A 57,671-nucleotide genomic window follows, 5' to 3' on the forward strand; every position below is an offset into this window, starting at 1 on the left:
AGGCCCCGCTGTTGCTTGCTGCGGGCAGCGAGGTCGATCTGCAATTGAGTGTCGAGGCGCCCGATGACCAGAGCAGGCGCGCGTTCGCGATCTACTCCCGTTCCGAAGCCGCCGAAGCGGATTCGGCCGACACGCAGCCGTGGGTACTGCACGCACGCGGTGTCCTGACCGACGCCGAGGAGGTCGCCCCGGCCTGGGACGAGCGGACCTGGCCGCCATCGGGTGCCGCGCCCTCGGACGACGGGTCTCTCTATGACCGCCTGGCACAGCGCGGTTTCGACTACGGCCCGATCTTCCAGGGCGTGACCGCGATGTGGTCGGATGGCGAGCGGACCTTTGCCGAAGTCTCCCTGAGCGAGTCCGTGAGCGAGTCGGCCGCCGCGTTCGGCATCCATCCCGCGCTGCTGGACGCGTGCCTGCACGTGGCCATCGACGCGCTGATCCAGGATCTGCCGCCGGGTCGGATACCGCTACCTTTCTCGTTCTCCGGAGTGCAACTGTGGCGTTCCGGCGTCGCCGCGGTGCGTGCCAGAGTGGTCCGCGACGGCAGCGGGCAAGTACGGATCGACGCTGTCGACGATGCCGGGTCGATCGTGCTGACCATCGCCGGGGTTGCCGCGCGGCCTATCGACGCGGACGTTCTCGCGGCGAGCACGGCGCGCCGCGCGTTGCCGCTGAACCTGCGATGGACCGAGTCGCCGTTGGCCGCCGTGTCGCTTTCCGGTGTGTCGGCCACCGTGGGTTCGACACGCGTACCCGGCATCGACCAGCACTACACCGATGTCGCAGAAATAGTTGCGGCCGAGGAACTTCCGGACTTCGTCGTATGGTCGATCGGCGGTGATCGCGCCGTGGTCGCCGACGAGGCAGCCACCTCGGCGCAGCGCGCCGCGGCGATTCGGCAGTCGGTCCACACGGCCTGGGACGCATTGCGCTCGTGGCTGTCGATCGAGCAACTGACCGAAACCCGGCTCGTGGTGACGACTCATCGCGCCGCGGGCCTGCCGGGCGAGCCGGTGGACCTGGCGGCCGCCGCGGTAATCGGTCTGGTCCGCAGCGCCCAATCCGAATACCCCGGCCGGATTGTGCTGCTCGACCACGACGGCGACCTGCACGCCGATCTGGTGCGCGGCGTGCTCGAGTCGGATCAGGCCCAGGTGGCGGTCCGCGACTCCCGGATGTTCGTGCCGAGGCTGGCAAGCGGCGACGTTGCCGACAACACCGGTTCGCTCGACAAGGGCGCCTTCGGTGACGGCACGGTGCTGATCACCGGCGGCACCAGTGGTATCGGCGCGGTGACGGCTCGGCATCTTGCCCTCGTGCACGGCGTCGAACACCTGCTGCTGGTGTCGCGCCGGGGCGAACAGGCCGATGGTGTCGGGGAGCTGGTTGCCGAGCTGGCTCGACTCGGAGCCCGAGCGCGCGTCGTCGCGTGTGATGTCGGTGATCGGGCGAGTGTGGCGGCGGTGCTCGATTCGATCGGGACCGAGCACCCGTTGAGCGCGGTGATCCACTCCGCCGGTGTGCTCGACGACGCCACGATCCCCACGCTGACCGCGCAACAGTTCGACCGGGTGCTCACACCCAAGGTCGACGGCGCGCTGCATCTGGATGAGCTCACCCGAGACCACGACTTGGCGGCGTTCATCGTGTTCTCCTCGCTCGCCGCGGTGCTCGGTTCACCGGGACAAGGCAACTACGCGGCGGCGAACTCGTTCCTCGACGGGCTCGCGCGCGCCCGCCGCGCCGCGGGTCTGCCGGGGTTGTCGGTGGCCTGGGGACCGTGGAACCAGGACACGGGCATGACGGCCACCATGGACCGGGCCGCTGTGGCACGGCTGGAGCGATTCGGTGTGAAGGTGATCAGCGACGACGACGGGACCGCGCTGCTCGACGCCGCCGTCGCCATGGACGAGGCAATGGTCGCCGGTGTCGAGTTCGACAAGCCTGCGCTGTCAGCGCAGGCGCGGGCCGGACTACTGCCCGATGTGCTCAGTGGTCTGGTGTCGGCGCCCGCCCGAGCGCGGCGTGTGACGAGCGGTGGCACAACCGGTGGCCAACTGGCGCAACGGCTTGCCGCGGCGCCGGAGGACGAACGGGACGCGCTGGTACTCGGGTTCGTGCGGGAGACCGTCGCGGCCGTGCTCGGATACCCGTCGGCTGCGGCGATCGATCCCGAGACTCCCTTCAATGAACTGGGATTCGATTCGCTCGGCGGTGTCGAGCTGCGTAATCGCCTCGCCGAGTCGGCGGGCATGAAACTGCCGACGACGCTGGTGTTCGATTACCCGAATGCCACCGCCGTGGCGAAGTTCTTGCGCTCGCGCTTGGAAGCCGTCTCGACCACTTCCGCGCTCGACGACCAGATCGCTTCCCTCCGAACCCTATTGGCGACCATGTCGTCGGCGGGCGAGAAGGAGCGCCTTGCCGAGCGCATCCGCGCGACGCTGGCCGAAGCACTACAGGAACCCGAATCCACTACTCGCAGTGACCGCGATGCCGTCGAAGCGGCGAGTGCCGATGAACTCTTCGCGCTCATCGACCAGCAGATCACCTCACAGTAAGGAACGCCCATGACGAGCAACGATTTGGCGGCTATCGCGACGTCCGACGGCGTTCGGACGTTGCATCTGGAATGGGATGATCCGGCACTGGCCGTAGTCGGCCTGCTGCGGTTGTCGCGCGATGAACTGGTGCAGCGTCTGCGGTCCGGCGACTTACCCCAGCCGCCGCTGTCCAAGCTGCTCAACATCGCGGTGGTGGACGCCGAGCCGGGGCGGATGGTCCTGAGTCTCGGGCCCGACGAGCGGCACGTGAACTTCCTCGGCGTAGTCGGTGGCGGGGTGCTCGGCGCCGTCCTCGACGCGGCGATGTGGGGGGCGGTTCAACTGTCCATGGACGACACGTCCATGATCACCACCACCAACATGAATACGAACTTCCTTCGCAGAGTCTCGCACGACCAATCAACGCTGCGTGCGATCGCGCGGACCGTGCATGTGGGCCGGACGACGGCGGCCGCTGAAGCACGTCTCGTCGACGACGACGACAAGATCTATGCGACAGCGACGGCCAATTTCGTTCGATTGGGAGGCTGAGAACCTCGGCGGTCGGGTGCCAGGGCAAACGCGCCCCGCGGCCACCCGACCGCTGCGATTGCGGCGTTCAGATCGTGGCCGCCAGGCGGGTGCCTTGCTCGATTGCCCGCTTGGCGTCCAGTTCACCTGCCTCCTCGGCGCCGCCGATGAGATGCACCCGCACACCGAGTGTTTCGAGCTCGTCCCGCAGCTCCCGAACGGATTCCTGGCCCGCGCACACGATGACGTTGTCGACGTCGATCACGCGCCGACCTTCCCGGTTCGGGCCGAAGCTGATGTGCAGACCGCGATCGTCGATCCGCTCATAGTTGACCCCGCCGATCTGCTCGACCCCCTTGCCGTCCAGGGTGGCGCGGTGGATCCAGCCGGTCGTCTTGCCGAGAGTGGTGCCGAACGGGCCGATCTTCCGTTGCAGCAGTGTCACTTTCCGCAGGGCGGGGGATGGCAACGGCGTGGTCAACTGGCCCGGAGCTTGCTCGTCCTCGGTGACGCCCCACTCCGCCTGCCACTCCTCGAGCTTTAGCGCGGCGGGTCCGTCGACGGTGAGGAATTCGCTGACATCGAAACCGATCCCGCCCGCACCGACGACGGCGACGCGTTGCCCGACGGGCCGCTCCTCGCGGATCAGCTCCGGGTAGGACAGCACCATCGGGTGGTCGATTCCTGGGATATCGGGCACGCGCGGACGCACGCCGGTGGCGAGCACGACCTCGTCCCAGTTGCCGTCGGCCAGCTGCTCGGCGGTGATCTGCACGTTCAAATGCAGGGTGACGCCGGAGACGTCGAGTTTGCGGCGGAAGTACCTGATCGACTCGCTGAACTCCTCTTTGCCCGGGATACGACGAGCCAGGTCGAACTGGCCGCCGATCCTGTCGGATGCTTCGAACAGTTCGACGTGGTGACCGCGCTCGGCCAGCCCGATGGCCGCCGACAGACCCGCCGGGCCTGCACCGACGACAGCGACGCGTTTGGCGTGCTTGGTGGGCAACAGCTGCAGCAGCGTTTCGTGACAGGCGCGCGGATTTACCAGGCAGGAAACGGTTTGGCGAGTGAAGGTGTGGTCCAGGCAGGCCTGGTTGCAGGCGATACAGGTGTTGATCTCGTCCACCCGGGATTGGGCGGCCTTGTTCACCCACTCCGGGTCGGCCAGCAGCGGACGGGCCAAGGAGATGAGGTCCGCGTCGCCGCGTTCCAGGATCTCCTCGGCGACCTCGGGCATATTGATCCGATTCGACGCACACACGGGGATCGACACGTGCGCCTTGAGTTTGGCGGTATATCCGACGAACGCGGCTCGCGGCACCGAGGTGACGATGGTCGGCACGCGCGACTCGTGCCAGCCGATATCGGTGTTGATGATGTCCACGCCCGCGGATTCCAATTCCTGCGCCAGCGCGATGATTTCCTCGAAGGTCTGTCCGTCTTCGACGAAGTCGGCCAAGGACATCCGGAACATGATGAGGAAGTCCTCGCCGAGTGCGGCCCGAGTTCGTCTGGCGATTTCGACCGGGAACCGCCGTCGGTTGGCTGCCGAGCCGCCCCAATCGTCGGTACGAATGTTCGTGCGCGGCGCGAGGAACTGGTTGATCAGGAAGCCTTCGCCACCCATCAACTCGATGCCGTCGTATCCGGCCGCCCTCGCCAACTCCGCGCAGCGCACATGGTCGGCGATCGTCGATTCGATGCCCGCCTCGGAGAAAGCTTTCGGCTCGAACGCGACGAGCGGCGATGCCACGGCCGAGGGCGCGAGATTACCGGGGATGTTCGAATCTCGTCCTCCGTGGATGATCTGCAGCGCGATCTTGGCCCCGGCCTCGTGCACCGCTGTGGTGATGACTTGGTGGCGTTGGGCATCGGCCTCGGTGAGCATCGCGCAGGCGAATGGCCACAGCCAGCCTTCGCGACTGGGGGAATACCCGCCGGTGACGATCAGACCCACGCCGCCGCGGGCCCGTTCGGCGAAAAACGCGGCCAGCCGGTCGATGTGCCAATCCCGGTCCTCGAGGTTGGTGTGCATCGAACCCATCACCACGCGGTTGCGCAGCGTGACACGCCCCAGCTGGAGCGGTGACAGCAAGCGCGGAAAATCTGAACTCATGGGAAGAACCTAATGACCGGTCGGTACTCCTGCAACGGGAGTTGAACGGTCGTTCAACGTATCCGGGGAGTTGTGTCCAGGTCGGTCTCCGAGTCGGGGCGTACATCCTCGTCTCGGCCGACCGCAGCGATGCCGCTCGAGCTTCATCCTCGGTACGCCGAGCGAGCTGCTCCGAAGGAGCTCATCCGCGGATGATCAATGCGGTGCGGTTCAGAATCACCCATTCTTCGTAGTGGTCATCTGTCGCGTCCGGCACCAGGTAGGCGTCATAGCCTTTGGCTGCGGCGAAGCGTCCCCGATCCTTCAGGATGAAACTCTTTTCATTCAACTCCTCGATGCGAGTTTCCACCTCTTGCGTTGTCTCCATTCTTCTCAAGCGGTTCCGCTCGTCGTTTATCTGTGACAACACCTGCTGTTGCTCTCTGTGCAGATCTCCATATTCTACAATTCTTGCATCAGGGTGCTGCACCATTTCTATCACTTGGTCCTGATCATAGTGTGCATACTGCATTGCCCGCTGCGGATCTGTTGTCGCATAGGTGCCATGGCCGAAGCTGCCGGTGCCTGGGAAAAGTGGGCCGAACTTGAAATCCTCGACATGGCGCGCGTCGCTGACGCCTCGGAGCAGCCGGGTTCTACCTGACGATATAAGCCAGTCGATGCCCGCCGAGTCCGTCAGCGCCGCCGGTCCATCGAATCCTTGGCGTCGGTAAATTTCTGCCAGCGCCATATCGCCGTCCCGGCCGATCCTTTCTGAATAGAGCTGCCGGTAATCGAGGTCGTCGATAAGATCGCGACCGGAGGTGGGAGGGCTGAATGTCGGCGTGCCGGAATTCGGTTGTGTGATCGGAATGTGGTCCGACTCGAATTGTGTCGATTGGAAATCAGAGCGAATTTCTGAATCGGAAGAGTCGAGCGTGTGGCCTACGCTGCCGGTCGTGTCGCCATATCCTCCGGTTCTCCGCGCAGCGACCCTACCGGCTTTTGTAAGCAGCTCAGCTGTGTAATCGCGTAGCGCTGCCATCCTGTCGATCAAGATCCTGCTGATCAACCCTGTGTATCCCCGTTGAGAGGCGCCGAGTCCTCTTCCTGTAATGCTCTTCTCGCCAAGGGTATCCCGCACCGCGCAGTGGATTTACCGCCTGCGGGAGGCTCGGATCGAGGGCCACTTCGGCGGTGTCCGCTGCTCGCCTCGGACGCTGCCCGCCGCCCCAACATCCACGCACAGCACGTGCAGGCCCGGTCCAATGCGACCGGGCCTGCGCGTTTTTCGGGTGTTCGCTGGTTTCGATAACCGGGTCTCAGGCGAAGACGAGTGCGATGAGGATGAGGCTCGAGCCACCCATCACGACCGCGTGCCGCACGTTATGCGGGATCGGCATCACCCAGCGGGGGACGCCGCTTTCCGCGCCCTTCAGCAGGGCGCCGTGTCGGTGCGCGCCAGCATCGGGTCGCCCTTGCGAGCGAAAGCGACCTGGACACTCGGCCTGCGCTTCGGACGGACTTCGCGGCGGTCGGGTTGCTGTCGATGATGAGCACATTGCCGACGAGCGCCAGCGGCTGGAAGATCCAGGACAGCGATGAGACAGACGATGCCGACCGGCGCTGACCTGACTCGATGATGGCTTTCGATGCTGGTTACGTGGTGTGAGCGGGATCGGCTGACGGGGTGGTCAGCACACAGCGGGTGCCCTGATAGATCGTCGGCATGCAGCGGTTGCAGTGGGTGCACGGCGACACCGACACCTCCTCGGCGCGCATCTGATTGATCAGGTCGGGGTCGTAGAGCAGTGCTCGCGCCATGGCGACGAAGTCGAAGCCGTGCGACATCGCGGTGTCGATGGCCGCGCGGGAGGCGATGCCGCCGAGCAGGATCAGCGGGAGGTCGAGTTCGGCGCGGAAGCGCGACGCCTCGTCGAGCAGGTACGCGTCGCGATAGGGGTAGGTGCGCAGGAATTTCCGGCCGGCGAAGCGGATGCCCCAGCGCTGGGGTGGCGGGAATTGGGCGGCGAACTCACGCAGCGGGACATCGCCGCGGAACAGGTACATGGGATTGCGCAGCGAGCTGCCGACGGTGAGTTCGAGCGCGTCGAGGTTTCCGTCCTCGGCCAGCCATTGTGCGACGGTGCGGCTTTCCTCGGTGCCGAACCCGCCGCGCACGCCGTCGTCCATATTGAACTTCGCGAGCACCGCGACCTCGTTGCCGACTTCGTCGCGCACTGCCTCGGCGGTCTGCCTGGCCAGGCGCGCCCGGTTGGCCAGCGTGCCGCCATAGGAGTCGGAGCGTTTGTTCAGCGCAGGGCTGAGGAAGGCGCTGATCAGGTAGTTGTGGCCGAAATGTAGCTCCACGGCGTCGAATCCGGCGCGTACCGCGAGCCGGGCGGCCTCGGCGTGTGCGGCGATGATGCGCCGAATATCGGTCTCGGTCGCCGCGTGCGTGACGCGCAGACTGATGGGGCTGAGCTGCCTGCTCGGGGCCAGCGCCGGTGCGCGGTTGGAAGCCGCGTTGGCGACCGGGCCCGCGTGGCCGAGCTGTGCGGAGACCGCACCGCCCTCGGCGTGAACCGCGTCGGTGAGTTGTTGCAGGCCGGGCACGGCGTCGGTGCGCATCCAGATCTGATGACGATCGGTGCGGCCCTCCGGCGCGACCGCGCAGTAGGCGACGGTGGTCAGTGCCGCACCGCCGGCGGCGACCCTGCGGTGGAACTCGATGAGATCGTCGGTGACCAGCGCGTCCGGTGTGCGTCCCTCGAACGTCGCGGCCTTGATGATGCGATTGCGCAGCCGGACCGGCCCGAGCATGGCGGGTTGGAACGCGTCGCGGATCTCCGTCGGCATGACCCCACACTAGAACGTGTTGCAGTTCGATGGCACCGAAACGCGCGGCGCGAACATATTGACTCCCTATGAGAACCTGTTCTAATTTTTGTCATGCGTAGATACGAGGGCCGCCGAGTATTGGTCACCGGAGCGGGATCGGGCATCGGTCAGGGCATTTCCCTGCGGCTGCTCGACGAGGGGGCGCAGTTGGTCGCCGCCGACATCGACCAGCCCGGTCTGGAAGCCACCGCGGCGAAGGCGGGCGATGCCGCCGACCGCCTGCAGACCGTGCAGGTGAACGTCGCCGATCCCGAATCGGTGCGCACCGCGACCGGCTCGGGGCTGGAATTCCTCGGTGGTCTCGATGTCCTGGTGAACGCGGCAGGCATCCTGCGGTCGGCCCGCACCCACGAAATGTCGCTCGAGGTATGGAATCAGGTGATCTCGGTGAACCTCACCGGAACCTTCCTGATGACCCAGAGCGCGTTGCCCGCGCTGGTGGAATCCGGGCACGGCGTCGTGGTGAATCTGTCCTCTACGGCCGCCTTCAGCGCTGCGCCCTATCTGGCTGCGTACGCCGCCTCCAAGGGGGGAGTCAATGCCTTCACCCACGCCATCGCGCTGGAATACGCCAAACAGGGTCTGCGCGCGGTCAATATCGTGCCCGCGGGCATCACCAGCGGGATCACCACGAAATCCATTCGGGATCAGCCGGAGGGCTTCGACCCGAGCCTGTTCGCCAGGCTGACCGGCTGGCTCAACGGTGGCGCGCTCGGCAGCCCGGACGATATCGCCGGCGTGGTCGCGATGGTCGCCTCCGATGACGGCCGCTACATGACCGGGACCGAGATCCGCATCGACGGCGGGGCTTTGATGTAGCCCCTACGCGGGCGTCGCGATCAGTAGGTGGTGTGGGATCGGCGGGTTGGGCAGCTCATGGTGTGCGACGGAGCACCCGGCGCGCTTCAGTGCGTCGATCACCTCGCCCACCGGCCGCAACGTGAATCCGTATGCGGTGAACGGCATTTTCGCCATGGCGTCGGCGTCGCCGATACCGATCACGAGGTGGCCGCCCGGCCGGACGACGCGCGCGAGTTCGGTGCACGCGGCGTCCAGTTCGGGCACGAAGTACAAGGTATTGACGGTGATCGCGGCGTCGAGGCTGTGATCGGCCAGCGGCAGGGCCGTCAGCGCACCCTCCGCGAGATGCATTCGGCCCGCCTCCATTTCGCGCGAATAGGTCGATCGGGCTCGCGTCAGCATGTCCTCGGAGATCTCGATACCTGTGAGTGGTTGTCGACTGTGTGGACGATGCAGTGCAGTGCTTGTGGATAGCCCGCGCTGATCGTGGACTCGGGTGTGTGGCAGCGACGTTCGGCCCGGCACCAGATGTCGCGAGTCTGCACAGGTTGTGCGATACCGATTTCAACGTTGTGGACAGTCACGCGTCGCTCGCGTGTGAAGGGATCAGTCGGAGGCGTTCGGGCCGGTGGCGAGTCCACGCTGGATAACGGCGAGGGTGTGGGTGATGGCCTGTTCTCGTGCGGCGTCGTCCAGGCCGGGAATGGGGCCTTCGACCATCAGTGCGGCAAGTCCGTGCACCATTGCCCAGGCCGCGATTTCGGCGTCGGGGCGGTGTGCCGGGTCCATGTAGCCGATCTCGACGAGCTCGTCGAGCAGTGTGGACAACAGGTTGAACGCAGGTGATTCTTCCGGCGCTCCATCGACGGGGCCGGTTTCGCAGAAGGCGGTCCGGAACAGCCCGGGTTCGGCTCTGGCGAAGGCGATATATCCGCGGCCGACCGCATTCAGGCGCAAGATCGCGTGCGCTTCGGGGCCAAGGGATTCCACACCGGCGGACATCGCGCCGAACAGGCTCTGCTGTGCCTCGGTCTGCGCCGCGACGAGCAATTGTTCGTGATTGGTGAAGTGGCGGTAGGCCGCGGTCGGTGTGACACCGGCCAGCCGGGCGGCCGCGCGGACGGTCACCGCCTCCGGCCCGCCGGTCTCCGCGAGCTCGGCGGCGGCGCGCACGAGCGCGTTGCGGAGGTCACCGTGGTGGTACGGGCCTTCGCGCCGGCCGCGCCTGGTCGTTGATTCCGAGTTCGTCATCTTTTCGATGTTGACACCTGCACACATCTCATGGCAAGTTAACACCCATCAAGTTTGCGACCGTAAACATTCTCGATCGGGGAGGCCCGACATGTTCGAAAGACTCGGCAGATTCACCGTCCGCCACGCCCGCTGGATACTTGTCGTCGGCGTCTTGGCGCTGCTCGCGGGCGGGGCGGTCGGCGCAACCGCGTTCAGCAAAATGCAGCCAGGAGGGCAGGAGGATCCGCACGCGCAATCCAGCGCCGCGACGAGCCGATTGGCGGACAAGTTCGGTGCGGACACCGACTACGTCTTCCTGATCGGGGCGAAGACCGGCACCGTCGACGACGCGGCTGTTGTCGACCTCGGCCGGGACCTGGTGCGCCGACTCGCGACCGACAGCAGGCTCACCAATGTCGTCTCGTATTGGGAGACCGGATCTCCTGCGATGCGGTCCGCCGACGCCACCGCGGCCGTCGTCCTCGCCGGCAGTTCGGCCAGGGACGCCGCCGACAAGGAGAAGGACGCCGAGGCGATCGTCGCGGATTACCGGGCCGACGGCCCGGCCGCGCAGATTCGCATCGGCGGCAGTTCCGCGATCTTCCATTCGATCACCGAGCAGATCGGCAAGGACCTCGGTCTCGCGGAAGCCGTTGCGGTGCCGTTGATCCTGGCACTGCTGGTGCTCGCCTTCGGCAATGTGATCGCCGCGCTGCTCACCCTGGTCGTCGGCGGGATCGCCATTCTGGGCACCTTCACCGAACTGGCGATCCTCGGCTCGGTCACCGATGTGTCGATCTACGCGGTGAATCTCACCACCGGCCTCGGCCTCGGGCTCGCGGTCGACTACGGCTTGCTGATGGTCAGCCGATTCCGGGAACGGCGCGCGGCAGGCGCGCAGCCGTCCGACGCGGTGGTCGCCGCGGTGTCGACGGCAGGGCGCACCATCGTGTTCAGCGCGGCGACGGTGATCGCGGCGCTCTCGGCCCTGGTGATCTTCCCGCAGTACTTCCTCCGCTCGTTCGCCTATGGCGGGATCGGCGTTGTCGGCATCTCCGCACTGGCCGCGGTCGTCGTTCTGCCCGCACTGCTGGCGGTGCTCGGCGCGCGCACCGATGCCTGGCGGGTGCCCGGCGTCCGTGGGATCCGTGGTGACGCGACGCCGTTCTGGGCAGGTGTCGCCGGTTTCGCGATGCGCAGGCCGGCGCTGGCAGGCGTTCCGGTGGTCGCGGTGCTGCTGCTTGCGGCGGCGCCGCTGCTGAATGTGCAGTTCGGCACCCCCGACGATCGGGTGTTGCCCACCAGCGCCGAGGTGCGGCAGGTCGGTGATGCGATGCGCGAGGACTTCGGCGGTGGCGACGCCAACGCGCTGTCGGTGGTCACGACGGCCGCAGTGGCCGCAGGCCCGCTTGCGGACTATGCGCGCACCCTGTCACTGGTCGAGCACGTTACGCAGGTCGATTCCAGCGCGGGTACTTTCGTGCGCGGCGCCCAGTCGGCGACCTCGCCCGCCGACGCCAGGTTCGCCCGGCCCGACGCACAGCGGCTGGCCGTGCTCACCGATCTGGACCTCAACTCGAGCGCCGCTCGTGAGCTGGTCGACAAGGTGCGCGACGTTGCGAGCCCCGCCGGGGCACATGCCTTGGTCGGCGGGCAGGCCGCCGAGCTGCGCGACAGCCTTGCCTCGATCGGATCGAAGCTGCCCATCGCGATCGGCTGGATCGTGTCGACGACCTTCGTACTGCTGTTCCTGTTCACCGGCAGCATCGTGCAGCCGCTGCGCGCCCTGCTGTCGAACGTGCTGAGCCTGGCCGCGACCCTCGGCCTGATGGTGTTCATCTTCCAGGACGGTCACCTGTCCGGTCTGATCGGTTTCACACCCGCGCCACTGGACGTGTCGATGTTGCTGCTGTTGTTCTGCATCACCTTCGGCCTGTCGATGGACTACGAGGTATTCGTGATCAGTCGGATCAAAGAGTTGCGTGACCGTGGCGTGTCCGCGGGTGACGCGGTGGTCGAGGGCTTGGCCAGGACCGGCAGGCTCGTCACCACCGCCGCGGCGCTGATCTCGATCAGCTTCCTCGCCTTCACCACCAGCGATGTCCGGTTTATCCAGTTCTTCGGGCTCGGTGCGGGTTTGGCGATTCTGATCGACGCGACGCTGGTGCGCGGCGTGCTGGTGCCGGTGGCGATGCGGCTGCTGGGCCGGGCCGCCTGGTACGCGCCGCGGCCGATGCGGTTGGTGCACGCTCGAGTCGGCCTCGCCGAGGGCTGAACGAGGTTCGTCCGACGGCCCTCGCGCGCGGTGCGCGGGGGCCGTCCGTGGCTTTCTCGGTGTTGTCGGTAGCGCCGTGACATGGCTGCCAATGTGTGGATTTCGCCTGGTTCGACCGCATTCTCGGAGGCAATGAGGCGAAGATCACACACGGCTGCATAGTTGCGGCCGCGGTGCTGACGGCTGCGGAGTCGACGGCATGAGCAACCACCTTTGCGGGCATGAGCAACCACCTTTGCGCAACTGGTTATTTCTGATCTTGACAGGCCGTCGGTATACCTACGTGCAGCACCGCATGGCACATATCTTGTTTATTACGCATTAAACAAACCTTGAGTCGCTTTCTGTTCATCCACTGTCCAGCTATCTCGATTAGTGACCGCTAAACATGCAGGTCGTGACGCATGTCAGGTGACCATGGAGAGATCTATTGAACGGCTTCAGCTAATCGTTCGGAGAATGTTCGATGCGCCACCCGCTGGTTAAGGATCGTCGCACGGTATCCAGTGGCGAGCGCCCCTTTGTGGGCCGCGAACTCGGCATCAACAGTGCCGCCATGGGTTAGCTGGAGTAGGGAAAAACCATGCACCCACATGGGTTTGCTGGCGTGCTGCTTTATACGCTCGACCTCGGCGTGGAGGGTTGCGTGCGGATAACGATTGTGTAGAGTTGACGGTAACGCTGGCCGCAGCTGAGCTGGACTCGCTGCGGCCAGCGGAACTCAAATGGGGGAGTTCACCACTCGGCCGTAGCGCATCGTTGCTACCGATTGCCCGAAGCCACTTCACTCACCGTGTGCTCGCTGTTGTCTGCCGGTGGTCCCCGGCCGGGCTCCCTACCACCGCCGCCTCCTGCTCCAACACCGCGTGCCGACCCGCGCCGAACACATACACCAGGAACAAGACTTCGGCGACGAACCCGATCGCGATGCGCGCCGAAGCCGGCAGCGGGCTCGGTGTGACGAAACCCTCCAGGAAGCCGGACACCAGCAGCACACCGACCAAGCCGAGCGCGATCACCGCGGTGGCCCGTCCCTGCCGCGCCACCGCCTCGAGCCTGCCCGACCGACCCGGATCGATCAGCGTCCAACCCAGCTTCAGACCGGCCCCGCCCGCCACGAAGACCGCCGTCAGCTCGAGCATCCCGTGCGGCAGGATGAACCCGAAGAAGGAGTCGAGCCTGCCTGCCTCGGCCATCAGCCCGGCGCTGACGCCCACATTGAGCGCGTTCATGAACAGCAGGTAGACCGCAGGCAGGATCAGCACACCGGTGAACAACGCGATCGCCGACACCCACGCGTTGTTCGTCCACACTTGCGCGGCGAACGCGCCCTGCGGATGCTCCGAGTAGTAGGTCTCGAATTTGCCGCCCGGTTCGGTGAGTGCGTCGGTGTTGTCAGGCAGACCGAGTAGGTCGTGCGCCGCACCGGATCCCCGCACCCACACCGCAAGCCCGCCCGACACAACGAGGAACACCACCGCGACGCTCACCCACCACGGCCAGGCCCGGTAGACCGCCGCAGGGAACCGGTGCGTGCAGAACCTGCCGATCTCCGCCCAGGTATCGGTCCTGGTGCCGAGCACCTTGCCGCGTGCCCGCGCCAGCAATGCGCTGAGCCCGGCGATGAGTTCGGGGTCGGGACTGTGTGACTGCAATCGAGCCAGCTGTTGCGAGGTCCGCCGGTACAGCGCGACGAGCTCATCCGCCTCGGCGCCGCTCAGCGACCGGCGCCGGGCCAGATCGTCCAACCGGTCCCAGGACCGCCGGTGGGTGTAGCTATACGCGTCGACGTCCATTGGTTGCCTCCCTGACCACTGGTCGGAAGAATGCTATGCGACATGGCTGAATTCACTACCGGCGAAGCGGTCGCGCTCGAGCTGCCGATCGCACGGATCCCCACCAGGGCGACGGCGTTGCTCATCGATGTCGTGGTGCAGTTCGCGCTGGGTTGCTCGCTGCTGTTCGTGGCTGCCACGGCGTTGGCCGCCGCGGGCGCGGATTCGGCGTGGATGGACGTCGCGGCGCTGTCGGTAATCGTCGGGATGCTCATCGGCTACCCGGTGGCCTGCGAAACCCTGATGCGCGGGCGCACGGTCGGCAAGGTGATGATCGGCCTGCGGGTGGTTCGTGCCGACGGTGGACCGATCGATTTCCGCCACGCGCTCACCCGCGGCCTTGCGGGCGCGATCGTCGACTTCTGGATCCTCGGCGGATTCGGCGCCATTGGCGTGCTCACCTCGATGTGTTCCCCGAACGCGCGCCGCATCGGGGATGTGCTCGCCGGAACCGTTGTGGTGCATGCCCGGACGAGCCTGCCGTGGCCCGCGCTCGCCACGGCCCCGCCCTGGCTCGCGGGCTGGGCCGGCCAGCTCGACCTTTCCGGCCTCCCCGAGGATCTCGCCCTGTCGGTGCGTCAGTACCTGACGCGGGTCCACACCCTCACGCCGGGCGTGCAGGCGAATCTCGGCCAGGCGCTTGTCAGCGCGCTCTGCGCGCGGCTGCAGATTCGGCCGCCGCTGGGTTATCCGCCGGTGCAGGTGCTCGGCGCGGTGATCGCCGAACGTCAACGCCGGGCACTGCCTGGCGCAGCTGCGGCTGTCTCGCCGTTCGTCATGGGCGCTATCCACCGCTGAAGCGTGTCGCCCAATCGGGGAGAGTGGTGGACGCCCTCTTTCTCCGACGTCGTCCACCTATCCGGCGTGAGTGTCGGAAACATGCTGTTGCTCGCCCAAGGAAGCAAGGTTGACCGCAGCGTTGTGATCACGGTCGAGTTCGTGTGCCATCCCCGCACCGATGATCTCCTCGGCCAGAGTCGGTTCGCTGTTGCGGGCACCCAGCGTGCATAGATCCGACTCGACGGAAACCATCGATCCGCGAGGACTACGGCGCCACTGCGCCGGGCTTGTTCGTAGCCGTCGCACTCACATAGTTCCGGATTGCTTCAGTTCGAGATACTCGTCGGCCAAGGCCTCCGGCAGGCGGTCCGCAGGCGCGGAGACAACAGCGATTCCCCTGCGGCGCAGCGAGTCCTGCACCAGTGCGCGCTCGGCGAGGATGGTCTCCGCGGTAGCGGCGAGGTAGAGGTCGGCGCGGGTGTCGCGGCGCGCGGCGGTAGCGGCGATCTCGGGGTCGGTGACCGAGACGATCAATACCCGGTGCCGTTGGGCGAGCACGGGCAGCACCGGGAGCAGGTTCTCCTGCACCGCGGCGCCGTCGAGGCTGGTGAACCAGACCACGAGGCTGCGGCGGCGGGTACGTTGGATGGCCGCGCGGACCATACCCGCGCTGTCGGTGTCGACAAGGGCGGGGCCGACGCCCGCCATCGCGTGCATCAGCTTCAGCTGCAACCCTTTTCCGCCGACGCCGCGAACCTCCGCGCGGACCTTCCTGTCGAAGGCGAGCAGATCCACCGAATCGCCCGCCGCGGCGGCCAGCCCGCCGAGCAGCAGCGCGGCCTCGATGCTCGCGTCCAGTCGGGTGCCGTCGTCGATGTGCCCAGGACTGCCGACCCGGCCTGCGCTGACGCGACCGGTATCGAGCAGCATCAGCATGTGCCGGTTGCGTTCCGGACGCCAGGTGCGCACCAGCACGTCGGTGGCTCTTGCGGTGGCGCGCCAGTCGATGGACCGCACGTCGTCGCCGGGGACATACTCACGGAACGAGTCGAACTCGGTGCCCTGGCCGCGCAGGTTCGCGACATTGCGACCCTCGAGATGTTGCAGCCGTTTCACTTTCGATCGCATCAGGTGTTCGCTGCGGAACGGCGGCAGCGCACGCACCCGCGCGGGCACGATGCGCCGGGTCTGCCTGCCCGCGATGCCCAACGGGCCGATCAGCCGCAGCGTGACCGGGCCCGCCTCTCGATCGCCCCGGTAGGTCGGCGTGAGCGAGGTGTGCAAGCGCGTCCGAGTGTTGTGCGCCAGATCCAGCCGGTGCGCGCGGTGGGTGGCGCGTGCGCTGTCAGGCCAGTCGTCCCACAGGGTGCCGCGCACGATACGGGTTCCGCTGTTGAGGACGACGAGCTCCACCTCGGTGCTGCGGCCGAGGCGGACAACGGTCAGCGGTGCTCTGCTGAGAGTGAGATCGCGCGGGCGTGCGACCGAGCCCATATCGACGAGCACAGCGGTGGCAAGAGCACTCGTCATCAAGGCCACACCGAGCCAGGTCGGCAGGACGAAGACGACGAACAGCGCGACGACCGCGCCCGCGGCGGCCAGCCGACCGGTGACGACCACGAGCTACACCGGGACCGGGACCGACAGCAGCAGCGACGACATCACACCCTCGGTCGTCACCCCGTCCAATTCCGCCTCGGGTCGCAGGTGCAGGCGGTGTCGCAGCACCGCGACCGCCACCGATTTCACGTCGTCAGGGGTCACGAACCCGCGCCCGTTGAGCCAGGCGAACGCGCGCGCGGCCGCCATCAGGGCGGTGGCGCCGCGCGTGGACGCGCCGTGCTGGATGGCGGGCGACGTGCGGGTGGCCCGGCAGATGTCCACGGTGTAGGCGAGCACCTCCGCGCTGATGGTGACGTGCGAGACCGCGCTTCGGCCCGCGGCGATGTGTGCCGGTCCGGCGACGGGCCGCAGTCCGGCGGCGGCAAGATCGCGCGGGTCGAATCCGGCGGCATGCCGCTGCAGGATGCGGAATTCGTCATCGCGACCGGGCAATTGGATGTCGACCTTGAACAGGAACCGGTCCAGCTGCGCCTCCGGCAGCGGGTAAGTGCCCTCCTGCTCGATGGGGTTCTGGGTGGCGACCACGACGAACGGATCGGGCAGCGGCCGAGGCTTGCCGTCGACCGAGACCTGGCGTTCCTCCATGGATTCCAGCAGCGCGGACTGCGTCTTGGGTGGGGTGCGGTTGATTTCGTCGGCGAGCAGCAGATTGGTGAACACCGGCCCGTGCCGGAAAGTGAACTCCGCCGAGTGCGGGTCGTAGATCTGCGAGCCGGTGACATCGGCGGGCATCAGGTCCGGTGTGAACTGGACGCGGGCATGCTCGAGGTCCAACGCCGTCGCCAACGCCCGAACCAGCAGCGTTTTCGCCACACCCGGCACACCTTCCAACAGCACGTGGCCACGGCACAGCAGCGCCAGAACCAGGTACATGATCGCGGTGTCGTTGCCGACCACCGCTTTACCGATCTCGGCGCGCAACGCGGCGAACGCGGCACCCGCCTCTTCGGTGGTGGGGGTGTGGTTGGTGTTGGTCATGCTGGTCATCCGACCTCCTGTGTCGTGCAGGGATTACCGCACCCCGGCCGCGGTATGAGGAGGATGAGCGTTGGGTGCTGCCTCATCCGACCTCCGCCTCGATCCATTCGAGTTGTGCGGCAACAAGATGCAAGGTGTCCGGGTCGGGCACCGGACCGTACAGGGTCGAGCCGACCATGCTCGGGTCTGCGCCGATGCGCGCGCTGACCGCGGCGATCAGTCGGTCCGGAGCGGTTTCGGCGGTGACGCCGAGGTGCGGGCGGATGCGGCGCAGTGTCGCCGCGCGCAGTTTCGATGCGACATGTTCGTAGTCCTTGGATCGGCGATACAGCGCGGCCTGCCCGGCGAGCAGCTCGTTCGCCGCGACCTCGACCGGTCGCGGCTCACCGACGAGCGCGCCGCGGCGGCGGCCCCGCCACCACACCAATAGCCCTGCGGCGATGAGGAACTGGAGTCCGCCGAAGGCGACCGGTCCGGGTAGTCGGCTGAAGATCGAATCCTGGCCCGCGCCGGCACGAGGTGCGTCGATGTCGGGACTGTCGGGGTAGTCCGTCGGCGGCGGCATATGCGGCGGTTTCCGCGGTGTCGGGGTGTGCGGCGCACCACAGGCGTTCAGCATCGCGTAGAGCAGCAGCAGCAGTACCACCACGCCCGCGAGACCAACCCAGAACTTCGGGCTGCGTAGCAGTTCCGGCAGGGGGGTTCGTTGCCTGCGCGTTCGTGGTGGTTTTTCGGTGACCGCCACTTCGGCGGGTTCCGGTGCGGGCGGCGGCGCGGCGCCGGAGTATCGGTCGGCGTATTCGAGGCTGCGGTATTCGTCTTCGGTCGCGTGCCTGCCGCCGTAGACGATTTCGTCGAAACTGTAAGCGGCGGGATGGAGTTCGGTCGCGGCCTCGAGCGGTAGCACGGTGGTGGCGTCGTCGGCGGTCTCGCGCGCAGTGCGCGAGCGGCGCACCTCGAGTAGGCCGCCCTGCTCGAGCCCACGCAGCACGGCGCGGAAGCGTTCGCGCAGTGCGGCATCGAAGTCACGGTGCTCGGCGGCGGACTCGGCGGCGGCGCGATGCTGCGCGGCCGCGCCGAGCCGAGGCGGCGGTGGGGCCGCGGGCTCGCGCACCGGAGGCCAGGTCTGGGGTGTGAGGCTGTCGGTCGGGTGCTCGGCGTCGGTCATCGTGGCTCCGGCACCCGGATATCGAGTCCTTCACGGCGGCAACGCCGATCCACATACGACACCACGCGTGTTGCCGCCTCGACGACCTCACCGAAGGCGACGATCAACAGCACCGCCGAGGTGGTGAGCACGATGACCTGCCAGCGGTGGGTGCCCGAGAAATCCGAGAGGAACCGCGGGATGCCGAGCAGCGGCACGGCCAGCAGCACCGTCAGCCCGCGCTGGCATAGCCACAGACCCGCGGTCGGCCACTCTGCTCCGGCGACGAGCAGTCGCGACCGCGCTACCGCGGTGGCGTGCGAGGCCTGCTCGACGAATATCACCGGCACCGCGACGAACCGCTGAGCCCGCAGGTGACCGAGCCACAGCAGCCCGAGCGGGAAGGTGACGACAAGAATGCTGCCCAGCGCCAGCACGCTCACCCCGACCAGCGTGAACAGCACATGGAACACCAGTAGGGGTATGCCGACGGTCGCCGTCCTGCGCAGCGCGGTGCGCCACCCGATCGGGGATCCGGAGACACTGGCAAGCCCGATCGCGACGGTCAGCCCGCGCAGCACGAACCGCAGCAACCAGGCGCAGGCCGCGGTCGACAGGATCGCGGCCCATCGGGTGCCCTGATCGGAACCGTGCGTCAAGTGCGACCCGCCTGCGGTGATCGCGACGACGATCAGCTCGGCGACGACCAATCCGACCACCGTCACACAGGCCAGCACGACGATGTTCGCCTGGATCAGCGCGAACGGCTCGTCGAGCAGTTCACGAAAGCGCAGTGGACGGATCGGCACCGTCGGCCCAGGTGACCCTGGTGATGGATGATCTCCCGCCCCGACGGCACCGGCCTGCTCGGCGGCTGGTTGCACGGGGCCGAGTCTAGAGCGTGCAGGGCGGCTTCGCCGGTAGTGGAGCGGGAATCTGTCCGCTCAGCGTTCGAGTAGGCGATCCACAACGGCTCGATACCGCTGTGGCTCGATGGGCGGCAAACCGAGCAGAGCCCGCAGGTAAACGCCGTCACCGACCAGCCGGACGATGTCGGCGCGCACCGGGTCGTCGATTTCCTCGTCGAGGCCGGTCGACCAGGCGTTCAGCATGTCGGTGAGTGCCTGCTGCACCTCGCCGGTGTCCGGGCCGGAGCTGGCATCGATCGTGCGCATGGTCGCGAGCATGGATCGGTAGACCTCGAGTTCTACGGCTTCCGCGGCGTCGTCGGGGTTCGGGGTCTGCAAATACCACTCGGCGACCGAGGTGCCGTGCGCGACGGCGTCGCCCAGGTGCTGCTCCGCACGTTCGCCGAGGCGTCTGACCAGGCCGGCGAGCAGGGCGTCCTTGCTCTTGAAGTGATAGAGCAGGCCGCCTTTGGAGACGCCTGCGGTCGCGGCGACGCTTTCCAGCGTCACCTGGGACATGCCCTTTTCCAGCAGCAGAGTTTCGAGCGCGTCCAGGATGCGGTCGCGGGTGGTTGCCGTCACCCGGACGACTATACCGGCTGGACGGTAATGCGAATCTACTGTACCGTCTGGACGGTAAGAAGACCACGACAATAGTCGGGAAAGCCGATGAGCACACAGACCACACAGGACAGCCGGAACGTTGTCGGGATGGCGACAGGGACCATCGCCCCGCCCCGCGCCACCACCCGCGACTGGGCCGGCCTCGCCGTGCTCGCACTCGCACTGCTGCTGCTCGCCGTCGACGCCACGGTGCTCGATCTCGCGGTGCCCGCGATCAGCGCCGATCTGACGCCGACCACACCGCAGCTGCTATGGATCATCGACGTGTATTCGTTCGTCCTCGCTGGTCTGCTGGTGGTGATGGGCAACCTCGGCGACCGGATCGGGCGGCGCAAGCTGCTGCTGATGGGCGGCGTCGGCTTCGCGGTCGCGTCGGCGATCGCGGCCTGGTCGGTTTCACCCGAGATGCTCATCGCCGCCCGCGTGCTGCAAGGTGTCGCGGGCGCGACCCTGATGCCCGCAACGCTCGGCTTGATCCGCTCGATGTTCCTCGATCCGCGTCAGCGCACGGTTGCCATCGCGGTCTGGAGTGCGATGGCGGGCGGTGGCGCGGCGGCGGGTCCGCTGCTGGGCGGCTGGCTGCTCGAGCACTACTGGTGGGGTGCGGTGTTCCTGGTGAACTTGCCGGTCATGCTGGCACTGCTGGTGCTCGGTCCGGTCCTCATTCCGGAATCCCGTGATCCCAACCCCGGCCGGTTCGACCTGCCGAGTGCCGCGCTGTCCATGCTGGCTCTGGTGCCGGTGGTGTACGCGGTCAAGGAGAGCGCTGCCCACGGTCCCAGCCTGGGAATGGTCGGCATCGGTGCGATCGGCGTGCTCGCCGGTGTGCTGTTCGTGCATCGGCAGCGCGGTCTAGAGCACCCGATGATCGATCTGAAGCTGTTCGCAGTGCCGAGGTTTCGCATCGCGGTGCTCACCAGCTTGCTTTCGGTGTTCGCGTTGGCAGGCGAGCTGTTCTTCGCCTCGCAGTACCTGCAACTCGTCCTCGGCCACTCGCCCTTGGAGGCGGGCCTGCTGCTGTTGCCCGGTCTTGCGGCCAACGTGATCGCCGCGCTGGCATCCGCGTGGTTGGTGCGGTATCTGCGGCCCGGCCTGGTGCTCAGCGGTTCGCTGCTGGTTGCGGCGATGGGTTCGGCGCTATTTCTGCTGCTCGGGGGCGATGCGACGAGCAACGTGACCTTCATCGTCGCCTTCCTGTGCACCGGCGCCGGTGTCGGTGTCTCGCTGACGATCTCGTCGGATCTGGTGGTCAGCTCCGCGCCTGCGGCGCGAGCCGGTGCGGCGGCAGCGGTCTCGGAAACGGCGTACGAGACCGGCATCGCGCTGGGTGTCGCGGTGCTCGGCAGCGTGGTCATGGCGGTATTCCGCAACGGCCTCGACCTGTCGCGCATCCCCGCCGAGCATGCGGAGGCCGCGTCCGAATCTCTCGGCGGTGCAACAGAAGTCGCGCGCGGACTGCCGGAAGCCGTCGGTGCCGAGTTCCTGACCTCGGTGCACGAGGCGTTCGTCTCGGGGATTCACATCGCGGCCATCGGCACTTCGGCGATGATGCTCCTCGCCGCGTCGGTGGCGTTCCGGCTGCGCACGGCCCGGTCGTAGAGCGCTGCTGTCGGGCAGGTATCCGGCTTCGGTGGTGCTCGGATTTCGGTGTGAGGGTGGGTGGCGCCCGAACCCTCTCGGTCGCGATTCGCGCCGCACGCCGGAGCCGCGGGCGGCCGGGACGACTCCGCCCGCGCAAGCTCGAGCTCACGCGCACCGGGCGGTGAAAACTCGACGTGGACGACGGCTTCGTCGATCTCGGCGCGTGCGATGCCGACCCGGTGGCGTTCGCGCTCGCCGACATCGCGCGCGACGCTGACGGTGCGGGTTGCGATTGCGCCGAGCACCAGCGCCACCGGAATGCACCGGCAGCATCCGAATCCGCCGCCGCCCCGACGACTCCTCGGCGGGCCCGAGCAGCCGCGACCCCCATGGGGCCGCAGCAAGCGCGGCCGGCCTCACGTCACTCTCGGGCATGAGTGCAGAGTGTGCGGCCCAAGGACACAGAGCTGCGATGCTGACCGGCATCCCGCCCGACCCCACACCCCGTGGTCAAGTCGGGTCGGTGAGAGAAATGGCGGCTGATACGAGGAGTTGAGCCACCCTTTCACTGCGCTCGATTGGGTGCTGCGCAACTCGGCGGGTGTGGGCTTCGGGGGAGGGGCGGGTCGAGGTGGGGTCAGTGGCCGGGTGGGAGTTCGTGTTGGGGGCGGTGGGGGAGTTCGGGGGTGTGGTGGGTGGAGAGCTCGCTGTGGGCGGGCGTCGCGGGCAGACCGTAGCGGGGCGCGCCGGTGGGCGGCAGTCCGAAGTAGCGGGGGTCGTTCGGGGACGCGTAGTGCTGCTGGTAGTCCGCGTCGACAACAGTGGAGGCGATGTGCTGGGCGGCCTGCCATTGGGGTGAACCAGGAGGGAGTTGGTAGCCGAGGGGGGCGGCGTTCATCGTGGGTGCGTGCGAGTCCTGGGAGTCCACGGTGACCTTGCGGGTGCGGCGGAGGGTGAAGGTGATTTCCTCGACCTCTTCGAAGGCTTGGCGTGCGGTGCGCAACGGGTGGGTTGCGGAGTCGATCGCGTTGGTGACGAAGGACGGGACGAGGGGGCGGATGAAACGGGCCGCCGTGTCGGAGAAGGGCACCGTGCCGATGATGGGGAGTTCGAGGCCGCCGCCCTTGGGCGCGGCCGGGGTGGGGGCCGCGACGGCAGGGGTCGGTGCGGCTGCGGTGGTCGCTGGTGCGAGTGCCCCGCTGGTGACGGTCGCGGGTAGGTGCGGTGTCGCGTGAGACACGGAGGTGTCCTCTCGGTCGTCAGCCGGTGCGGCTGGTAGTTCGCGGCGGCGCGGCGGCTCGGTGATGCCGAACTCGATCCCGCCGATAGCGCCGATGATGCGGGTGCGCTCGCGTTCCCGGTCGATCGCGGTGTCCGCCTCGATGGCCAGCCGCGCCGCGGTGAGTTCGTGATCGGCGCGCAGGGCGGCTGCCTCGGTCCGTACCTCGGCGCGTTTGGTGGCGATCGCGGCGTCGGCGGTGCGCGCGGCGCGGTCCTGCACGATGTGGGCGGCGAGGCGGCGGTCGAACGAGGTATCGCCGCGCCACCACCGAAGGATCAGCGGCAGCAATGCCAGGAAGATCAAAGCCACAATCGTCAGCACCCGAAGTGGCAGCGCGCCCGCGTCGTGGCCGGTGTATTCGTTCATGGCCTGCCAGCGCGCGCCGAGGCCGCGATCGGCGTCGGCGAAAGCGGCGGATTCGGCTGTGCGGACGGTCTTTTCGTCGTCGGCGATGCGCTGGTCGAGCGCGGGCACCCGGTCCTGCGCCGCGGCCAGCTGCTTGCGGGCATCCGCGAGCATGTCGTTGGCGGTCTGGGCTTCGGGTCCGCGGCCGGGCACCCCGGTGATACGGGTCTGCGGACATTCCCGGCTCGGGTTGAATTCACAGCGCGCAATGATCAGTGCGTGGTCGATGTCGGTTTGCGCCTTGGCGATCGCCTGATCCAGTGAGGTCCGGTCGGCGCGGGCGCGGTCCAGCTCGGCGTCGGCGGTCACCACCGCAGGAGCCGAGGCGACCGAGCGCTGGGCCTTCTCATCCAAGAGCCGGTCGACGGAACCACCGAAAACGACGACCGAGGCCAGCTCGGCAACCAACCCGCCGACCAAAACCGCCACGGCGATCCGCGCGATGACCCCGAGCCGGTCCGGTGCGCGACCGGGGCGTGGGGTGGCGAGCGCGCGAGCGACCGCGCCGGCCAGCAGCGCGACGACGAGGGCCGCGGCGCTGATGGCGAGCAACGGCCAGGTGTCGGCCGCAGCGAGAGCGAGCGTCGTTATTGCGCCGGACACCGTCGCGAACAGCAGCACGACAGCACCGGTGACGGCGTAACTCGCGTGCTCGTGCCGGTCATCGAGTTCGGTGCCGGGTGCTGTCGCTCCCGGCGTCCGCTCGGGACCTCCGCCGAGCCAAGCGAACATGCCGGTGACCGTCATGGGATCTCACATCCTCTACGTCCCAGTCCTTGTGGCGAGCTTGGCGAAACTGTCACAGATTCGTTGTCACAGCGTGACAGGCCATGGCCCGACACACCGAGCACGGCCCAGTGGATGTGTTCAGGTTCACAAAGATTCGGTTGCTGGATGCCTCCCCACGAGCGGAAATGCTCGGCGCAGTCGAACCGAGCCGCAGGTCGACCACCTGGCGGCACGCCGGGGAAGGAGTCCGTCGACGGCCACGCCCCATCGAGGGAAGGCGAGCAGGCGGCTCGATGGGACTGCCGGACGGAGTCCGTCGCCGGTCGCGTCGGGCCGAGCGACAGCGCGGCGGCCGCCTAACCTGGCACGGTGATTCGTTTCCGAGCGTGGAGGTCGGGATATGCGCGGTGGCCTGCTGGTACTGCTGTCGGTGGTGCTGGCCGTGCTGATTCCTGCTAGCGCGCTCGCGTCGCCTGCCGAGCCGCGTGTCGGGTCACTGCGCGGCCTCGTCGAGTTGGTGGCCGATCGGCTCGACACCGCCGACGCGGTCGCCGCGGCGAAGTGGGCGACAGCGCGGCAGCTCGGAACCGAGCCGTCGATCGATGATCCGGGCCGCGAGGCCCAGGTCTACGACGATATGGCCCGGTTCGGCGCCGGCCGCGCCCTGCCCGAAAACTGGATCAGGCAGGTGTTTTTCGGCCAGATCGAGGCGAGCAAGATCGTCCAGCGCGGACTGGTCGCGCGATGGCGATTCGATCCGGCGGCGGCGCCCGCGGCCCCACCGGACCTGACGAAGGTGCGCCCGCGGATCGATCGGCTGAACGTGGACATCGTCGAACAGTTGGCCGCACAGCGTGACGAACTGACCGCGCCCGACTGCATGGAAAGGCTCGCGCCCAGCGTTTTCGGTGTCCTCACCTCGGGGCGTGTCGATGCGCTGCACCAAGTCGCCCTGATTCGCGCCGCCGCTGCCCTCTGTGCGCCATAGCCCGAGGGTGGGTTCGGCGACACGCTGACTACGGCGCAGTAGTCAGCGGGCGGGTTTCGATGGCGCGCTGATGTTTTCGCTGTGTGTCGAAGAGCACTTCAGAATGATTGCTGGAAGTGTGCTGAAAACCACAAAAAGCAAAAGAGTCCGGACGGTCGGATCGGGTTCTGTGCTTGTCATGACCCTGTCGGAAATGTCTCACCGGGGTCCTTGTCGAGTTAGCCGCCGACAAGGTGGTTTGCCTGCTGCGGAGCAGGGGAAATCATCTTCGGTGCAGGTGAGGGCCAGTTCTGGCAGTGCGTTCGGCGTGAATGGCCAGGTCTGACCCGCCTGGTGCCATTACCTGGCACTCGGTGCCAGGGGATCGATCCCGCCAGGTTCGCTGCTTTACACTGGACAACGCGCACACGTGGAGGACCGTGATCAAGAAGCCCAGCTAGACCTGGTTATTAGTGAAACCTTAGTTGGTTGGGCCCTGGACCTGACTTATCGTTTGCTCTTACGTCGAACACAGAATGTTCGGCCACGATTGCCCGCTCGGGTACCTCACGCCGGTGCTCAGCGTAGCGGGCGAGCACCCGCACGGAGGTGAGGAACTCGTCAGTGTTCCGTTACCGCCGAGCACCCACTACGTAACACCAGCGGGTGGACAACTGGAGACGTGACTGCACGCCGGACCATCAGCGCGGCTGGATCCGGAATGTACGGGCGCAGTCTTGACGGAGGCATTCGACGAAAGGCCGTTTTTCCACGCAGGCCAACCTCATCGAGGCCGACTTTCTTGAAGGCAGAGGCATGACGCAACTTCCTGGCCACAGGTCCCCTGGACCCATCGGGCTCTATGACCCGGCGAACGAACACGACGCCTGTGGTGTCGCATTCGTCGTCGACATGTACGGCCGCCGCAGCCGCGACATCGTCGACAAGGCTATTACGGCTCTGTTGAACCTGGAGCACCGTGGTGCCGCAGGCGCCGAACCCAACAGTGGTGACGGTGCAGGCATCCTGATCCAGATTCCGGACCGGTTCTTCCGTGCCGTGGTCGATTTCGAGTTGCCGCCGGAGGGCTCCTACGCCACCGGTATCGCCTTCCTGCCGCAGGCCCGCCGTGAGGCGACCAAGGCCGCCTACGGCCTGGAGCGGATCGTCGAATCCGAGGGCCTCGCGGTGCTCGGCTGGCGCGACGTGCCCACCGACGAATCCACCCTCGGCGCCTTGGCCCGCGACGCCATGCCGACCTTCCGGCAGATCTTCATCGGCTCCCCGAAGGGTGCCGCCGAGCAGTTGTCGGGCATGGATCTCGAGCGCCGTGCTTACGTCGTGCGTAAGCGGGTGGAGCACGAGCTCGGCAAGGCGGGTGCGGGCGAAGGTGCGGTCGGCAAGGAGTCGGTGTACTTCCCGAGCCTGTCCGGGCAGACCTTCGTCTACAAGGGCATGTTCACTACGCCGCAGCTGCGCGCCTTCTACCTGGACCTGCAGGACGACCGGATGGAGTCCGCCCTCGGCATCGTGCACTCCAGGTTCTCCACCAACACCTTCCCGTCCTGGCCGCTGGCGCACCCGTTCCGCCGCGTAGCGCACAACGGTGAGATCAACACCGTCACCGGTAACGAGAACTGGATGCGGGCCCGCGAGGCGCTGCTGCGCTCCGACGTGTTCGGCACCAACGAGGCGGGCAACAACCGACTCGAGAAGATCTTCCCGGTTTGTACGCCCGGGGCAAGCGATACTGCCCGCTTCGACGAGGTGCTGGAACTGCTGCACCTCGGCGGCCGCAGCCTGCCCCACGCAGTCTTGATGATGATTCCCGAAGCCTGGGAGCGTAACGAGACGATGGACCCGCAGCGCCGGGCCTTCTACCGCTACCACTCCATGCTGATGGAGCCGTGGGACGGCCCCGCATCGGTGTGCTTCTCCGACGGCACCGTCGTCGGCGCCGTGCTCGACCGCAACGGCCTACGCCCCAGCCGCATCTGGGTCACCGACGACGGCCTCGTCGTGATGGCCTCCGAGGTCGGTGTCCTCGACATCGATCCGGCGAAGGTGGTCAAGAAGGTCCGGCTGCAGCCCGGCCGCATGTTCCTTGTCGACACCTCGCAGGGCCGCATCGTCGGCGACGAGGAGCTCAAGTCGCAGCTGGCCGGCGAGCACCCGTACCAGCAGTGGCTCGACGCGGGCGTGACCAAGCTCGCCGACCTGCCCGACCGCCCGCACGTGCACATGTCGCACGATCGCGTGCTGATCCGGCAGCAGATCTTCGGATATACCAACGAAGAGCTGAATCTGCTGATCTCACCGATGGCGAAGACCGGTCTCGAGGCGCTCGGCTCGATGGGCACCGACACCCCGATCGCGGTGCTCTCGTCGCGACCGCGACTGCTGTTCGATTACTTCTCGCAGCTGTTCGCGCAGGTCACCAACCCGCCGCTGGACGCGATCCGCGAGGAAGTCGTTACCAGCCTGCGCCGGGCGATCGGTCCGGAAGCCGACCTGCTGAACCCGGGACCGGAGTCCTGCCACCAAATCACCGTGGCGTCGCCGATCGTGGACAACGACGAGCTGGCCAAGCTCGTGCACATCAACGATGACGGTTCGCAGCCCGAGCTGCGTTCGGTGGTTGTGCGCGGTCTGTACCAGGTCAAGGAGGGCGGCAAAGGCCTGCGCAAGGCGCTCGAGGCGATCAACACCCAGGTGTCGGCCGCCATCGACGGCGGTGCGCGGATCATCGTGCTGTCCGACCGTGAGTCCAACGAGAAGCTGGCGCCGATTCCGTCGCTGCTGCTGACCTCGTCGGTGCACCACCACCTGGTCCGCGAGCGCACGCGCACCATGGTCGGTCTGGTCGTCGAGGCCGGTGACGCCCGCGAGGTGCACCACATGGCCATGCTCGTCGGCTTCGGTGCGGGCGCGATCAACCCGTACATGGCCTTCGAGACCATCGAGGACATGCTCGAGCGCGGCGCACTCGAGGTCCCCGGCAGCACCGGTGATCTGGCCGCCGACTACCGCAAGGCGGTCGCGAACTACAACAAGGCCGCAAGCAAGGGTGTGCTGAAGGTGATGTCCAAGATGGGCATCTCCACCCTGGCCTCCTACACCGGCGCCCAGCTGTTCCAGGTCATCGGCCTGTCGCAGGACCTGGTGGACGAGTACTTCACCGGTCTGCGTTCGCATCTCGACGGCATCGGACTCGACGAGATCGCCACCGATGTGGCCGCTCGCCACACCGTCGCGTTCCTGGAGAACCGCAACGAGCGCGCGCACCGCGAGCTCGAGGTGGGCGGTGAATACCAGTGGCGTCGCGAGGGCGAATATCACCTGTTCAACCCGGACACCGTGTTCAAACTGCAGCACGCGACCCGCACCGGTCAGTACTCGATCTTCAAGGAGTACACCAAGCTGGTCGACAACCAGTCCGAGCAGCTCGCCTCGCTGCGCGGCCTGTTCAAGTTCAACACCACCACCCGGGCCGCGATCTCGATCGACGAGGTCGAGCCGGCCAGCGAGATCGTCAAGCGGTTCTCCACCGGCGCGATGAGCTACGGCTCCATCTCCTCGGAGGCGCACGAGACCCTGGCGATCGCGATGAACCGTCTCGGTGGACGTTCGAACTCGGGTGAGGGCGGCGAAAGCCCGTCGCGCTTCGAGCCGGAGGAGAACGGCGACTGGCGGCGCAGTGCGATCAAGCAGGTGGCGTCGGGCCGCTTCGGTGTGACCGCACACTATCTGACCAACTGCACCGACATCCAGATCAAGATGGCGCAGGGCGCAAAGCCCGGTGAAGGTGGCCAGCTTCCGGCGCACAAGGTGTACCCGTGGGTCGCCGAGGTACGGCACTCGACGCCCGGCGTCGGCCTGATCTCGCCGCCGCCGCACCACGACATCTACTCGATCGAGGACTTGGCGCAGCTGATCCACGACCTGAAGAACGCGAACCCGCAGGCGCGGATTCACGTGAAACTTGTTGCGGAGCCTGGCGTCGGCACGGTTGCGGCCGGTGTGTCGAAGGCGCACGCGGACGTGGTGCTGATCTCCGGTCACGACGGCGGCACCGGCGCCTCACCGCTGACCTCGCTCAAGCACGCGGGTGGCCCGTGGGAACTCGGCCTGGCCGAGACCCAGCAGACGTTGCTGCTCAACGGACTTCGCGACCGCATCGTCGTGCAGGTCGACGGTCAGATGAAGACCGGCCGCGACGTGATGATCGCCGCGCTGCTCGGTGCCGAGGAATTCGGTTTCGCCACTGCGCCTTTGGTGGTGTCGGGCTGCATCATGATGCGGGTCTGCCACCTCGACACCTGCCCGGTGGGTGTCGCGACGCAGAACCCGGTGCTGCGCGAGCGCTTCACCGGCAAGCCGGAGTTCGTCGAGAACTTCATGCTGTTCATCGCCGAAGAGGTTCGGGAACTGCTGGCGCAGTTGGGCTTCCGTACGCTCGACGAGGCCATCGGCCGGGTCGACATGCTCGACACCACCAAAGCCAAGCAGCACTTCAAGGCCAGCAAGCTGGACCTCTCGCCGATCCTCGACGACGTCGAGACGGCGTTCATGCGCCAGGACCGTCGCTGCACCAAGACGCAGGACCACGGTCTGGACAAGGCACTCGACCAGCAGCTCATCACGCAGAGCCGCGATGCCCTCGAGCGTGGCCAGGCGGTGAAGTTCGAAACCAAGATCTCGAACGTCAACCGCACCGTCGGCACCATGCTCGGCCACGAGGTGACCAAGCTCTACGGTGGTGCGGGCCTGCCCGACGACACCATCGACATCACCTTCACCGGCTCTGCGGGCAACAGCTTCGGCGCGTTCGTCCCCGCCGGCATCACGCTGCGGGTGCTCGGTGACGCGAACGACTATGTCGGCAAGGGGCTTTCCGGCGGCCACCTGGTGGTCCGCCCATCCCTGACCGCGCCGGCCGAGTTCGTGGCGGAAGAGAACATCATCGCGGGCAATGTGATCCTGTTCGGCGCGACCAGCGGCAGGGCGTTCATCCGCGGCGTCGTCGGCGAGCGGTTCGCGGTGCGTAACTCGGGCGCCACCACGGTGGTCGAGGGCGTGGGCGACCACGGCTGCGAGTACATGACCGGTGGTCGGGTCGTCATCCTCGGTGAGACCGGCCGTAACTTCGGTGCAGGTATGTCCGGCGGTGTCGCGTTCGTCTACAACCCGAACGGCACCTTCGAGGCCAGGCTCAACCCGGAGCAGGCCGACGCCGTCGAGCAACTGTCAGGTGACGATTTCACCTGGCTGCGCGACATCATCACCCAGCACCGTGATCAGACGGGTTCCGCTGTCGCCGACCGCATTCTGAGCGATTGGTCGCAGCAGGTGAACCACTTCGTGAAGGTCATGCCGCGGGAGTACAAGAAGGTTCTGCTCGCGATTTCCGAGGCCGAGAAGAACGGCACGGATGTCGACGAGGCGATTATGGAGGCGGCACGTGGCTGACCGGAGAGTTCTAGAGATGACGTCGACGAGGCGCTGTGACCATTCGGGGGCGGCACGTGGCTGACCCGCAAGGATTTCTGAAGCACACCAAGCGGGAGCTGCCGACGCGTCGTCCGGTTCCCCTGCGTCTGATGGACTGGAAAGAGGTCTACGAGCAGGGGTACCCGAAGGAGACCCTCCAGCGTCAGGCCAGCCGGTGCATGGATTGCGGTATTCCGTTCTGCCACAATGGCTGTCCGCTGGGCAACCTGATCCCGGAGTGGAACGACCTGGTCTACAAGGGCCAGTGGCGTGAGGGCATCGACCGGCTGCACGCGACCAACAACTTCCCGGAGTTCACCGGGCGGTTGTGCCCCGCGCCGTGCGAGGCGTCCTGTGTCCTGGGCATCAACCAAGACCCGGTGACGATCAAGCAGGTCGAGATCGACCTCATCGAGAACGCCTTCGACGAGGGCTGGGTGACCCCGGTCTACCCGACCCGCATCACCGGCAAGAAGGTCGCCGTCGTCGGTTCCGGTCCGGCCGGTCTGGCCGCCGCGCAGCAGCTGACCCGCGCGGGCCACACCGTGACCGTGTTCGAGCGGGCCGACCGCATCGGCGGTCTGCTGCGCTACGGCATCCCGGAATTCAAGATGGAGAAGCGCTTCATCGACCGCCGGATCGCGCAGATGGAGGCCGAGGGCACCATCTTCAAGACCGGTGTGAACGTCGGTGTCGACATCACTGCCGAGCAGCTGCGCGAGCGGTTCGACTCGGTGGTGCTCGCTGGTGGTGCGACGCTCGCGCGTGACCTGCCGATTCCGGGACGCGACCTGGACGGCATCCATCAGGCGATGGAATTCCTGCCGTGGGCCAACCGGGTGCAGCTCGGTGACGATGTCGCCGACGCCGACGGCCTGCCGCCGATCCACGCCAAGGACAAGAAGGTCATCATCATCGGTGGCGGTGACACCGGCGCCGACTGCCTCGGCACTTCGCACCGGCAGGGCGCCGAGAGCATCCACCAGTTCGAGATCATGCCGCGTCCGCCGCAGGAGCGTGCCTCGTCCACTCCGTGGCCGACCTACCCGCTGATGTACCGGGTTTCCTCGGCGCACGAAGAGGGCGGCGAGCGGGTGTTCTCGGTGAACACCGAGCGTTTCGTCGGCGCCGACGGAAAGGTCACCGGGCTGGAGGCCCACGAGGTCAAGATGGTCAACGGCCGCTTCGAGAAGGTGGAAGGCACCGACTTCACCCTCGAGGCCGACCTGGTCCTGCTGGCCATGGGCTTCACCGGTCCCGAAAAGCCCGGTCTGCTCGAAGGTCTCGGCGTCGGCTACGACCAGCGCGGCAATGTCCAGCGCGACAAGAACTGGGCGACCAACATCCCCGGTGTCTTCGTCGCAGGCGATATGGGCCGCGGCCAGTCGCTGATCGTCTGGGCGATCGCCGAAGGCCGTGCTGCCGCGGCCGCTGTCGACAAGTTCTTGGAAGGTGAAACCGCGCTGCCCGCGCCCATCACCCCCACGATGGTCGCGCAGCGCTGAGTAGATAGACCCGCCTCTTACCGGAGCGGAAGGCGCCTGTGGATTGCGAAATCCACAGGCGCCTTTGTCGTCGAGTACCTGTGTGCTCGACATTTGTTACTGCCGTCGTGGTGACTGTTCATGTGACGCAGGTGAACCGGGCGGCGGCGATATGCGAGTGCCTCGCCTTCGCTCGGCCCGGCGCGGCGAGTGCTTCGCCTTCGCTCGGCCCGGCGCGGCGAGTGCTTCGCCTTCGCTCGGCCCGGCGCGGCGAGTGCTTCGTGTTCGCTCGGCCCGGTGCGGTGCGGCTGTCGGCGGACTGTGTCCGGCGTGCCAAACGGATGGGGCGGGAATCGGACACGCCTTCTGGTTCGAATGGCGTCGACGAGGCTGTGGCCCTATTGTGATCTTCGGTGTGCCTCGAATCTTGGGATGTGGATTGCGTAGCGTACGTCATGCTGGCGGGTGATTTTCGTTCATCCGACGTGCACTGGAACGACATCCGCCGAGGTCAGCATAGGTAGTGACAACTTGTCGGGAATTTGCTCCCTCGGGAGCAAAGGTTGAACTGGAGCAGTATGCAGTTGAAGAAAGTTGCCGCGGTCCTCGGTGCGTGTGCGGCGATGACGTCTGGTTTGGTCTTCGGTAGCGGTTCTGTAACGGCCGATCCGGGGTGCCCGAGCCTGTATGTCGTTGCCATCCCCGGCACCTGGGAGACCGGACACGACAAGAAACCACAGCCCGGCATGCTCTCTGGCGTCACCAATGGGCTGCCCCGTTCCACCGACGTCGACTACGTGACCTACGCCGCGACCGCGTTCCCGTGGGAAGGCGATGTCTACGGTGCCTCGAAGAAGGAAGCGACCGACAAGGCGCGCGGACTGGTCGGCGCGATGGCACAGCGGTGCGCCGGCACCAGAATCGCTCTCGTCGGTTACAGCCAGGGCGCGGACGCGGCCGGTGATCTCGCGGCCGAAATCGGCACGGGCCTCGGCGTTGTGCCGCCGGACCGGATCGCGGGCGTCGGCCTGATCTCCGACCCGCGTCGCTCGCCCACCGATGTTCAGGTCGGCCCGCCCGCCGCGGGTGCAGGCGCGGGTGGCCCGCGCGTCGGTGGCTTCGGCTGGGTCAGCGACCGCACCAGAACCATTTGCGCGACCGATGATCTCTACTGCGCCACCGCGTCCGACGACTTCGTGACCCGATTCGCGGGTTGGCTGGCCCAGACCTCCGACGCGAATCCGGCCAACATCTGGCGCTACCAGCTCGAAGCGGGCGCGATCATGAACGACCTGATGGCGCGTGGCGGTGTGCCGCTGCTGCAGTCGCAGCTCACCGACTCCGCCAACCAGCAGCGGGCCAAGGAACTCGAGGAGTTCTACAAGTCGCAGGCCCACACGCTCTACGGCAGCTACTCGGTGGGTGGCGGCCAGACCGCTGTCTCCTGGATGCACAACTGGATCGCGGGCATGGCCTGATCTCGAGCAAGAAACACTGAAGGCCACCTCCCGCGCGGGGGTGGCCTTCAGTGTGTCGATGGCTAGCTGCTACCTGCCGAACCGGTCGGCGGCAGCACCCGATCGAACTGATGCGGCCCGTTGCCATGGCCGTGGTGGTCGCCGCGTTCGCGGAACTCCGCCCGCGGCCCGTCCGGACCCGGCCGATCAGGGAAGTCGTGACCGCCGCGCGGGCCGTTGATTTCCGTTCCTTCCTGGACGGTTTCGCCCGATACCGCTTGGACCTGCGCGGTGCCTGCGGGGTCTGGAGTCTCGGCGGACGCGGTGACCGCCAGTGTGGCGAGCGGAACGGTGACCAGCGCGCCGGCCACCGCCACTCGGGCGAGGCGACGCCTGAACGAGATCGGTGTCTTGGAGAGCAACACGGAATTCCTTTCTCTCGAACCGTGAGTCGCGGTGCGGCGGCTCACCGGTTCCATAGAAGGTTCCGAGGCTGGCATGCCGGTGCGATCACACTGGCAATCGTCTGTGAGTGACTCCTGCGCCGAAGGCCGAAAGCTCAGTCCCGCGCAGCGATGTTGCGCGGCAACAGATCCCAGACATGACCGTTCTCGTTGACGGTCGCCGCGGTGCGGCGGCCGGTACGCGAATACAGGATTCGGGTGATCGAGCAGTAGTCGATCGGAAAGGTCAGCGGCCGTGCCAGGTCGAGCACTTCCTGCAGGATCACATTGATCACACCGCCGTGCGCGAAGACGGCGACTGTGTCGGCGGGATCGGTGGCCGAGGCGATCTCGAGGACGGCGTCGCGTACCCGGGTGCGGAAAGCGTCGGCGTCGACCTGCTCGGGCAGTTGACCGGCCTTGATGCGTTCGTAGGCGGTCCGGAATTCGATCTTGGCGTCTTCGATCGGAATGTAGGCGGGCAAGTCGCGATCGTATTCCGCGAGGTCGTCGACGATGTCGACATCGAGGCCGAGCTTGGCGGCGGTCGGCGCGGCCGTGTCGCGGGCGCGCCGCTGCGGGCTGCTCACCACGCGGCTGATCCGATGGTGGCTCAGCGCCGCGGGCACCCGCTCGGCCTGCTCGAGTCCGACGGCGGCCAATTCGGGATCGGCCGGGCTGTCGGCGTTCATGACCCGAAGCGGTTGGGCGTGACGAACGAGAATCAACTGCACACAGCCCACTCTGCCGTATCGGCTGCGCCCGTCGGAGGCCGGGCGATTCCGGCTGCGGCCTACCCGGCCTCGCTGGCCGCGCATTGCGCGGGCAGCGCGAAGAAGGTCACGAACTGCTCGATGGCGGCGACATCGCCCGCGATGGTGATGTCGCGTGCGGCGATGCTGTCCGCAAGCCGGTGCCCGTGGAAACGACGGCGATGAAGGCCGGGACGCCGGTGTGGACCGCGGTTCCTGCTGTTCCGGTGGCGCCGCGGGTGATGGTGAAGACGCCGTTGTCCACGATCGCGTGGAATTCGTCGGTGGCCGCGTCGGGGCCGGTGAAGTAGAGGTCGTAGGTTGCCCGCACCTCGGCGGCGGATTCGGGCACGAAGAAGGTGCGCAGGGAGACCACTGCCGAGTCGTTGCGACAGCACGTTGGGACTGATGCCGGGAAGTCCCGGGCGCGGATATCCCTGGCGCCGTGCTGATTACCTCCGCGCTGATGCTCGGTGTCTACACGATTGTCAAGCCCGCGGCCGAGTACGGCTGGACCGACCCGGTGACGCTCGGCCTCGGTGCTGCTGCGCTCGTGCTGCTGGCCGGATTCGTCCTGCGTGAGGGCACCGCGAAGAATCCGCTGATGCCGCTGAAGATCTTCCGCTCGCGGAACCTGTCCGGCGCCAATGTGATTCAGGTGCTGACCGTCGCGGGCATGTTCGGGTCCTCGCCACCTTGTCGGCGAGCAGGACCGAGCATCTGCTGAAGGACGGCGTTGTCGCCAACGAGGCCCTGAACAGTGGGTTCCATCTTGCGTTCTGGGTCGGCGCCGCACTGGTCGTCGTTGCGCTCGCGGCAGCCGTCGTCGTCCTGAAGTCGGTTGCGTCGAGCCTCCACGGTCCCGATGACGCCGCGGCCGCGAGCGAGGACGAACTGCCCCTCGATGCGGAAGTAGCTACCGAGCGCACCGCGATCTGCGGAGTTCGGGGCAACCCCGAGAGCCACGAAGGGCCCGGGTCGCGGCGAGCGACCCGGGCCCTTCGTCTGGGTACCGACTACCGGTCGGTGCGGTCAGTTCTGATTCTTGCGGCTCTTGAGCAGGTAGATGCCGCCGATGATCAGCGCGACGACGAGCAGGCAGCAAAGCCCGCCGAAGATCAGTCCGCCGTTGCTCTTCTTCTTTTTCTTGCCCGCGTAATCCAGCGCCTGGGTCCACGTGTCGCCCGCGGCCCAGGTGTCCGGGCTCGCCCACACCGTATGGTCCAGCAGACTCGCGTTGGTCAACAGGTCGAGGTACATATACTTCCCCATCTCTATCGGTATCGGCCTCCTCCCGGGGCCGAATGTCCAAGATTAGTGGGCAAATCGGGCGTGTGGAAAGCTCAGCGCGGCTTCACCAGCGGGAAGGGCAAGGTTTCGCGGATGCTGCGACCGGTGATCAGCATGACAATTCGGTCCACGCCCATCCCGAGTCCACCGGTCGGCGGCATCGCGTGCTCGAGCGCCTGCAGGAAGTCCTCGTCGAGCTCCATCGCCTCCGGATCGCCGTTCGCCGCGAGCATGGATTGCTCGGTGAGCCTGCGGCGTTGCTCGACCGGATCGGTGAGTTCGCTGTAGGCGGTACCGAGTTCGACGCCCCATGCGACCAGGTCCCAGCGCTCTGTCACCCCGGGAATGCTGCGGTGCGCCCTGGTCAACGGGGATACCGAAGTGGGGAAGTTGATGTAGAAGGTCGGCTCCTCGGTAGTGGATTCCACCAGGTGCTCATACATCTCCAGCACCATTTGCCCGGTGTCCCAGCCGTGCTGGTAGGGCACATGCGCCTTATCGCACAGTTCCCGCAGCTCCACCAGGCCGGTCTCCGGGGTGATCTCGGTGCCCAGTGCGTCGGACACCGCGCCGTGCACGGTCCGCACCGGCCATTCACCGGAGATGTCCACCTGGTCGAACGAGCCGTCCGGGTTGGGCCGTAGCGCCACCATCGCGCCGTTGGCCGCCATGGCGGCGTTCTGGATCAGCTGACGGCAGACGTGCATCATCCGCTCGTAGTCGCTGTGTGCTTCGTAGGCCTCGAGAATGGTGAACTCGGGATTGTGGCTGAAGTCGACGCCTTCGTTGCGGAAGGTGCGTCCCAGCTCGAACACCTTCTCCATACCGCCGACGCACAGTCGCTTGAGATAGAGCTCGGGTGCGATCCGCAGGTAGAGATCCAGGTCGTAGGCGTTGATATGGGTGATGAACGGCGCGGCGTTCGCACCGCCGTGCACCTGCTGCAGGATCGGGGTCTCCACCTCGAGATAACCCCAGCCGTTCAACGAATCCCGCAGTGATCGGACCACCGCGCTGCGCTTGGCGAGCACCTCGCGAGCCTCCGGGTTGATCACCATGTCGACGTAGCGCTGACGCACCTTCGCCTCGGGATCGGCGAGGCCTTTCCACTTGTCCGGCAACGGGTGTAGGCATTTACCGATCATTCGCCAGTCCGCGGCGAGCAGTGAGAGCTCACCGCGACGGCTGCGCCCGATCTGCCCGCTGATCTCGATCAGATCGCCGAGGTCGAAGAACTCGGTGAATTCGGCGCTGTGTTCGGCGCCGACCCGATCGCGATCGATGACCAGCTGGATGTCGTCGGTCCAATCGCGCACCACCGCGAAGATCACGCCGCCGTAGTCGCGGATGCGCAGCAGCCTGCCGCACACCCGGACGGTAGTGCCGCGTGGTGACCGGCGAGCGGCAGCGACGGTGTGGGTGGGCGGATAGGCGACCGGATAAGCGTCCACCCCGGCGTCGGTGAGCCGGGCCAGCTTGTCCATCCGCACCCGTACCTGCTCCGGACGGCGATGGCCCGGTTCCACGGTCTGGATGTCCGTCAGGTCCGGCGGGCTGCCATCGGGATGCAGTCCGGTCATTGTCGGCGGTACCGCGCTATAGACGCCGGTGTGCGTCACGGTGTCTTGTTCCTTGCCGAACCGCGGTAGGAAGCCCTCGGCCAGTGCGCTGGCTACCGCCACGCGTGGCAGTTGCCTGCGCTCCTCGAACAGGAAGAATCGGGGCACCCAGTTCGGTTGGTATTTCACATTCGACCGGTACAGCGCCTCCAGTTGCCACCATCGCGAAAAGAACAGCAGCACACCGCGCCACAGCCGCAGGACCGGCCCTGCGCCGATGCGCCCGCCCTCCTCGAAAACCGAACGGAAGACCGCGAAGTTGAGTGAGATCTTGGTGATGGCGTGCTGTTCGGAGGTCAGCGCCAGCTGCGAGATCATCAGCTCCATCACGCCGTTGGGGCCTTGCGGGTCGCGGCGCATCAGCTCCAGGGAGGCCCCGGAGCGCCCCCACGGGACCAGCGACAGCATGCCGAGTACGCGATCCTGACCGTTGACCGCCTCCACCAGCAGGCAGTCGCCGTCGAGCCGATCGCCGAGCCTGCCGAGCGCCATGGAGAAACCGCGTTCGGTCTCGGTGTCGCGCCAGGCGTCCGCGCGGGCGATCACCTGTTTCATCTCCTCGGGCGCAATCTCGCGCTGCCGGCGAATCCGCACATGTATTCCGTGCTTGCGCAAGCGATTCGCGGCCTGGCGGACCTGCTTCATTTCGGGGCCGGCCAGCGAAAAGGTCCTGGTGTCGAGGATGGCTTCATCACCGAGACGCAGCGCCGAAAGGCCGGCCCTGCGGTACGCCGTCGCACCGTATTCGCCGGCGCCCATGACCGCTGGGGCCCAACCGAATTGATCAGCGAGCTGCAGCCAGGCATCGATCGCCTGCGGCCAGGCCTCCCTGACACCGATCGGGTCGCCGCTGGCCAGACAGACACCGAGCTCCACCCGATAGGTAACCGCGGCCTTGCCGCTCGGCGCGAAGACCACCGCCTTGTCGCGGCGTGTCGCGAAGTAGCCGAGGGAATCCTCGACGTCGGAACGCTCCAGCAGTCCGCGGATCGCGGATTCGTCGGTGCCGGTCATCGCGTTCGCCGCGCGCTGCGAGCGCAGCAAGATGACCACCGCGGCCAGCAGGGCGATCGCGCCGAACAGACCGAGTAGGAAGTTGACGAACGGGCGCGGGTGGCCGTCGAAGTGTTCGTTGTCGACGAGCACCGCGGCGGTGACGCGGTAGACCGCCCACGCGGGCCGCTGCGCGCCCTGTGGCAGCGAACCGGGGAACAGCTCCACCAGCCCCCAGCCGAGCACACAGCCGATCGCGAGACCGCCGAGTAGCACACCGAGCGCCTTGAGGCCGGCCCCGCGGCGCACCTTTGTGTAGAACTCGCGCCAGGCGGCGAAGAGCACACCGATCGCGAGCACGTGCAGCACCATCGCCACCAAGGCATCGATCTCGCCGTCATTGACGAAATCGACCACATTGGACAGCGCGTACAGCACGAGATAGCCGACGAGCAGCCACCAGGCGATGCGTTTGCGACTGGCGAGCGCACCCGCGAGCAAGCCGACGACGAGCGCCCACATGAGGTTCGTGTCGGGAGCGTCGAAGTAGTACGCGTCGATGTAGCGGCGCGGCACTTGCGTCAGATAGCGCAGCGCGGGCGAGAGGCTCCACAGGAAACACAGCACGGCGAAGACACCGAGAATCATGCCCGCGATGTGCGGGACCTCCCTGAGCCGACCGTGTCCGCGATGCGGAACGGGTGGGGTCGGTCTGCCCGCAGGTGGTTCGGTTTCGATCTGGTGCTCGGCGTGCGTGGAGGTCACCGAACCAGTGTGTACGGTGTCACGGCATCGATGCTCCAAGATCGCCTGGGCATGTCGGTTATGGGTGCGTCACGGGTGCGTGTCAGTCGTCACGATGGGGGTTGGCGTTTCGTTGTTTCAGGTCGAAGGGTAAGGATGTACCCATGTCCGATCCAGTCGATGTGCCGATCGATGACGACGTCATTCGACTCGGCCAGTTCCTGAAGCTGGCCAACCTGATCGAGTCCGGCTCGGAGGCCAAGACGGTCATCGCCTCCGGTCTGGTCCGGGTGAACGACGAGGTCGAGCTGCGTCGTGGCCGCCAACTGCATCCCGGCGACGTGGTCACCATCGCCGGTCACCGAGCTCGCGTGACAGGCGACTGACCGGTTCCCCGGCCGTCAGTCCTGCGCGCGGACCACAACGCCGTCGTGGTCGCTGTAGAGCATGTCGCCTGGAGTGAAGGTGATGCCGCCGAACTCGACCGGGACATCCAGGTCGCCGCTGCCGGTCTGGGTGCTCTTGCGCGGATTGGTGCCGAGGGCCTTGATGCCGATCGCCAGCGTGCGCAGGATCGCCGAATCACGCACGGCGCCGTTGACGATGACACCGGCCCAACCGTTGGCGACACCGCGCCCGGCGATGATGTCGCCGACCAGCGCGGTGTGCACACTCGCACCGCCGTCGACGACGAGCACGCCGCCATTGCCCGGTTCGCTCAATGTTTGCTTGACCAGCAGATTGTCCTGGAAACAGCGAATCGTGGTGATTCGCCCGGAGAAGGTCGCGTGGCCACCGAACTGAATGAACTGCGTGTCGCAGCTGCGAATCTCGGGGCCGATTTCATCGGCGAGATCGGCGGTGGCAACAACGTTCTGCGATTCGGTCACTGGGTTATTTTTGCAGCGCCTGCGGTGCGGCATATTCGCGGCCCCCTTGGGCTTGCATCCGAGCGGCCGAGACTCGCGCCTGCGGCGCATGCACTTCGCCCACCCGGACACAAGCCGGGCCGCGAAGCGGCGCTCGTAGGACTCGCGCGTGGTGGTTGGGTTAGCTCAACCGTTACCGGTGCCCATGCCGCATCTCGTAGAGATCCCGTTCATGCTCGGAGATCTTCCCGTGATCCACGAGTTCCGGATCCAGGCCGTGCTGGACCAACCGGAAGCGGCGCCATACATAGCCGAGTGCGACCGTGAAAATGACCAGCGGAACGATCATCATCACGATGAGTCCGATCTTCAGTGGCATCGGACCGGGGAACAGCAACACCAAGGCGAAGAAGGGGATGGCCGGTCCGAGAAAGCGGATGAGATAGCGTTCCATCGCCCCGTGGCCGACGAGGTCGTGGATAACCCACTCGTGCAGCTCCTCGGGAAGCTCGCGGCCCACATCGTAGGCGATACGCTGCCGTATTGTGGGAGTCTTCATAGCTCCAGGCTATGCCTGTGGTATATGTCACCGCCAGCCTTTCGGTGGCGACTCGGCAAACTTCAGGCGCGCCCGTGTCTGCGTTCGTAGGCCTCCCGTTCGGCCTCGCCGCGGCGGCGGGCATCGGAGTCGGCGAGGCTCGGATCCAGGCCGTGTTTGATCAGGCGGCTGCGCCGGTAGACATACATCAGCGCGATCGTGAAGTAGATCAGCGGCAGATACAACAGCGCCATCATGGCCAAGCCCATCCACTTCGGGCCCGGTACCAACAGAAACAGCATGAGCACCGGAATCACCGGGAGCAGAAAACGCATCAGATAGCGACGCGCGGCCCCCTGCCCGGTCAGATCCGCGCGCACCCACTCCGACATCGACGCGGGCAGCGTCCGACCGCAGACATAACCGATCCGCTGCGGGAAGGTCGGGGTGGTGCGTTCAGCCATGGACTCAGCATCCTCGGCGGCGAATTGGCCGGATAAGGGGGGCACCCGACCCGATGGGCCGGGTGCGGGGCATCTCTGGACTCAGCTCTGCCTGCTCGCGTGGAATTCCGCGATCTGGGTGGTCAGGTTGTGTGTGGAGTGCTTGACGGCGAGCTTCACGAACGGCTCGATGGTCTTACCGAGGACGCGTCCGGCGATACCGCCCGGGACGCGGTACTCCACGATCGCATCGACGGTGCATGTCGCCTCGCCCTTGTCGTGGAACAGGAAAGTGGATTCGATCTCGAAACCCTTGATCGACTTCACCGCGATCGCGGCGTGCTCCTCCCAGCGCACGACCTGGATGCGCGAATGCAGTGTGGCGGGTCCGAGCTTGATGATGCCGTCGAAGGTTGCGCCGACGCCCTCGACCTGGTCGGTGACCGGGGTGAATTCGTGGATCTCGGAGATGAACCGCGGCAAATTGCGGTAGTCGTTGACATAGGCGAAAGCGGTTTCGGCCGACGCCGTGCAGTCCTCGACGATTTTCACTTCGGTCATGAAGTCACTGTAACTGCGGCGTGCTCGACCGACCCGGTCACGCTGTCACGGCCAGCGTCGCGGCCAGCCCGAACGCCAGCGCCATCACAACGACCTCGAGTACGGCCCTGCGCAAGGACGCCTCGGCGGTCATCCTATGGTCCCCCGCGCGCCGTACCCAGGTGCGCCGCCACCACCAGCCGAGCGCGAGCAAGCCGAGCAGCACAAGGGTTTTCGCGAGCAGAATACGGCCGTAGCCGGTCGTCACGAACGGTATCGGCCCGCCGACCCGCGCCAGCCCGTTGATGATTCCGGTGGTCGCCACCGTCGCGATCAACGGCATCGCCAATGCCGAATACCTCGGTAGCGTGACCGCCCATTCGCCGCGGGTGCGCACCACCAGCGCGAGCGCGACCAGCATCCCGAACCAGGCCGCCGCCGCCAGCGCGTGTACCGCGCCGAGCACCGAACCGAACGGCTGCTGCGACATGTGCCCGGTGATCGGCCGCAGCGCCAGCGTCACGGCCGCGAACACGAGCACGAGATCGGTCGATGCGGCGTCGGGTCTGCGGTAGGCCAGCGCGCAGTAGCAGGCGATCGCCAGGGTGCCGACCAGGATCGCGATGCCGACCTGTCCACCGCTGATCTCGACAAGAAAGGTGCCGAACTGTCCGCCGCCGAGGCGTGTCACCGCAACCCCGACGATGTCGGCCGCCTCGAAGGCGAGCACTGCCAGCTCGGTGGCACACCAGATACCTGCCAGCACGGCGAGCAGCCGCCACGGCGGCCGCGCTCGCGGATGCACTCGGGGGAGCGCGGCAAGTCCCAGCACGGTCGCACCCGCGCAGTCCGCGATCACCCGGACACCGCCCTCGGTCGGCATCGGTGCCGGAAGGTCCAGCGCCCACGCGAGCAACACCCCGAGCAGGCCGGCCGGGACGACGAGCAGCAGCATCCGCGCGTCCCGGCCGCCTGCCCTCACCCCACTCACGGTTGTTTCCGACTCCTGCCGCCGAACAACGCGAACGCCAGGCCACCGCCGAACAGCAGGACCGCGCCGACGATGAACACCCACAACGGAATTCCGTTCGACCCGCCGTTGTCGGCCGTGCCGGTTTTGGCGCCGGGCCTCGGCCCGGGAACGCCGTTGCCTGCCTTGCTGAGGGTGAACTTCCTGGTTCCGCTCACCGGATGGCCGTCGGCGGAGGTCACCCGGAAGGCGATGGTGTACTCGCCGACCGGGCCGAGCTCACCCACCTCGACGCTGACCGACTTGTCCTCGACGGTCGGTGTCCCCTTCGACCACAGATTGCCGTCCGGGCCGACGACGGTCAGCGACGGGAAGCTGGTCTGCAGATCCTCGTTGAAGGTGACGCTGACCCGTGCCGGGCTCGCGTCGATGGTCGAACCGTCCTCCGGCGAACTGCCGGTGGCCGACGAGTGCGCGGCGGCGGTGCCTGCGGCGGCCAGCCCGACGCCGAGCAGCAGCAGACCCGCGACGAGCGCGGTGAGCAGGCGGCGTGCGGTGGTCACGAGCGCCGTCCGCGGATCACGTTGCCGAGGCCGAGTGCGACACCGAGCAGACCGAGCGCGAGGCCGATGCCACCGAGCCATCGTGCGGTGCTGTCATCGGCGTCCTCGGTCTCCTGGTCTTCGGCTTCGGCCCTCGACCCGTGCTCGTCCTCGCCTGCCTTCTTGGCGGTGAGGGTGATGGTCGGCGCCGGATGCTCCGGCTCCGAGCCGTCGCTGCCCATCGGCTGATCCCAGTTGACGACTTTGCCGTCGCTGTAGGTCTGCTTGGCCGGGAAGCTCAGCTTCTCCTGGGTGGGCAGCGGACCGATCGAGAGGGCGAATCGCTGGAACTGGCCGGGCCCGACGCCGGGTGCGCCCGGGTCGGCGGTCCAGGTGACGGCGGTGATCTCCGACTTCTCGTTGCGCTCGATCTTGGAGCTCCAGCCGGGGATGGGCTCGGTACGCGCGCTTTTGGGGGCGGGCAGGGTGACGGTGAGCGCGGTGGTGCTCGCGGTCTCCGATTCGGTCGGCACCTTGAAGGTGACCACCGAGTATCCGCCCTGCTGGGCACCGGGTGCATCGGCGGTGACGTGCGCGGCCGCGGTGCCGCCGGTGACCATGACAAGGCCTGCGGCGACCGCGGTCGTGCAGGACGCACGCAAAAGGGAACTACGCATGAGAGGAAAGGCTTTCTGTCCGAGGGAATATGGTGCGAGCGGGTCAGGCGGGCACCGGTGGCGCGCGCGGACCGATCGCGCCGTTCGGATGAAAGTGGTAGTGCCGCAGGCCGGGATTCGCCCAGCGGGCCTGGTCGGCGATCGCGGCGCGGGGTGGCGCGGCAAGCGCCGTTCGGAGCGCGCCGGACGCCGTCGCATAGAGCCGCTCGGCCGAGCCGATCAGTGCGGCACAGCCCAAGGTCGCGACGGCATGCGCGGCGAGCATCCAGCCGGTGGGTGGCGCAGCAGCGGGCAGTTGGATGGCGGTGCCGACGCTGGAATCGTGACTGTGGCTGAGGAATTCGGACAGCACCCAGTGGCCCGCCAGTTGCCCGCCCGCGAGCAGACCCAGCACTCCGAGGCGCCCGCGCGCGATCGGCGATCTGGCGGCGGCGCATCCGACCGCGGCGGCGATGAGCAGCACCAGCGCTGCCTCCGCCGAATCCGGATAGCCGCCGCCGGCCGGTCCGTGTGCGGCTATCGCAAGCGCACCGACCACGAGGCCGACCAGGCAGCCGCGCAGGCTGCCGGCGATCGGACCGGTGCGCATCGCGAGCGGGAGGTCAGCCCACGCCGAGGCGCGCCAAGACGTCCGCCTCGATCCCGGACAGCTCGTTGGAGATCGACGCGTGTACAGCTCGCCGGCGCGGTGCGGGCATTTGCTCCGCGGTCTGGACGGCGGCGATCAGATTGTCGAGCCGATCCTGTGTGGCCTTGACGAAGGTTGGGCCATCGCCGTTCTTGCTGTTATCGATCTTGCCAAGTGCGCCTTCGGCATTGGCGATACGGGCTTGCAGCTTGGCGCCGTGGCCGCTGAAATCGCCCAGTTGTTCGATGCCGATGCCGAGCTGATGGGCGCGCCTGCTATCGATCCGCCCGCGAATGAATGTCGCGGCGCGATAGGCCAGCGGCGCAAGGACGGGGATCAGCACGCGGGCCACCCCGAGGTATTTGCGAACCTGGCCGGCGCTGAACGGATCCCGCTCGGCCTTCGCGGCCAGTTTCAGTGCGGCCTTCTCCTCGGCCTGCAGCGCGGAGATCTGCGCTTTGGCGACCTTGCGTTGGGTATGGGCCTCGGCGCGACGGGCTTTGCGATCGTTCTTCGCGCCGAGTCTGGCCTCCAAGCCTGCCTTGTGCTTGAGGGCTTTCGCCTCGGCCTTGCGGCTCGGGCGCCGCTTGCGCTTCGTGAACAACCCCATCGAAGGCCCTCCGTCATGCTGGTTCGCCATGGCAGTACGACGTCGGGGAACGCCCGTCCGCCCCATGTCACGTTTGTCGCTACCCTAGCTGGTGCTCGATGCGCCGCGCCTGCGGCACGGCGTGTTTTCGGCCCCCTCGGCCTCGGTTCCGAGCGGTCGAGACTTGCGTCCGGGCGCTTGCGCGAGTACCCGGACATTCGTCGCCCCGGCTTCCCCGCATTTGTTCACTCGGCACCGAGACGGCCCGTGAGCGGGCGCTCGCCACACTCGGACCCGTCGTGGTCGACAATGCGTGGTGGGCCGAGTTCATCGCCATGCGGCCGGTGGTGGCTGCGCGCTGGTCGGTCATGCGGTTCGTGGAGTTGTCGGGGGGAGGGACCATACTGCATACGTGTATTCGGGCATCGGCGATCGCAACGGTCGCAATCACGAGGGCGGCCATCGTGACGGCACAGCCGACGATCGGCCGCGCGATGCCACGGCGGCTTTCGTCGATGCCAGGGCGCTGATCGGATGTCGGCACCGGCTGCATCTCAACGCGGCTCATCCGGAGATGCTGACCGGCGTGACCGAGGATGCCGGGGTTCGGCAGCGACGCGAGGCCGCCTCGGCGCACCGGACGCAGGTGCGGGAAGCGCTGATTGCGGCAGATCCGGACGGCTGGCTGGTGATCGACCCGAAGCTGCGCGCGGGGGAGCGATCCGAGGCGACGTTGCGTGCGTGTGCCGAAGGGACGCACCATATTTGGGGCGGATTGTTGCCGCAGGAACCCGACACCGGCCGACGCGGCGGCTCGGAGATCCTGCTGCGCGACCTCGACCGCGGCGGCTACATCCCGGTGATCGTGGTCAATCACAAGGTGACCGACCCGCGTCAGCCCGAGCCCGCCGCTTTCCATCCGACCACCTCGGATCTGTATCACTGGGATCCACAACCGGATCCGCATCGCAAACTGCGTCAACAGCCGCGCGATCAGCAGCGCCTGGCCCACCTCTATCGGATGCTCCAGCGCCACGGACTGGCCAGCCCGGCCTTGGTCGGTGGCGTGATCGGGTATCACTTCGACCGGATCCTCGTGCACGATCTCGGTCTCCTGCTCACCGATTACGACCGACGCTACGCCGACCGGATCGCGGTGGTTCGCGGCGAATCGCCGACCGTGCCCTCGAAGGTGCCCGAGTGCAGGCAGTGCCCGTGGTGGAGCCGGGGTATTGCCGGCGAGGGCAGCGTCGAAGGCATCAGCTGTGAGGGCTGGTTGACCGAGCATCGGGACGTGAGCCTGGTGGCGCCGGGTTCGCGCGCGGAGGTGCTGCGCGGGCACGGTGTGGAGACCATCGACGATCTGGCCGCCTGGGTCGGCGACGATCCGGAGGACTGGCAGCACGGACCGTTCGACGAAGCCGTGGTGACCGCACGAGCGTGGCTCGCCGGCGCGCCGCTGGTGCGCAGGGTCGACAAGGTATGGGTGCGCCGAGCCGACGTCGAGGTGGATGTGGACCTGGAGAGCTTCCAGGAATACGGCGCCTACCTGTGGGGCACGCTGCTCGACGGGCGGTATCGGCCGTTCGTCACCTGGGATCCGCTGCCGACCGAGGACGAGGGCCGGTCCTTCGGCGAGTTCTGGACCTGGCTGATGACGGTGCGCGCCGAGGCCGCCGCGGCAGGGAAAACCTTTGCCGCCTACTGCTATTCGCGCACTGCCGAAGACAAGTGGCTCTACGAGTCGGCACGCCGGTTCGCGGGGCGACCCGGGGTACCGACGGTCGACCAGGTGCGCTCGTTCGTGGACGGGCCACAGTGGGTGGATATGTTCCAGGCCGTCTCCGACCAGTTCATCTGTCCGAACGGCAAGGGCCTGAAGAAGATCGCGCCGGTCGCGGGCTTCGCTTGGCGCGACCCCGAGGCGGGCGGTGAGGCGTCGATGAGCTGGTATCGCCGCGCCGTCGGCTACGACAGCGAACCCGACCTCGGTCAGCGCACCCGGCTGCTGGAATACAACGAGGACGATGTGCGGGCCACGATGGTACTGCGCGAGTGGATGCACCCGCGCGAACCCGGCCCACACAGCGCGGACCTCGAGGTTCCTGCTCTCGCCGATTTCGCGCGTCGTAGTATCGCGACGTGACAGAGCACGTCGAACAACTCGAGTTCCAGGCCGAAACCCATCAGTTGCTCGAGCTGATGATCCACTCGGTCTATTCGAACAAGGACACGTTCCTACGGGAGCTGATCTCCAACGCTTCCGATGCCCTGGACAAGCTGCGGCTGGAGTCCTACCGGGACAAAGATCTGCACGTCGACACGTCCGATCTGCACATCGAGCTGCAGGTCGAGGCAGACACGCGGATCCTGACCGTGCGGGACAACGGCATCGGCATGTCGCGCGCCGAGGTCGTCGATCTCATCGGCACGCTGGCCAAATCGGGCACCGCGGAGCTGCGCAAGAAGCTGAACGAGGCAAAGAGCACCGCGGCCGCTACCGACGATCCAGCGGAGCTCATCGGCCAGTTCGGCATCGGTTTCTACTCGACCTTCATGGTCGCAGACAAGGTCACGCTGACCACGCGCAGAGCAGGCGAGACCGACGGCACCCGCTGGGAGTCCACCGGACAATCCACCTACACGATCGAGACACTGGACGAGGCGCCGCAGGGCACCACGGTCACGTTGCACCTCAAGCCCGCCGACGAGGACGACCACCTCTTCGACTACACCCAGGAGTGGAAGCTCCGCGAGATCGTCAAGAAGTACTCCGACTTCATCGCGTGGCCGATCCGCATGCAGGTCGAGCGGACCGTCACCGAGGGTGAGGGTGAAGACCAGACCGAGAAGACCATCGTCGAGGACCAGACCCTCAACTCTATGAAGGCGCTGTGGACCCGCCCGAAGAGCGAGGTCAGCGACGAGGAGTACAAGGAGTTCTACAAGCACGTCAGCCACGGCTGGGACGATCCGCTCGAGATCATCCCGATGAAGGCCGAGGGCACCTTCGAGTACCAAGCGCTGCTGTTCGTTCCTTCACATGCGCCGTTCGACCTGTTCACCCGCGAGCACAAGCGTGGGGTGCAGCTCTACGTGAAGCGGGTGTTCATCATGGACAACTGCGAAGAGCTGATGCCGGAATATCTGCGCTTCATCAAGGGCGTGGTGGATGCTCAGGACCTTTCGCTCAACGTTTCGCGCGAGATCCTGCAGCAGGACCGGCAGATCCAGATGATCCGCAAGCGTCTGGTGAAGAAGATCCTTTCAACGGTCAAGGACCTGCAGGGAGCCGAAGACCAGGCGAAGTATCAGACCTTCTGGAAGGAGTTCGGCCGCGTCCTCAAGGAGGGCCTGCTCTCGGACTTCGACAACCGCGAGACCCTGCTGCAGGTGTCGTCGTTCGCCTCGACGAACTCCGACACCGAGCTCACCACCCTGGCGCAGTACGTCGAGCGGATGCCCGACGGCCAGGACGCGATCTACTACATGACCGGCGAGAGCCGTCAGCAGGTCGAGAGCTCTCCACACATGGAGGCTTTCAAGGCCAAGGGCCGCGAGGTGCTGATCCTCATCGACCCGGTCGACGAGATGTGGGTCGGTTCGGTGACCGACTTCGACGGCAAGCCGTTCAAGTCTGTCGCCAAGGGCGAGGTCGATCTGGAATCCGAGGAGGAGAAGAAGGAGTCCGAGGCGCTGCGCGAACAGCAGGACAAGGACTTCGCCGAGGTGCTCACCTGGCTCGGCAAGGCCCTGGACGACAGCGTCAAGGAGGTGCGCCTGACCAGCAGGCTCACCACCTCTCCTGCCTGCCTGGTCGGCGACGTCTTCGACTTCACCCCGATGCTGGAGCGGATGTATCGCGCCTCGGGCCAGCTGGTCCCGGAAACCAAGCGGATTCTCGAGCTCAACCCGACACATCCGCTGGTCACCGGTCTGCGCGACGCCTACGACACCCGCAAAGAGGACGCCGACGCAGGCAAGGTGCCCGAGCTCACCGAAACTGCCGAACTGCTCTACGGCACCGCGGTTCTGGCCGAGGGCGGCGAGCTGAAGGACCCGGCTCGCTTCGCGCACATCCTCACCGATCGGCTCACCCGTACGCTCTGAGCTCATCCGCCTCTCCGCGTCTTCGGGCCAGGTTCAGGCGCGGGGCGGGTGGCGGTGAGGGGGTGGGTGAGTTGGCTGGTACCCCGTGAGTTACCCGTGTGCTCACGAAATCAGTTGTTAGGTGTCGCACCGGGTGACGGGCCCGATCAGCCCGTCACCCGGCGCACTTTCGACGACAATGGCGGCATGGCGGATGGCCCGCCGAGGGTTACGTCTGCGTAGAAATTCTTCGCGCACAGTGATATTCGCATGGGTGGGTAGGGCCTCGAGGGTGGCGCGACTAGCCTTGGGCGAGTCGAAAGGATCGTCCGAATGCCAGGAAACCCGCTCGCGGCCGCGCAACCTTGGGATCTCGTCGCCGACGGATACGCCGAATTCGCGCCCGCGATCATGGAGCCCTTCTCCGCTCGCGCGCTCGAATTGGCGGGATTGTCGGTGGATTCGCAGGTGGTCGATATCGCGGCGGGAACGGGCATGCTGAGTCTGCTCGCGGCCGAACGGGTGGCGCAGGTGCAGGCCATCGATTTCTCCGAACCGATGATCCGCAGGCTCGTTGCGGCCGCGGACGCCGCGGGCCTGACCAATATCGAGGCTCGGGTGGGGGATGGGCAGGCGCTGCCGTTCGGTGCGGACCGATTCGCCGCCGGTTTCTCGATGTTCGGGTTGATGTTCTTCCCGGACCGCGTCAAGGGTTTCGCGGAACTGTTCCGGGTGCTGAGTCCTGGCGGCACCGCGGTGGTGTCGAGCTGGGCGCCGGTCGTGGAGTCGCCGCTCATGCGAATGATGTTCGGCGCCTTCGCCGCCGCCGATCCGAGCATCCAGGAGCCGCAGCCGAACTTCCTGAGCTTGGAGAATCCGGATGTCTTCGCCACCGAAATGCGCACGGCCGGATTCGCGGGCGTGAGCATTCAGCGTCACACCACCTCGCTGACCTTCGGCAGCGCCGAGGAGATGTGGGAAACGATGGTCCGCAGCAGCGCACCGATGGTCCTGATGCGCCGCGACCTCGGTGAAGAAGTCTGGGCCGAGCGGGCCGCGCTCATGCGTGCGTACCTCGCGGACAACTACCGCCCGAATCAGCCGCTGTCCACCACGGCCTTCCTAGGCATCGGCCACAAGCCGCAGCCCTGATATCGCCCGGCTGACGCGAACACCCCGCCACCCGCGGCCGAGCCGGAGTGACGGGGTGCCTGCGCTGGTGCGGCAGGTGGCTACCGCGGGGCCATACGCAGCGCGCCGTCCATGCGGATGGTCTCGCCGTTGAGGTAGTCGTGCTCGACGATGTACTGCGTGAGCTGCGCGTACTCGTCGGGGCGGCCGAGGCGGGACGGGAACGGGACGCCCGCCTCGAGACCCTTGCGGTACTCCTCGGTGACACCGGCCAGCATCGGGGTGTCGATGATGCCGGGGGCGATGGTGTTCACGCGGATACCGAACTGGGCCAGGTCGCGCGCGGCGGGCACAGTCATGCCGTGCACGCCACCCTTGGAGGCGGAGTACGCGATCTGGCCGATCTGGCCTTCGAAGGCGGCGACTGAGGCGGTGTTGATGATGACGCCGCGCTGGCCGTACTCGTCGACCGCGTCGGTCTTGGCGATGGCGTCGGCGGCCAGGCGCATGACGTTGAACGTACCGAGCAGGTTCACCGTGATGACCGTGCGGAACAGCTCCAGGTCGTGCGGGCCGTTCTTGGAAAGGATGCGGCCGGCCCAGCCGACGCCGGCGCAGTTCACGGCGATGCGCAGCGGCACACCGGACTCGACGACCTTGGCGACCGCGGCGCTGACCTCGTCGTTACTGGTGACATCGGCCGGAATCAGGGTGACACCCTCTGGCACGTTGTCGCCCGCGCGCTCGATCGACTGCGGCACGTCGAAGCCGAAGACGGTGGCGCCCAGCTCGGCGAAACGCTTGGCAGTGGCGGCGCCGAGGCCGGATGCGCCTCCGGTGACAATGGCGGCGGAACCCGAAATCTCCACGATGGTCCTCTCGTTCGTGACAGCCAGTTGGCCTTTCGTCAATTGCACCCTAATAGGTGGAGTCGGGCGTGGTCCTTCCGGAGCCCGCGCCGGGCCGAGCGCACGCGAGGGAGTCGCCGAGTCGACCGTGGTGAGAGCCTGGTCACGGCACTCTCTTACCGTTTGTGGTGCGTAAGATTATTTGCGAACAATTATGTTCATCGGTGGTACCGTCGCACTATGAACGTGTTCTCCTCCGTGTCTGTCGCGGATCGGCGAATCCTCATTACCGGTGCGGCACGCGGAATCGGGGCGGCGCTGGCTCGGCAGTTGCACGCGAGCGGGGCCAAAGTCGCGCTGCTGGGGCTGGAGGCGCAGCTGCTGGCCGAGGTGGCGCACGAATGCGGTGACGCGCCGTGGCGCTACTGCGACGTCGCTGACGCAGCACAGGTGGAGCGGGTGGTGGCAACGCTGGTCAGCGAGTTGGGCGGGCTCGATGTCGTGGTCGCCAATGCCGGGGTGGCGCGGCAGCTGGCGCTGCTCGGCGGCGATCCCGCGGTGATGGAGGAGACCCTCGCCGTCAACGTGCTCGGCGTCTACTACACGCTGCGCGCCGCAGGCCCGCACATTTGCCATCCGGCTGGTTACGCACTGATCGTCTCGTCGCTTGCGGCCGCGGTGAATCTGCCGCTGGCCGGGGCGTACAGCGCATCGAAGGCCGCAGCCGAGGCGCTCGGCAACACCCTGCGCAACGAGATCAGACACACCGGCGCCAAAGTGGGCATCGCCTACTTCGCCGAGCTCGACACCGATATGACCACCCGCGGCTTCGGCACCGCTGCCGCGCGGGCCATCCTCGGCCGGTCCACCGTGTCGGGCGTTGCGCCGCTCGGCCCGGCGATCGACGCAGTCGAACGGGCCATCGCCCGTCGCAAGCGCAAGGTTGTTTCGCCGTGGTGGGTGGCCTTGGCACTGCCGTTCCGGCTGATCGCCCAGCGCACTGTCGATATCGCACTGCGCCGCGGGGTCGCGCAGGCGCTCGAGATCGCACGCACCGAACAGGCGCCTTGCACCACCGACCAGCCGTCACGGCCCCGCAGAATGGAGCGACAGTCCTAGTGTGACCGAGTACCGAACCAGACCGAACATCCGGAGCCACCGAATGACCGAACCGGCCAGCACCGTCCGTCAACTTCCCCGGGGCCGCCACGGCCTGCCGAGGGAGCAGGTGATTGCCTCACAGCGCGATCGGATTCTGGACGCGATGGCCGAGGCGATGGCCGAAAACGGTTATGTCGGAACGTCGGTCGCGGCAGTGCTCAAACGAGCCGGAGTCTCGCGTGAGACCTTCTATGAGCAGTTCCGTTCCAAGGAGGACTGTTTCGAGGCGGCCTACGAGCGAGCGGTCGACCAATCGCTGTCCCGTATCGCGGAATCGGCGGCGCCACTCGTTGATTCGGCCGAGGCGGACCAGGACCGACCGGTGTCGCCGGACCTCGAACGGATGGGCCGCATTCTCGGCGCCTACCTCGACGGCCTCGCCGACGAGCCCGCCTATGCCAGGTTGTTCCTCGTCGAGGTCTATGCGGTGGGTTCCACAGCGGTGGCGCGCCGGGCTCTGCTGCAGGAGTCGTTCGTCGGACTGATCGCCGATGTTCTCGGTGCGCGCACCGAGGAGCAGCGCTTCGCCTGTCAGACCCTCGCCGCGGCGATCAGTGCGATGGTCACGGCTCGAATTGCGGTCAACGATCTGGATGGACTTCGTGGGTTGCGCGGGCCGCTACTGGATCTGGTCCGTCGCAGTGGTGATCTGTTCGGGACGGCGATGGTGCACCACGGCGCCGTGCGCGCATGAACAGCACAGCACCGGCGCAGGCGGGTGCGAGGGCGGCGATCGCGGCACCGAGCACCACGCCCATGCCGGGCATCGCCGCAGCAAGCAGGGTCGCGGTACCGAAGTAGAGGAACAGCAATCCGGAGCAGATCCCGATCACGTGTTCCGGGAGATGCTTGCCTACCAGGATCCCGGCTCCGATAGCGAGTGCGTCGGCCGCGACCATGCCGATGGTCGATCCGATCCAGACGCCGAACCAACTGTTGTCAGTGGCGAGCGCGGCGGTCGCGAACATGGTCCGGTCGCCGAGTTCGGCAAGCAGGAAGGCCGAGAGCACCACGAAATACGGCGCGGTCGTCGAGCGTGGCGGCGCGGTGTCGGTGTCGTCGGCTGCGGCGCCGAGGTGCTCACGCAGCGTCCACAGGCCGACGACGAGGAAGGTGATCGCGGCGACCAGGGAGATCGCTCGGGTCGGCAGTGCGGCCCCGAGGAAGAATCCGACGCCGACCGAGATCAGGTGCACCGCCGTGGTAGCGGTGGCGATCGCGCCGAGCACGACCCACCAGCGGTAGCGCAGCGCGAAAGTCAGCGCCATCAGCTGGGATTTGTCGCCGAGTTCGGCTAAGAAGACGATACCGACGCTCAGCAATATCGTGGCGATCATGTGTGCACTCCCGGGTCTCCGGCCTGCCTGCCTGGAGATCGGGGTACGTCTCCGGCCGACAACGAAATAGATGTCTAGGCCGAAGGTCTCGCCCACCGGATCGATACCGGTTCACACCGCCGGACCCGCGCCAGTATGTGGCGGCAGGTCAGTATGTCGACTGCATGATTGGGGGCTACTCCCCTTCGTTGCTTGCGACTGTACCCCGGTTGCTACCGGGCTGCCAACTTGCTGTTGTCGAAATCGCAATGCGCACAATAAGTTTGGTGATCCACGTAGCATTTTTCGGGTACCCTCATGCGGCGAGCAGCATGGCAAGAACCGCAGTGTCGGGATCACTGATCGGGTCCAGTCCCACCCGACTGACCAGCGAGGTGATGGTGCCGTCCGACTCGGTCTCCGCCCAGGCCGCTCGATGCTCGAGCCCCAGGTGTGGGACACCTGGCAGCAGCACGCAGCCCGATGCCGCGCCCGCGCATTCCGGCAGCGAAGGACGAGTTTCCGACGGCGGATGCAGCATCAGGAGGGCTGTCGGCACATGATCGGCAAATCGTCCGGGGGCCAGCGCCTCCGCGCCGAGCACCGGCCCCTCGGCCAGCACCATTCCCACCGTGCCGGGTTGCGGGTCGTCGGGCAGATCCTCGCGGACGCCGAACACGGTCGAGGTGGTCAGCAGCCCCGGCATGGTGGCCACCCGTACGGCGAGCACCAGCACCTGCGCCCATTCCTTGGTGGTATCCGGCCAGCGGCCGGAGATGACGAACCCGCGCAGTGATCCGCGAGCCTGGAACGGCGTGATGCCGATCGGTCCATTCGTGTGCATGGTGCCTCCCGTCATAGAACCCGGGGGCGGCGTTGCCCGTCCTCGTACCCTGGACTCTCGAGAATGGCTTACGAATCACCTGGCACACAAGTACCAAAGAGTGCTAACCAGGCAAAACAGGCCAGCCCGTAGTCGGCGGTGCCGACTACGGGCTGGTGATGTTCGTGCTCCCCGCAGGTCACACTCATTTTCAGGTCGCGCGCGTCGCCGCGAGCTCAGCTACCGACGCCCCCACTCGGCACGATGATGTCTTCCGAGCGAAGCGAGACCGAGCACTAGAGTTCGGGCCCAGACCAAGGGGGCCGCGAACCCGCAGCGCCGCAGGCGCTGCCAAAAACTTATCCGAAGATGAGGCCCTTGGCTTGGCCGACGGCACGCGCGAAGCGCTCCTGCACGTCTTCCCAGTTCACGACGTTCCAGAACGCGGTGACGTAGTCCGCCTTGACGTTCTTGTACTGCAGGTAGAAGGCGTGCTCCCACATGTCGACCTGCAGCAGCGGGATGATGCCGAGCGGCACGTTGGCCTGCTGGTCGTACAGCTGGAAGGTCAGCAGCTTCTGGCCGAGCGTGTCGTAACCGAGCACCGCCCAGCCGGAGCCCTGCAGACCGTTGGCCGCGGCGGTGAACTGCGCGCGGAACTTGTCGAAGGAGCCGAACTGGTCGTCGATCGCGGCGGCCAGTTCGCCGACCGGCTTGTCGCCACCGTTGGGGGACAGGTTCTTCCACCAGATGGAGTGGTTGACGTGGCCGCCGAGGTGGAAGGCCAGGTTCTTCTCGTTCAGGAAGATGGCGGCGTGATCGCCGGCCTCGCGGGCTGCCTCGAGCTTCTCCAGCGCGGAGTTGACGCCCGCGACGTAGGCGGCGTGGTGCTTCGAATGGTGGATCTCGTTGATCTGCCCGGAGATGTGGGGCTCCAGGGCGCTGTAGTCGTAATCCAGATCTGGCAACGTGTACTCAGCCACGATGTCCCTTCCTAATGTCGGGCTGTGTGCCCTCGTCTTCGAGCACACTCAGCCATCATTCGTACACCCGCTCGGTTCCAACCGGGCCGTGTACCCCCGCATTCCTTCCCTCGATACGATCGGCGCTTCGGTTGTCCCTCGCCGTGCGAACCTACCGACTGATTTCCTGAGCACAAGGCGTAACTCGCCCGGGTCACGCAGAACTCTGCCGAGTACTCGACCGTTCATCCCGCGACGCGACTATCCGGGCCCCTACGATCGGCAGCGGACGCGCACTGGCCAAGGCGCTTAGCATTGAAACCATGTCCTGGTATGACGAATTAGTCGGGCGGGTGCGCCTTCCGGAGCCGGTCATGGTGTCACCGGAACGAGCGCTGCCAGGGCGCGCCGAGCCGCTGGTGGTTCCCGAGACGCATGAGGTCAACGGGCATCCGATCCATCCGCCGTTCCCGGAGAATATGCAGGTCGCGGTGGTGGCGATGGGCTGTTTCTGGGGTGCCGAGAAGGAGTTCTGGCAGATCGAGGGCGTCTACTCGACCGCAGTCGGCTATGTCGGCGGTTATACGCCGAACCCGACCTACGAGGAAGTGTGCAGCGGGCGCACCGGTCATACCGAGTCCGTGCTCGTCGTCTTCGATCCCGAGGCGATCGACTACGCCGGTGTCCTGCGGCATTTCTGGGAGAACCACGATCCGACGCAGGGCATGCGGCAGGGCAACGATCGCGGAACCCAGTACCGCTCGGCGGTTTTCACGCTGAGTCCGGAGCAGGCAGAGATCGCGTACGCCACCGCGAGGGCGTACGGCGTGCGGCTCGCGGCAGCCGGTTATGGCCAGATCACCACGGAGATCGCCGAACTTTCCGACCTGTCCGGGTTCTATTACGCCGAGGGCTACCACCAGCAGTACCTGGCCAAGAATCCCGGCGGCTACTGCCCGGTGCACGCCACCGGAGTGAGCTGCCCGGTGGGCTCGGGCGCCTGAGCGGCGGGGCCACAAAGGAAACCGCACATCCGGTGGACCGGATGTGCGGTGCGCGTGTGTAGTTGGTCAGAGCTGTGGCACGATGCCGGGGCGCATGGTCTGCGGATCGCCCGCGTCGTGGGCCTTCCACCAGCGCACCCCGCCCTCGATGAACTCGGCCAGCGGGATTTCCCGGCCGTTCTGGTCGTGGATGGCCATGTTGTCGAACCACACGCGTACATCCAGCTCGCGTGGATCGATGCCTTCCTCCTGTGAAAACTCCAGCACGTGCGCCGAAACGTCGTCACCGATCTTGGTGTCGAAGCTGAGCAGTTCGCTCCACAGCGCCCAGCCGCTGTCGTCGACATCGATGAATTCCCAGCCGTGCAGCCGTCCACCACCGAAACTGCGGATTGCCTCGTCCAGCCCATCGAGCTGCAAGGGCAGCACCGTCGCGGCCAGATCGTCCCAGCGCTGGATGCGCATCGAGGCGGCGACACGGCCGACGCCGCTGAATGTCAGCCGTACTCGGTTTCCCTCTGGCGCAGGTCCGTCCTGTGGAAGTGTCAACACTTCCAGGTCCAGACTCAGTCGACGACCCGCCTCGTCAACCTCCAGTCCTAGGCATGTGGCCTCGGACAGAGCGGTGTTGAGCCCAGCCGTATCCAATCCGTCGAGTAGCCCCCTGCTCACGTTCATAGCTCCAGGCTACCGACAGCACCTGTTGGAACCCGGTATTTCAGTTTTTCGCTAGTGTTCTCGTTTTTATGGAACCGAATCGACCGCGGCGCCGTCCAAGGAGATATCGGGTCCTGCTGGCCGCTGGTCCCGAAGCTGCGGCGAATGACCGCTCCGGGATGGCCAGGAGGGGAGTCTCGGATCGGTCGTTCGTATCGCTCGGTTCGCCGCAGGGATGCTGCGAGCGGGTGACTCGTCAGAATTCGGTGGCGTTGCCTTCTCGAATCCAGTGGACTTACCCCCGTTGCGGGTGGTGTGCTGCTCGATAGCCGAGGCCTGTGGATCAAGTTGTGGAATATGTGGATAAC

The 57,671-nt window shown here is 66.7% G+C and carries 51 protein-coding genes (1 of these 51 cut by a window edge); 18 read left to right on the forward strand and 33 right to left on the reverse strand.

Annotated features, from left to right (window positions below; translation table 11 throughout):
* Positions 1–2,564: the end of an SDR family NAD(P)-dependent oxidoreductase gene (locus AB0M74_RS11530; RefSeq protein WP_364905001.1), read on the forward strand. Its footprint begins 8,530 nt before the window's first position; only the last 2,564 of its 11,094 coding nucleotides appear in the window; its start codon lies beyond the left edge, outside the window; its stop codon occupies positions 2,562–2,564.
* A gap of 9 nt (positions 2,565–2,573) precedes the next feature.
* The gene (locus tag AB0M74_RS11535; protein WP_364905004.1) at positions 2,574–3,098 is read left to right on the forward strand and encodes a PaaI family thioesterase; all 525 of its coding nucleotides are present in this window, start codon (positions 2,574–2,576) and stop codon (positions 3,096–3,098) included.
* A 67-nt stretch (positions 3,099–3,165) separates the two neighbouring features.
* Here AB0M74_RS11535 and AB0M74_RS11540 read toward each other — a convergent pair whose 3' ends face one another.
* The 3 genes from AB0M74_RS11540 to AB0M74_RS11550 form a co-directional block, all read right to left on the reverse strand.
* Positions 3,166–5,196 (reverse strand): NADPH-dependent 2,4-dienoyl-CoA reductase, encoded by a 2,031-nt coding sequence (locus AB0M74_RS11540; protein WP_364905006.1) that lies wholly within the window; start codon positions 5,194–5,196, stop codon positions 3,166–3,168.
* Positions 5,197–5,377: 181 nt separating this feature from the next.
* Complete coding sequence (locus AB0M74_RS11545) at positions 5,378–6,220, reverse strand: hypothetical protein (protein ID WP_364905008.1); 843 nt, start codon at positions 6,218–6,220, stop codon at positions 5,378–5,380.
* Positions 6,221–6,834: 614 nt separating this feature from the next.
* Positions 6,835–8,034, reverse strand: coding sequence for an NADH:flavin oxidoreductase (locus AB0M74_RS11550; RefSeq protein ID WP_364905011.1), 1,200 nt, complete (start codon positions 8,032–8,034; stop codon positions 6,835–6,837).
* A 93-nt stretch (positions 8,035–8,127) separates the two neighbouring features.
* Here AB0M74_RS11550 and AB0M74_RS11555 point away from each other — a divergent pair, with 93 nt between their 5' ends.
* Positions 8,128–8,895, forward strand: coding sequence for an SDR family NAD(P)-dependent oxidoreductase (locus tag AB0M74_RS11555; RefSeq protein WP_364905013.1), 768 nt, complete (start codon positions 8,128–8,130; stop codon positions 8,893–8,895).
* Positions 8,896–8,898: 3 nt separating this feature from the next.
* Here AB0M74_RS11555 and AB0M74_RS11560 read toward each other — a convergent pair whose 3' ends face one another.
* Both AB0M74_RS11560 and AB0M74_RS11565 read right to left on the reverse strand, forming a co-directional pair.
* The gene (locus AB0M74_RS11560) at positions 8,899–9,402 is read right to left on the reverse strand and encodes a class I SAM-dependent methyltransferase (RefSeq protein WP_364905016.1); all 504 of its coding nucleotides are present in this window, start codon (positions 9,400–9,402) and stop codon (positions 8,899–8,901) included.
* An 81-nt stretch (positions 9,403–9,483) separates the two neighbouring features.
* The gene (locus AB0M74_RS11565; protein WP_364905019.1) at positions 9,484–10,128 is read right to left on the reverse strand and encodes a TetR/AcrR family transcriptional regulator; all 645 of its coding nucleotides are present in this window, start codon (positions 10,126–10,128) and stop codon (positions 9,484–9,486) included.
* A 91-nt stretch (positions 10,129–10,219) separates the two neighbouring features.
* Between AB0M74_RS11565 and AB0M74_RS11570 the strand changes: the two genes are divergently transcribed.
* A complete protein-coding gene (locus AB0M74_RS11570; RefSeq protein WP_364905022.1) occupies positions 10,220–12,385 on the forward strand; it encodes an MMPL family transporter in 2,166 nt (721 codons plus the stop codon).
* 788 nt (positions 12,386–13,173) lie between these two features.
* On the opposite strand, the gene AB0M74_RS11575 is transcribed toward AB0M74_RS11570, so the two are convergent.
* Positions 13,174–14,181: a stage II sporulation protein M gene (locus tag AB0M74_RS11575; RefSeq protein ID WP_364905025.1), complete on the reverse strand. Its 1,008-nt coding sequence runs from the start codon at positions 14,179–14,181 to the stop codon at positions 13,174–13,176.
* 42 nt (positions 14,182–14,223) lie between these two features.
* On the opposite strand from AB0M74_RS11575, the gene AB0M74_RS11580 reads away from it, so the two are divergent.
* Positions 14,224–15,018, forward strand: coding sequence for an RDD family protein (locus AB0M74_RS11580; RefSeq protein ID WP_364905028.1), 795 nt, complete (start codon positions 14,224–14,226; stop codon positions 15,016–15,018).
* Positions 15,019–15,075: 57 nt separating this feature from the next.
* Here the strand turns inward: AB0M74_RS11580 and AB0M74_RS11585 are convergent, their stop codons facing one another.
* The 6 genes from AB0M74_RS11585 to AB0M74_RS11610 all read right to left on the reverse strand — a co-directional run bounded on the left by AB0M74_RS11585 (position 15,076) and on the right by AB0M74_RS11610 (position 20,238).
* Positions 15,076–15,252 carry a hypothetical protein gene (locus tag AB0M74_RS11585; RefSeq protein ID WP_364905030.1) on the reverse strand — a complete coding sequence of 59 codons (177 nt, stop codon included), beginning with the start codon at positions 15,250–15,252 and terminating at the stop codon, positions 15,076–15,078.
* 54 nt (positions 15,253–15,306) lie between these two features.
* Positions 15,307–16,620 (reverse strand): DUF58 domain-containing protein, encoded by a 1,314-nt coding sequence (locus AB0M74_RS11590; RefSeq protein WP_364905033.1) that lies wholly within the window; start codon positions 16,618–16,620, stop codon positions 15,307–15,309.
* 3 nt (positions 16,621–16,623) lie between these two features.
* On the reverse strand, positions 16,624–17,601 hold the full coding sequence (locus AB0M74_RS11595) for a MoxR family ATPase (protein ID WP_364905344.1): 978 nt from the start codon (positions 17,599–17,601) through the stop codon (positions 16,624–16,626).
* 82 nt (positions 17,602–17,683) lie between these two features.
* Complete coding sequence (locus tag AB0M74_RS11600; RefSeq protein WP_364905035.1) at positions 17,684–18,769, reverse strand: DUF4129 domain-containing protein; 1,086 nt, start codon at positions 18,767–18,769, stop codon at positions 17,684–17,686.
* Positions 18,766–19,632, reverse strand: coding sequence for a hypothetical protein (locus AB0M74_RS11605; protein WP_364905037.1), 867 nt, complete (start codon positions 19,630–19,632; stop codon positions 18,766–18,768). The genes AB0M74_RS11600 and AB0M74_RS11605 overlap by 4 nt, the downstream gene beginning before the upstream one ends.
* A gap of 60 nt (positions 19,633–19,692) precedes the next feature.
* Positions 19,693–20,238 (reverse strand): TetR/AcrR family transcriptional regulator, encoded by a 546-nt coding sequence (locus AB0M74_RS11610; RefSeq protein WP_364905040.1) that lies wholly within the window; start codon positions 20,236–20,238, stop codon positions 19,693–19,695.
* A gap of 129 nt (positions 20,239–20,367) precedes the next feature.
* On the opposite strand from AB0M74_RS11610, the gene AB0M74_RS11615 reads away from it, so the two are divergent.
* Entirely contained in the window at positions 20,368–21,879 is a 1,512-nt protein-coding gene (locus AB0M74_RS11615; RefSeq protein ID WP_364905347.1) for an MFS transporter, read from the forward strand.
* On the opposite strand, the gene AB0M74_RS11620 is transcribed toward AB0M74_RS11615, so the two are convergent.
* Both AB0M74_RS11620 and AB0M74_RS11625 read right to left on the reverse strand, forming a co-directional pair.
* A complete protein-coding gene (locus tag AB0M74_RS11620) occupies positions 21,798–22,166 on the reverse strand; it encodes a hypothetical protein (RefSeq protein WP_364905043.1) in 369 nt (122 codons plus the stop codon). The two genes, AB0M74_RS11615 and AB0M74_RS11620, sit on opposite strands and share 82 nt — an antisense overlap.
* 332 nt (positions 22,167–22,498) lie before the next feature.
* Complete coding sequence (locus AB0M74_RS11625) at positions 22,499–24,295, reverse strand: DUF4407 domain-containing protein (protein WP_364905046.1); 1,797 nt, start codon at positions 24,293–24,295, stop codon at positions 22,499–22,501.
* Positions 24,296–24,677: 382 nt separating this feature from the next.
* Here AB0M74_RS11625 and aroQ point away from each other — a divergent pair, with 382 nt between their 5' ends.
* The 4 genes from aroQ (at position 24,678) to AB0M74_RS11645 (ending at position 33,696) form a co-directional block, all read left to right on the forward strand.
* Positions 24,678–25,265: a gamma subclass chorismate mutase AroQ gene (gene aroQ / locus AB0M74_RS11630; protein WP_364905048.1), complete on the forward strand. Its 588-nt coding sequence runs from the start codon at positions 24,678–24,680 to the stop codon at positions 25,263–25,265.
* 795 nt (positions 25,266–26,060) lie between these two features.
* The gene (gltB, locus tag AB0M74_RS11635; RefSeq protein ID WP_364905051.1) at positions 26,061–30,713 is read left to right on the forward strand and encodes a glutamate synthase large subunit; all 4,653 of its coding nucleotides are present in this window, start codon (positions 26,061–26,063) and stop codon (positions 30,711–30,713) included.
* Positions 30,714–30,769: 56 nt separating this feature from the next.
* Positions 30,770–32,239, forward strand: coding sequence for a glutamate synthase subunit beta (locus AB0M74_RS11640; protein ID WP_364905350.1), 1,470 nt, complete (start codon positions 30,770–30,772; stop codon positions 32,237–32,239).
* Positions 32,240–32,796: 557 nt separating this feature from the next.
* The gene (locus AB0M74_RS11645; protein ID WP_364905054.1) at positions 32,797–33,696 is read left to right on the forward strand and encodes a cutinase family protein; all 900 of its coding nucleotides are present in this window, start codon (positions 32,797–32,799) and stop codon (positions 33,694–33,696) included.
* A 62-nt stretch (positions 33,697–33,758) separates the two neighbouring features.
* On the opposite strand, the gene AB0M74_RS11650 is transcribed toward AB0M74_RS11645, so the two are convergent.
* The 3 genes from AB0M74_RS11650 to AB0M74_RS11660 all read right to left on the reverse strand — a co-directional run bounded on the left by AB0M74_RS11650 (position 33,759) and on the right by AB0M74_RS11660 (position 35,246).
* Entirely contained in the window at positions 33,759–34,100 is a 342-nt protein-coding gene (locus AB0M74_RS11650) for a hypothetical protein (RefSeq protein WP_364905056.1), read from the reverse strand.
* Positions 34,101–34,234: 134 nt separating this feature from the next.
* The gene (locus AB0M74_RS11655; RefSeq protein ID WP_364905059.1) at positions 34,235–34,852 is read right to left on the reverse strand and encodes a histidine phosphatase family protein; all 618 of its coding nucleotides are present in this window, start codon (positions 34,850–34,852) and stop codon (positions 34,235–34,237) included.
* 106 nt (positions 34,853–34,958) lie between these two features.
* On the reverse strand, positions 34,959–35,246 hold the full coding sequence (locus tag AB0M74_RS11660) for a hypothetical protein (protein WP_364905062.1): 288 nt from the start codon (positions 35,244–35,246) through the stop codon (positions 34,959–34,961).
* A 69-nt stretch (positions 35,247–35,315) separates the two neighbouring features.
* Between AB0M74_RS11660 and AB0M74_RS11665 the strand changes: the two genes are divergently transcribed.
* Positions 35,316–35,597, forward strand: coding sequence for a hypothetical protein (locus tag AB0M74_RS11665; RefSeq protein WP_364905065.1), 282 nt, complete (start codon positions 35,316–35,318; stop codon positions 35,595–35,597).
* 305 nt (positions 35,598–35,902) lie between these two features.
* On the opposite strand, the gene AB0M74_RS11670 is transcribed toward AB0M74_RS11665, so the two are convergent.
* Positions 35,903–36,142 carry a hypothetical protein gene (locus tag AB0M74_RS11670; RefSeq protein ID WP_364905067.1) on the reverse strand — a complete coding sequence of 80 codons (240 nt, stop codon included), beginning with the start codon at positions 36,140–36,142 and terminating at the stop codon, positions 35,903–35,905.
* 71 nt (positions 36,143–36,213) lie between these two features.
* Positions 36,214–39,537, reverse strand: coding sequence for a bifunctional lysylphosphatidylglycerol synthetase/lysine--tRNA ligase LysX (gene lysX / locus AB0M74_RS11675; protein ID WP_364905070.1), 3,324 nt, complete (start codon positions 39,535–39,537; stop codon positions 36,214–36,216).
* A gap of 143 nt (positions 39,538–39,680) precedes the next feature.
* Here lysX and AB0M74_RS11680 point away from each other — a divergent pair, with 143 nt between their 5' ends.
* Entirely contained in the window at positions 39,681–39,902 is a 222-nt protein-coding gene (locus AB0M74_RS11680; RefSeq protein ID WP_364905072.1) for an RNA-binding S4 domain-containing protein, read from the forward strand.
* Positions 39,903–39,917: 15 nt separating this feature from the next.
* Here AB0M74_RS11680 and rraA read toward each other — a convergent pair whose 3' ends face one another.
* From rraA to AB0M74_RS11725, 9 genes are all read right to left on the reverse strand, one after another.
* Positions 39,918–40,406: a ribonuclease E activity regulator RraA gene (rraA, locus tag AB0M74_RS11685; RefSeq protein ID WP_364905074.1), complete on the reverse strand. Its 489-nt coding sequence runs from the start codon at positions 40,404–40,406 to the stop codon at positions 39,918–39,920.
* Between the two features lie 172 nt (positions 40,407–40,578).
* On the reverse strand, positions 40,579–40,944 hold the full coding sequence (locus AB0M74_RS11690; protein ID WP_364905076.1) for a DUF5313 family protein: 366 nt from the start codon (positions 40,942–40,944) through the stop codon (positions 40,579–40,581).
* 62 nt (positions 40,945–41,006) lie between these two features.
* Positions 41,007–41,387: a DUF5313 family protein gene (locus tag AB0M74_RS11695; RefSeq protein WP_364905079.1), complete on the reverse strand. Its 381-nt coding sequence runs from the start codon at positions 41,385–41,387 to the stop codon at positions 41,007–41,009.
* Between the two features lie 81 nt (positions 41,388–41,468).
* Positions 41,469–41,927, reverse strand: coding sequence for an SRPBCC family protein (locus tag AB0M74_RS11700; RefSeq protein WP_364905082.1), 459 nt, complete (start codon positions 41,925–41,927; stop codon positions 41,469–41,471).
* Between the two features lie 37 nt (positions 41,928–41,964).
* Positions 41,965–42,861, reverse strand: a complete 897-nt coding sequence (locus tag AB0M74_RS11705; RefSeq protein WP_364905353.1) for a CopD family protein — start codon at positions 42,859–42,861, stop codon at positions 41,965–41,967.
* Positions 42,862–42,893: 32 nt separating this feature from the next.
* Positions 42,894–43,421 carry a copper resistance CopC family protein gene (locus AB0M74_RS11710; RefSeq protein ID WP_364905356.1) on the reverse strand — a complete coding sequence of 176 codons (528 nt, stop codon included), beginning with the start codon at positions 43,419–43,421 and terminating at the stop codon, positions 42,894–42,896.
* A gap of 14 nt (positions 43,422–43,435) precedes the next feature.
* Positions 43,436–44,095 carry a YcnI family protein gene (locus AB0M74_RS11715; protein WP_364905084.1) on the reverse strand — a complete coding sequence of 220 codons (660 nt, stop codon included), beginning with the start codon at positions 44,093–44,095 and terminating at the stop codon, positions 43,436–43,438.
* Between the two features lie 43 nt (positions 44,096–44,138).
* Positions 44,139–44,684 (reverse strand): hypothetical protein, encoded by a 546-nt coding sequence (locus AB0M74_RS11720; RefSeq protein WP_364905086.1) that lies wholly within the window; start codon positions 44,682–44,684, stop codon positions 44,139–44,141.
* Positions 44,685–44,697: 13 nt separating this feature from the next.
* A complete protein-coding gene (locus tag AB0M74_RS11725) occupies positions 44,698–45,333 on the reverse strand; it encodes a DUF6474 family protein (protein WP_364905089.1) in 636 nt (211 codons plus the stop codon).
* Positions 45,334–45,838: 505 nt separating this feature from the next.
* On the opposite strand from AB0M74_RS11725, the gene AB0M74_RS11730 reads away from it, so the two are divergent.
* From AB0M74_RS11730 to AB0M74_RS11740, 3 genes are all read left to right on the forward strand, one after another.
* Positions 45,839–47,458, forward strand: a complete 1,620-nt coding sequence (locus AB0M74_RS11730) for a TM0106 family RecB-like putative nuclease (RefSeq protein ID WP_364905359.1) — start codon at positions 45,839–45,841, stop codon at positions 47,456–47,458.
* Positions 47,455–49,422 carry a molecular chaperone HtpG gene (htpG, locus tag AB0M74_RS11735; RefSeq protein WP_364905091.1) on the forward strand — a complete coding sequence of 656 codons (1,968 nt, stop codon included), beginning with the start codon at positions 47,455–47,457 and terminating at the stop codon, positions 49,420–49,422. Before AB0M74_RS11730 ends, htpG begins: the two co-directional genes overlap by 4 nt.
* Positions 49,423–49,734: 312 nt before the next feature.
* On the forward strand, positions 49,735–50,553 hold the full coding sequence (locus AB0M74_RS11740) for a class I SAM-dependent methyltransferase (RefSeq protein WP_364905094.1): 819 nt from the start codon (positions 49,735–49,737) through the stop codon (positions 50,551–50,553).
* Between the two features lie 80 nt (positions 50,554–50,633).
* Here the strand turns inward: AB0M74_RS11740 and AB0M74_RS11745 are convergent, their stop codons facing one another.
* Positions 50,634–51,401, reverse strand: coding sequence for an SDR family NAD(P)-dependent oxidoreductase (locus AB0M74_RS11745; RefSeq protein ID WP_364905097.1), 768 nt, complete (start codon positions 51,399–51,401; stop codon positions 50,634–50,636).
* Between the two features lie 219 nt (positions 51,402–51,620).
* Here AB0M74_RS11745 and AB0M74_RS11750 point away from each other — a divergent pair, with 219 nt between their 5' ends.
* Positions 51,621–52,499, forward strand: coding sequence for an SDR family NAD(P)-dependent oxidoreductase (locus AB0M74_RS11750; RefSeq protein WP_364905099.1), 879 nt, complete (start codon positions 51,621–51,623; stop codon positions 52,497–52,499).
* A 43-nt stretch (positions 52,500–52,542) separates the two neighbouring features.
* A complete protein-coding gene (locus AB0M74_RS11755) occupies positions 52,543–53,235 on the forward strand; it encodes a TetR/AcrR family transcriptional regulator (RefSeq protein ID WP_364905102.1) in 693 nt (230 codons plus the stop codon).
* Here AB0M74_RS11755 and AB0M74_RS11760 read toward each other — a convergent pair.
* From AB0M74_RS11760 to AB0M74_RS11770, 3 genes are all read right to left on the reverse strand, one after another.
* Positions 53,123–53,878: a TMEM165/GDT1 family protein gene (locus tag AB0M74_RS11760; RefSeq protein ID WP_364905105.1), complete on the reverse strand. Its 756-nt coding sequence runs from the start codon at positions 53,876–53,878 to the stop codon at positions 53,123–53,125. The two genes, AB0M74_RS11755 and AB0M74_RS11760, sit on opposite strands and share 113 nt — an antisense overlap.
* A 295-nt stretch (positions 53,879–54,173) precedes the next feature.
* Positions 54,174–54,701, reverse strand: a complete 528-nt coding sequence (locus AB0M74_RS11765; RefSeq protein WP_364905108.1) for a peptidase — start codon at positions 54,699–54,701, stop codon at positions 54,174–54,176.
* 338 nt (positions 54,702–55,039) lie between these two features.
* Entirely contained in the window at positions 55,040–55,663 is a 624-nt protein-coding gene (locus tag AB0M74_RS11770; RefSeq protein ID WP_364905112.1) for a superoxide dismutase, read from the reverse strand.
* A gap of 302 nt (positions 55,664–55,965) precedes the next feature.
* Here AB0M74_RS11770 and msrA point away from each other — a divergent pair, with 302 nt between their 5' ends.
* Entirely contained in the window at positions 55,966–56,646 is a 681-nt protein-coding gene (gene msrA / locus AB0M74_RS11775) for a peptide-methionine (S)-S-oxide reductase MsrA (RefSeq protein ID WP_364905114.1), read from the forward strand.
* Between the two features lie 66 nt (positions 56,647–56,712).
* Here msrA and AB0M74_RS11780 read toward each other — a convergent pair whose 3' ends face one another.
* On the reverse strand, positions 56,713–57,324 hold the full coding sequence (locus tag AB0M74_RS11780) for a hypothetical protein (RefSeq protein ID WP_364905117.1): 612 nt from the start codon (positions 57,322–57,324) through the stop codon (positions 56,713–56,715).
* Positions 57,325–57,671: the final 347 nt, after the last annotated feature.

This window comes from Nocardia sp. NPDC051463, assembly GCF_040681975.1.
Lineage (GTDB): Bacteria > Actinomycetota > Actinomycetes > Mycobacteriales > Mycobacteriaceae > Nocardia.

Coding starts and splice junctions, on each gene's coding strand:
- AB0M74_RS11705 (WP_364905353.1), bottom strand. CDS start 42,861: ATGCTGCTGCTCGTCGTCCCGGCCGGCCTGCTCGGGGTGTTGCTCGCG.
- AB0M74_RS11720 (WP_364905086.1), bottom strand. CDS start 44,684: ATGCGCACCGGTCCGATCGCCGGCAGCCTGCGCGGCTGCCTGGTCGGC.
- AB0M74_RS11765 (WP_364905108.1), bottom strand. CDS start 54,701: ATGCACACGAATGGACCGATCGGCATCACGCCGTTCCAGGCTCGCGGA.
- AB0M74_RS11715 (WP_364905084.1), bottom strand. CDS start 44,095: ATGCGTAGTTCCCTTTTGCGTGCGTCCTGCACGACCGCGGTCGCCGCA.
- AB0M74_RS11740 (WP_364905094.1), top strand. CDS start 49,735: ATGCCAGGAAACCCGCTCGCGGCCGCGCAACCTTGGGATCTCGTCGCC.
- AB0M74_RS11575 (WP_364905025.1), bottom strand. CDS start 14,181: ATGGACGTCGACGCGTATAGCTACACCCACCGGCGGTCCTGGGACCGG.
- AB0M74_RS11535 (WP_364905004.1), top strand. CDS start 2,574: ATGACGAGCAACGATTTGGCGGCTATCGCGACGTCCGACGGCGTTCGG.
- aroQ (WP_364905048.1), top strand. CDS start 24,678: ATGCGCGGTGGCCTGCTGGTACTGCTGTCGGTGGTGCTGGCCGTGCTG.
- AB0M74_RS11670 (WP_364905067.1), bottom strand. CDS start 36,142: ATGGGGAAGTATATGTACCTCGACCTGTTGACCAACGCGAGTCTGCTG.
- AB0M74_RS11545 (WP_364905008.1), bottom strand. CDS start 6,220: ATGGCAGCGCTACGCGATTACACAGCTGAGCTGCTTACAAAAGCCGGT.
- AB0M74_RS11695 (WP_364905079.1), bottom strand. CDS start 41,387: ATGGCTGAACGCACCACCCCGACCTTCCCGCAGCGGATCGGTTATGTC.
- AB0M74_RS11585 (WP_364905030.1), bottom strand. CDS start 15,252: ATGGTTTCCGTCGAGTCGGATCTATGCACGCTGGGTGCCCGCAACAGC.
- msrA (WP_364905114.1), top strand. CDS start 55,966: ATGTCCTGGTATGACGAATTAGTCGGGCGGGTGCGCCTTCCGGAGCCG.
- gltB (WP_364905051.1), top strand. CDS start 26,061: ATGACGCAACTTCCTGGCCACAGGTCCCCTGGACCCATCGGGCTCTAT.
- AB0M74_RS11565 (WP_364905019.1), bottom strand. CDS start 10,128: ATGACGAACTCGGAATCAACGACCAGGCGCGGCCGGCGCGAAGGCCCG.
- AB0M74_RS11755 (WP_364905102.1), top strand. CDS start 52,543: ATGACCGAACCGGCCAGCACCGTCCGTCAACTTCCCCGGGGCCGCCAC.
- AB0M74_RS11540 (WP_364905006.1), bottom strand. CDS start 5,196: ATGAGTTCAGATTTTCCGCGCTTGCTGTCACCGCTCCAGCTGGGGCGT.
- AB0M74_RS11725 (WP_364905089.1), bottom strand. CDS start 45,333: ATGGGGTTGTTCACGAAGCGCAAGCGGCGCCCGAGCCGCAAGGCCGAG.
- AB0M74_RS11760 (WP_364905105.1), bottom strand. CDS start 53,878: ATGATCGCCACGATATTGCTGAGCGTCGGTATCGTCTTCTTAGCCGAA.
- AB0M74_RS11570 (WP_364905022.1), top strand. CDS start 10,220: ATGTTCGAAAGACTCGGCAGATTCACCGTCCGCCACGCCCGCTGGATA.
- AB0M74_RS11625 (WP_364905046.1), bottom strand. CDS start 24,295: ATGACGGTCACCGGCATGTTCGCTTGGCTCGGCGGAGGTCCCGAGCGG.
- AB0M74_RS11645 (WP_364905054.1), top strand. CDS start 32,797: ATGCAGTTGAAGAAAGTTGCCGCGGTCCTCGGTGCGTGTGCGGCGATG.
- AB0M74_RS11555 (WP_364905013.1), top strand. CDS start 8,128: ATGCGTAGATACGAGGGCCGCCGAGTATTGGTCACCGGAGCGGGATCG.
- AB0M74_RS11595 (WP_364905344.1), bottom strand. CDS start 17,601: ATGACCAACACCAACCACACCCCCACCACCGAAGAGGCGGGTGCCGCG.
- AB0M74_RS11580 (WP_364905028.1), top strand. CDS start 14,224: ATGGCTGAATTCACTACCGGCGAAGCGGTCGCGCTCGAGCTGCCGATC.
- AB0M74_RS11780 (WP_364905117.1), bottom strand. CDS start 57,324: ATGAACGTGAGCAGGGGGCTACTCGACGGATTGGATACGGCTGGGCTC.
- AB0M74_RS11600 (WP_364905035.1), bottom strand. CDS start 18,769: ATGACCGACGCCGAGCACCCGACCGACAGCCTCACACCCCAGACCTGG.
- AB0M74_RS11550 (WP_364905011.1), bottom strand. CDS start 8,034: ATGCCGACGGAGATCCGCGACGCGTTCCAACCCGCCATGCTCGGGCCG.
- AB0M74_RS11700 (WP_364905082.1), bottom strand. CDS start 41,927: ATGACCGAAGTGAAAATCGTCGAGGACTGCACGGCGTCGGCCGAAACC.
- AB0M74_RS11750 (WP_364905099.1), top strand. CDS start 51,621: ATGAACGTGTTCTCCTCCGTGTCTGTCGCGGATCGGCGAATCCTCATT.
- AB0M74_RS11680 (WP_364905072.1), top strand. CDS start 39,681: ATGTCCGATCCAGTCGATGTGCCGATCGATGACGACGTCATTCGACTC.
- AB0M74_RS11615 (WP_364905347.1), top strand. CDS start 20,368: ATGGCGACAGGGACCATCGCCCCGCCCCGCGCCACCACCCGCGACTGG.
- AB0M74_RS11690 (WP_364905076.1), bottom strand. CDS start 40,944: ATGAAGACTCCCACAATACGGCAGCGTATCGCCTACGATGTGGGCCGC.